The sequence below is a fragment of the Carboxylicivirga sp. genome, from assembly GCF_982718395.1.
This window is the reverse complement of the sequence record NZ_CEXQWX010000006.1, coordinates 1-57,671: the sequence shown is the minus strand read 5'-3', so window position 1 is coordinate 57,671 and position 57,671 is coordinate 1. Positions and strand designations below refer to the sequence as shown.

Genomic DNA, 57,671 nt, shown 5'->3' with positions numbered 1-57,671 from the left:
ACCATTTTTGTATTAAGTAATGAACCGGGATTGACTGCAATCACAGAAACCTTGTTGGATTGATTTGCTAAATAAAAGCTCCACATGGTTAAGGCCAGTTTACTCTGAGCATAAGCAGAATTGACAGTAACTGCTTTTTTACCCAGCATTGCCTCATATGATATTTCAGACTGAGCAGCCGAGCTCAGATTAATAAGTCGGGCATCGGCACCTTTCTTAAGTAAAGGAAGAAATTCTTTGGTTAACAGGTATGGAGCCAGGTAATTAACTGCAAACCTCAAGTCGTAACCTTCTTTGCTGGAAGCTACCGAACTCTTAAAAATACCAGCATTATTGATTACTACATCCAGCTGTGAAACTTGTTCACTAATCTGCTTCGCCATTTGCTTTACGGCGGTTAGATCTGAGAAATCAGCAATAAAACCTTCAATCATATCATTGTGTGATAGTGATTTGATTTCCTTGATGGTCGCGCTTACTTTTTGGCTGTTACGGCCATGAACATACACCGCGTGACCATCTTTAGCAAACTTTATAGCAGCCAGTTTGCCTATGCCATCAGTGCTGCCTGTGATTAAAATATGTTTCTTCATACTACTCAATCTATAATGGTGAAAATCTCTTCTTCAGGCAAGCGTGATTTTGGCGTTCTTTCAGGTGAGTTAAAGTCACTTTCTGTGCGATAACCCAATGAAATAACAGCAACAGCAGTATAGCCTTTATCACGCAAACCAAACTCTTCATCAATTTGTTTCATGTCAACTCCTTCCATTGGCAAAGCATCAATACCTAATGCAGCAACCCCCAACAACAGATTACCCATATTCATGTACACTTGTTTCTCCATCCAGTGTTGCAGGTCTTTCATATCGTAGTGGTGCATGTTGGCGAATATATTGCGGGCTCCAAACACCATTTCTTTAATTTCATTATTAGGGAAACGGCCGTCATCTTCTTCTTGTTTAAGTAAGCGTAACATATAGTCATTGTCAACATCTGTTTTAGCGCAGAAAATGATAACATGTGAGGCATCTTTTACTTTTGATTCATTAAATTGATAGAATCCTTGTGTTCCTTTGGCAATACGTGTTTTGCCATCTTCACTGCCAGTAATAATAAAATGCCAGGGTTGAATATTGGTGCTGGATGGGCTCATGCGTAATAGTGCCTTAATTTGTTTCATATCCTCATCAGATATATTTTTATTGGGATCGAACTCTTTGGTTGAATAGCGTTTGTATAATACCTCCGATATATTCATGACGATTCTTTTTTGAGTGGTCTAATTAAGTTTATTTGAAATCTATTAGTATATAGTATACCTCTTTATTCAAGTTCATCTTTGGCTTCAATTAGGTAGTGGTGACTAACAGAACCATCTGTGCGTGCTTTTAAATGTGGTACATATTCAGGATCACTCATAAAATCCATTACTGCTTGCTTTGATGGCCATTCAATTACAATTCTTAAGGCAGCGTTCTTTTAATCACCTTCAATTTGTTCATGACTGCTGGTACGAGCAAGGTATTTACCGCCGTATTTGGCAACCAGTTTATTGGTTGGTCCAATATAAGCAGGTATCCATTCATCGCTTGTTGGGGTAACATCTAATACAGAAAAATACTTCATAACTCTATGGTTTAATTATTAATAGTTTTGTCCTAATTCGATTGGAAATATTGATGTTACAAAAATAACCTACGGATATTGTAAGTTTATTGTATTAAAACTGGATTAAATTGTATTTGAATTGGTTTTATGATAGTTATTAGTATGTTATTGTTGTTTTAATAAAGGATTATCTATTTTTATGCGGTAAAAAGTACATTAATAACTTATATAGATACAATGCGAACGGAGGCGATTGAAAAAATGTTTGAGATTCATATTGAAGATCTGGTCGAGTGGACGAAGCGTCCTTATAAGAATAATTTCTTTGAGATTGTGTTTATTGAAAAGGGGAGGGGTAGCCAATGTATTAACCAGCATGAGTTTGAATATATGGAAGGCAATATCTTTTTTTTGCCACCATTGGATTGTCATTCGTTCAAAATATCCGAACCATCACGTTTTTACTTTATACGGTTTACCGACCATTATTTTCAGAAGAATACGAATCTGACCGATTATAATGCTTGGTTTGACAAAATTGCCTATGTGATTGCAAATTATAATAAAGTACCTGGCGATATTATTGCTTCAGAGCACGACAGGCAATTCATCATCAATAATATCAAGTCCATTTACCAGGAGTATCTGGCTGCTGATGCTTATTCAGAATCAATTATTGCAGGAACCGTGGCCTCTATATTGAATATTCTTGCGCGAAGTATTGAAAAGAAGTATGTTGATCAGGCTAATGAAATAGATAACCGGTTTGGTGAGATACTGCGTTATATCAATACGCATATATTGGATAGCGATAAACTTCGCTTAAATAACCTGGCTGATAAATTTGGTATCTCCAAAAGCTATTTTTCAGAGTATTTCAAAAAACAAGCAGGCTTGAGTCTGGTGGATTATATATTAAAATCAAAACTTAAAATTGTTGAAACAAAAGTGTTGCACACCGACCTGAGCCTGAAAGAAATTGCCTGGCAAATGAATTTTACAGATAGCAGTCATTTGTCGCGCTCATTTAAGAAAGAGTATGGCATGACAGTCAAGCAATTTAAGAATAGTGGATCTGTGTGTGCATAATTGCAGTGTCATTCAATGACAATCTGATAACTATAGTTTAAAACAAAAAATGGGTATTCGTTATGAAATACCCACTTCTACCATTGCCTCAATCGTTATATTTGATTGATGTAAATTTGATATGATATAGTAGTTAAAATGAAATATATGTGATGAAAAATTTTTGGGACGAACGATATAGCCAGAATGAATTTGCATACGGGGAAGCACCAAATAGCTATTTAGAAGCGAAATTACCATTACTAAAAGCAGGAAAGATTCTTTTCCCTGCGGAAGGAGAGGGACGTAATTCTGTTTATGCCGCCCAGTTGGGGTGGGAGGTGTCTGCTTTTGATTTTAGTGTAAAAGGTAAAGAACGTGCTGACCAGCTGGCAGCTTCTAAAAGCGTGTCGATAGATTATAGACTGAGCAGCTTTTTGGAAGAATATTATAATGTTGGAGAATTCGACGCAATTGGGATGTTTTTTGTCCATTTTCCACAAGAGATAAAAACGGAGATGCACAAGCGACTTGATAGCTATCTTAAAGTTGGTGGACATATTATTATGGAGGCTTTTAGCAAAGAGCACCGTGAACTTAATAGGGTTAATCCCTCGGTTGGTGGGCCTCCGGATGCTAATATGATGTACTCAATAGACGAAATCAAGCGAGATTTTAGTAATTACGAATTCATCGAATTATCAAAGGAAATGACTACTCTTAATGAAGGTTTCGGGCATGTTGGTAAAAGCTCTGTGATACGATTTATTGGGCGGAAAATCGGTTAGTTTTTATTGTATACAAAATAGATGAACCCCGGGTGCCATATGCACCCGGGGTTCATTGTTTTTCACATCTCTCACCCCAAATTTACCATTCGTTACCGTCTTTTATTTTTGTCCGATGTACAATCAAATGAATAAAATTAAATAAGAGTTTAAATAAATTAAAAATTAAATTGTGAAAATTAAAATATTGGTTACATTTGTGTAAAATAATTTACATGAAAAAGAAGTTACCCATCCAATGTCCGAGCTGCAGTAATAGTTTAAAAGTTCAAAGTTTACATTGTGAAAGCTGTGATACTACCATTAGCGGTTTATTTGAGTTACCTGTTTTGCTTCAACTCGAACCTAATGAGCAAAGCTTTATCCTTGATTTTGTAAAGAGTAGCGGTAGCTTAAAAGTAATGGCAGGAAAATTAAAACTCAGTTATCCAACAGTGAGAAACATGTTGGACGATCTAATACATAAACTAAACCAGTTACAAAATGAAGATTGATTTTTATTATAATCTCTTTAAAAGGATTGCGGGTGAAAAGTCTTTACTGATAGGCCTTACCGTAATCATTTTAACTTCTCTGACAGGTTATTATAGTGGTACCCATTTCCCCGGTGTTTTGTCTGTTAAAACCTGTCCTGAAATATCCATTTGGTATTTTCTTATTCAGGGCTTGCTCAATTGGATGGTTGTATCAATTGTTTTTTTCCTGGCTGCTATTTTATTTTCTTCGTCAAAGGTTCGCCTGATTGATATTATTGGCACACAAGCTTTGGCCCGCAGTCCATACTTGCTGGCTGCTTTTACCGGATTTCCCGATTCTTTAGATCAATTGGGAAAATACTTACAGTGGACCTATATGAAAATAGGTGATCCAATTACCTTGAGTACATACGATTTAATAATGGCTGTTATTTTAATCATTCTGACGCTATTACTAACAGTATGGTTAGTAGCTCTCATGTTTAACGCTTTAAAAGTTTCGGCCAATTTAAAAGGTGGAAGATTAACCGGTGTATTCATTGTGAGTTTAGTGATATCAATCATTTTAGGCTTAGTACTTAATTATTTACTAATCAAAAACTATTTACCATGAAATCCCTAGTGTTATTAACTGTTGTTGCAATGGCAATGAGCCTGTCGGCTCAAACATCTGACACTTTATCTATAAAAAGTGGAGAGGTAAACTTGCATGCTGTATTGTCGCAACCAACGATAAATGAAGACAAATGTATGGCACTTATTATTGCCGGTTCAGGGCCAACTGATTTGAATGGAAATCAACCGGGATTACAAAATAACAGCTTACTGTATTTGTCGCAGGCACTGGTGGAGAATAATGTGGCCACTTTACGCTTTGATAAAAGAGGAATAGCCCAAAGTGCTTATACAGGATTTGATGAGTCAGAATTACGAATAGAAGATTTTGCGGATGATGTGAATACTCTATTGAGTTATTGCAAGGATAATGGTTACAAGAAAATATATGTCATTGGCCACAGTGAAGGATCACTAATTGGCTTATTAGCAGTTCAAAAAACAAATGTTTCGGGGTTTGTTTCTTTATGTGGAGCTGGAAATCCTGCTGATGTTGTAATTAAAAACCAGCTACACCCAAAGTTACCACCAGCAATGTATGAGCAAACCGAGAGTATTATTGATAGTCTGAAACAAGGCGATCGTGTAAATAATGTTCCGCCCCAGTTTTTTGCACTTTTTCGTCCTTCGGTTCAAAACTATTTGATATCATGGTTTAAGTATTCACCTGCTGAGTTAATGACTAAATTATCTTGTCCGGCGCTGGTAGTTCAGGGCGAAAAAGATCTGCAGGTTGGCGAGTCTGAAGCATTACGACTTGCTAAAGCAACATCTCAAGGTCAGGTTGAGTTAATTGAAAATATGAACCATGTACTGAAAACAATTAGTGGTGATATTCAAGAGAATATGGCATCATACCGGAATCCTGAACTTCCTGTCAATAAGGAACTGATTGCAAAAGTTGTTGAATTTATCAATGAGAGACGATGAAAAAGACACAAATGGGATGGGTGTTTATCATTTTAATACCACTTGTAGCAGCATTTAATCTTATTTACTTTCCTGAATTACTTATAGCAATAAGCATAGTCACTACATTGTTTATTGTACTTCTGTTGTTTTATAAACTAAGTGTTGAGGTAGACAATAGCCATGTACGTTTCTCTTTTGGTATTGGATTGATTAAAGGAAAGTATCTCTTAAAAGATATTAATTATTGTAAAGCTATCAAGTATATGCCTTTAGGATGGGGCATACGTTTTCGACCAGGAGCGATACTCTACAATGTTTCTGGCAATAAAGCCATTGAGCTTTCTGTAAAGAATAAAAAGTTGAAGGTGTGGATTGGCACCAATGCCCCTGATGAACTGGCGGCATATATTAGTTCGAAATTACCTAAAGGTAGAGCAGAGAATTAGTGTTAATCGCAATTACACGAATTACTTTCCCAAAAAGTCAATCACTTGTTGCCTACTTGGTTTGTCATGACATTACTCATCGCCCGGCTAGTTTATTTGATATCTATTAGTCAGATGGCGAGTAATGTATTAATTCAAGATTTCTCTCCGGATGTTGAGAGGAGTCTTAACAAAGCTGGACCTCAGAGCTTATGTCAGCAAGTAATGAGTCTTAGCAATAATTGTCAGATATTACAAAGATCGAAACCTATTTTTGCTTAATCACTAACAGTTTTAGTAATGCATCAGATGTATTGTGCCAACCGCGTTGCAGATTTTTATCCACATGCACCATATCGCCTTGTTGAGCTTGAATACTTTTGTCTTCAATACTGATCTCGCCACTTCCTTCCACTATATAAAAACACACATCGATAGGAAGAGCATGGGGCGGTACAAAGCCATTTTTTTGAATTTGTAATTCGACAAAATCATTATGTTGGGTCGAAGCCAGCAAATAACCGAGGGCTTCGTTGTTGTTTAAAACTTCTGTTTTATCAGAATAAGGATAATGCATAGGAAGTAGTCATTTTGTTGAGTGGCAATTTATGGATTTTTATTAGAAGTGACGAATTGCAAAATCCATATGAATTTACTTTTGACAAAAAACAGATGTCATTAAGCTTATTCTGGAATCTTAACGTTATCATTCTGAAAATTTAGAGTACCCACTCTAACTTTTCAGAGTGTCCACTCTGAATTTTAATAGTTACAATTCTGAAATTTCAGAGAGAGGCTTCTAAATTTTCAGAATAAATGTTGTTAGTTACGATAATCGTTATAATATGCATGGTAATAAGAAATGAATTTCCTTAAGTGTTTATTATCAGTTGTTTAATGTCAAATAGCCATTTTGTTTCAAAATAAATGGTAGGGTAAATATCTGTGCATGCGGTAATGAAGTAAACAACACAATTAATCACATCATTAAAAATAAGGATCATGAAAAATTATTTTAAAGTATTTGTTACCGCGTTAGTATTTATGTCCTATGGATTTATAGTGAATGCACAAGATGGAGCCAGCGGTCCCATTCTAAGCGAAGAACAAAAGGTAATGGTTGCAGAACACAAAGCAGAGAAGCAAGCCAATCATGAAGCTTTTAAAGCAACACTAACTGAGGAACAACAGGCTATTTTGGATAATAAAGAGATGAGCCGACAAGAAAAACATAAGGCTTTTATGGAATCCTTAACTGAAGAGCAGGTAGCCATGCGACAAGCCAATAAAGAAAGTGCTGCAGCTAACCGAGAAGCATTACGAGCCACACTTAGTGATGAGCAAATAGAAGCAATTAAGGCCCACAAGGAAGAGCAACGTAAAGAGTTTAGAGAATCGTTAAGTGAAGAGCAAAAGGAATTGGTTGCGGCAGCTAAGTCAGAAAAAGAAGCTAACCGTGATGCTTTTGAAGCAACCTTAACGGATGAGCAGTTAGCTATCTTGGAAAACAATGACTTAAGCAGAAAAGAAAAGCAGGAAGCTTTAAAAGCAACTTTAACTGAGGAGCAGCGTGAGTTAAGAAAAGCCAATATGGAATCAATGAAAGAGAACCGTAAGGCAATACAGGAGACTTTAACAGAGGAGCAAAAGCAGGCAATGAAAAAGCGGGCCAAGGAGCGCAATCGCAAGCAAAGAAACCGCAATAACGGATAATTAATAATGTTTCTATTAGAAAGTACAGGTTTGCACCTGTACTTTTTTACGCATCAATCAATGTTGAGATAAGTCCTTGAAATTGAATCTGCAGGATTGCTGTTTGAACAAGTTAAGTAAGATATTTAATTTTTATTGTACTCCAATATATGAGAAGTCTCTTATTAATCAGCCTTTGTATGTGGCCATTAATTTTTACCACCTCACAAGTTAGCTACATCGATTCGGTATTAAATGAAGTAATGTACTACGATGACGAATTTCTTTATACGGAGCTTGAAGCAGCAAATACTTTTCATTTTATGTATGTTAATAGCACATACAACAATAAAACATACTATGCAGGACGAGAGGTAGCTAACCCGATGTATTATTTATCTGGTCAGGTTTCATATTTTAATTCCAAAGGATTTTTTGTTGGATTTGGCACCAGCTCGGGTACTTGGTTCAGTACCAATGATGATGCTCACTATAACAATGCATTGGTTGTAGGATATGGTAAAAGTTTGAAGAAAGTCAAATGGTTAAGGTACAATATCTCTTACAGTCGTTTTTTTGGAATTAACCAAGGGCTGAACTTCTCCTCTACATATAGCAATAATGCTCACTTTGGATTTGGAACTAAATTCAAATGGATCGGCAGCAGGGCAGGGGTCAATATTTTATTTGGTAAAGCAACAAAAGCTACTTTTAGTTGGGATTTATATACCAACATTACAATTGCAAAAATGAGTGCATTTAAATCTATTAAACTTGAGCCTGAATTATCTTTTTTTTATGACTCAGAAGAAGTTGAGCAGGTTTCGGATATTAACCAACAAACCAGCTATGCCAATAAATTTGGATGGATGAATACCGAGTTAAATTTACCAATAACATTCAACCTAAATGATTTTGATGTTGAATTAGCTTACACAATCAATTTGCCTCGATCTCTTGATCTAAATTATTCATATGATACAACTAATCTCTTTACTATTTCAGTTGGTTATATTATAAGCTTATAATATAACCAACTTTAAATTCTAAGTATTTCTTAATTGAGCAATAGTATCAGCAACTGCTAAAATGATGGCTCCAAGTACAATGGTCACTACGGCGAATAAAAAAATCTTAACTACTATCATGGTCATGAGATTTAAAGATTACTAATATTTTGATAACTTTTGCAATCTATGTACCAAAAGAACGGCTGCTCTTATTCCTTTAACTTACTTTAGTTTTTATCTGCAATTGTTAAGATTTTTGTTAAAGCATAAAAACCTCTTCCTTGTAAGAGATTGATATAAGTTGGAGAATTAACGTATATCTAGTATTTTCGGGTAAGGCATGTAGTATGTTATACATTTTACCCTATGAAAATTAAGACTGCACAATTCAGTTTCTCCATTATATTCTTATTTTTTGTTTCGTTAGCAACTGCTCAAAAGCTTGGTATACCCGAGTTAGAATTTTTTAATAGAAGGCAGTACAAAGCTGCAACACAGAATTGGAAAATCAGTCAGAGTAATAGCGACCTGCTGTATTTTGGCAACAATGACGGGTTGTTGGAATATGACGGTGTTAGTTGGCGTTTGCATCGTGAGATGGGGGATTTTATTGCACGAAGTGTTAGCTGCATTGGAGATAAAATCTACACAGGCGGTTATAATGAATTCGGTTACTTTCAGTACGACTCGTTGCATCACTTACATTATAAATCATTGACAACCCGGCCTGAATTAAACGCAGTTGGTAATATTTGGAATATCTATCACTTTCGCGGTCGAGTCATTTTCCAATCGGAGATTGCCTTATATATTTTTAAAGGAGATCAGCTTGAGACAATAGTTAAATCAAAATCCAGGTTCTCTTCTTCTTTTATCGTTAATGATATGTTCCTGGTTCACGATGAACAGCAAGGACTGTTAGAACTAAGAGGCAATAATGCCTATCCGGTTGTTGGTGGAGTTCGGTTTGCAGGTAAAGATATTACTTCAATTATGGCAATTGATACTGATAAGATTGTTATCTGCACAATGAAAGAGGGTATGTTCCTTTGGAATATGCAAAGCATTGAACCTTGGTTAGTACCGGCCAATGACAAGCTTAAGGAAGCCAATATTTTTTGTGGAATCTCTTACGAAGATAAGTACTTGGTATTTGGAACTATCCAAAATGGCTTGTTGATTACTGATTTAGATGGAGATTTGGTGATGGAGGTTGATAAGGACAAGGGACTGGTTAATAATACCGTACTTAGTTTGTTTGTGGATAAAGAGGGAAATATCTGGTGTGGATTGGATAATGGAATTTGCAGAGTGAACCTGAAATCAGGTATCTCATATATAAGCGGGTATTATGATTTAGGAACAGGTTATGTAATGGATCGCTATGAGGATAATTACTATTTTGGAACCAACCAGGGATTATTTCGGATTAGTGAAGAACATTTTAATAATCCGGTTAAGGATCGATCGCACTTTGAAAAAGTTGATGGGTCTGATGGGCAAGTCTGGTCCATATATAAAGATAAAACAGGTGTATTGTGCGGACATAATATTGGCGTATTAGAGCTCAATAAAGGCAAAGCAAACCTTATTACACCTTCATCTGTCAATGGAGTTTGGAATTTTATCAATATAGAAAACCAACCTGATTTAATGTTGGCGGGAACTTACAATGGTTTTATTCTTCTGAAAAAAAATAGAAGTAAATGGACATTTGTGTGCCATGTAGAAGGATTTATTGAATCATCTAGATTTGCAGTGTGGGATGAGGATGGGAAACTTTGGGTTTCTCATGGCGACCTGGGTATTTATCAGCTAACTTTTAGTGAAGATTATAAGAAGGTAGAAAAAGTTAAGGAATTTGAATTTTCAAGTTTTCCCGGAAATAAAACCGGCATTGTATCAAAAGTAAATGGACGATTGATTTTTACTGGTGCCGGAGGATTTTATAGGATAAATACAGAAGGAGTTGCAGGAAGAGAAACTCGTTTTGATACATTTTTTGAAGAAGGGAATTATCCTTACAAACTAATTGAGGATCGATTAGGAAATATTTGGTTCTTTATTGATGACAATACCGGGGTATTGAGGTTATTGGAGGATGGAACTTATAAAAAGATTGTATTTCCATTCCTACCACTTGAGCAGAAACTGGTTTCTGCATTTGAATCAATATATGTAGCTGATGACAATAATGTGTTTTTTGGTGTAGAAGATGGTTTTGCTCATTACAAGGCTTTGGATAACAGTAATTTTAGATTGCCTTTCAAGGTGCATTTGCGCTCCTTTAAAGGAATAACAGATAGTATTGGATTTATTATTCATCAAACAGATAAAGCGGATAAGGAGCAGTTAATAACACCTGAATACGAGTTTAGAAAGAATGCATTCGAAATTAGTTATGCAGCTACATTTTATCAGGGTAAGGATATTCAATATTCTACAGAGTTAACTGGAGCAGATTATCAGGTGTCAACGTGGAGTACACGAACAAATGTCCGGTATATTAAATTAAAAGAGGGCGAATATAAGTTTACGGTTAGAGCAAAGAACAGATATGGAATAGAAGCGCTTCCTTTAAGCTTTTATTTTAAAATCCATCCTCCCTGGCATCGCCATTTGTATGCTAAGATAGGGTATATGATTTTGGTATTGCTTATTGCCGTTGTTGTAATATATATTTTTAATCGTCGAATTGAGGCGAGCCGTCAAAGAGAAAAACTTAAGCAAAGGCAGCGCTATAAAGCGAGAGAAGAACATCTAACTAATGAAGCTTTACGAGCAGAAAAAGAGATGATTAGATTACGCAATGAAAAGTTGCGAAATGAGATGCTTTTTAAAGAAAAGGAGTTGGCTAATTCTACAATGAACATCATCCAGAAGAATGAGTTTTTAGCTACCGTTAAAGAACGATTAATGAGAATTAAATCCTTGAAAGATACTTCAGAAATAGCTCATAAACTGGAGTTGCTGATAAAAAAAATAAACAAGGATTTGGACAGTGAAAGCCATTGGGAAGTTTTTGAGCTGCACCTTGAGCAAGTGCATGAAGATTTTCTGAAGCGTTTGAAGATGAAACATCCCAACCTAAACCCGCGTGAACAGAAACTTTGTGCATATATTCGAATGGGTATGTCCTCCAAAGAAATTGCGGTTATTATGAATATCTCCTATCGGGCGGTTGAAAATAATCGCTATCGATTACGACAAAATCTGGATTTAGAATCCGGCGATAATTTGTCAAAGTATATCAATAGTATTTAAACAAGAGATGCTGATTTATGTTTTTGCCAATATTGAAAAGTTAATAAATGTGTATTGTGGTTTGTTGTTTTAAAGTATATGAATGAGTAGGAGAATGGAGTTTTTATTTTGTTGCAATTCTTCTTAAATATGTTGATTACTAGTAATTAATGATTTTCATTGTGAGTTATTTGTGAGTTTTTATGAGTTGGTTTGAGAGTTTTAAGTGTGTCATAATATTAGGAAAAATTAACAGTTGGGCCGTAAGTTTGATCCATCGAATATTTAAATCCATTTATTATGAAACACGTATTAGGGATTTTTCTCTTTTTACTGACGCTAACAAGTCAGGCACAAGAATTAACCGTTGCAGGTAAAGTGACGGGGACTGACGGAGCTCCTGTTCCTGGGGTTAGTGTCATTATAAAAGGCACTACCATTGGAACGATTACTACCATTGATGGTGACTTCTCATTACAAGCCAATATGGGCGATGTGATCGTTTTTTCATTTATTGGAATGAGTTCACAGGAAATCACTGTTACATCATCAATAATTAATGTCGTTTTAGAAGAAGAGCTAACCGATCTGGATGAAGTAGTAGTTGTTGGTTATGGTGTTCAAAAGAAAAGTGTAGTAACTGCAGCAATAAGCAGTGTGTCTGCCGAAGCACTTGAAGCAGCAACACCTTCAAGAATTGAAGATGTATTAAAAGGACGCGTTTCTGGTGTTCAGATTACTCAAAGCTCTGGACAACCAGGATCTGACTCAAAAGTCCGTATCCGCGGTATTGGTACTATTAACAACAGTGAGCCATTATACATCGTTGATGGTATGGCTGTAGATGGCGGTATCAACTATTTAAATCCATCGGATATAGAATCTGTAGAAGTATTAAAAGATGCAGCATCAGCGGCCATTTATGGTGCACGTGCTGCTAACGGAGTTATTTTGGTAACCACCAAAACAGGGAAGTCAGGAAAAATGAACATTTCTTACGATTTCTCTTACGGTTGGCAAAATCCATGGACCAAAAAGGCAGTGCTGGATGCAACAGAATACATGGTGTTAATGAATGAAACTAACCTAAACGATGGTTTGTTACCTATTTATTCACCTGAAGAGATTGCGGCAGCAGGAAAAGGTACTGATTGGCAGGATGAAACTTTTAATTATAATGCTCCAATCCAGAATCACCAGGTGAGTTTAAGTGGTGGAAGCGACAATGCCAGTTACTTTGTGTCATTTGGTTACTTTGATCAGGATGGAATTGTCGGAGGTAACTATGGACGTTCAAATTATGAGCGTTATAGTATACGTTCGAATACAACTTATAATGTATTTGAAAAAGAGCGCGCCCTATTAAGTAAATTCAGGGTTGGGGTTAATGCCGGATACTCGCGGATTAAAAGTTCAGGTATTGATACTAATTCGGAGTTTGGTTCAGTATTAGGTAGTGCTTTAGCAATGAGTCCATTGGTGCCTGTTTATGCCGAAGATCCGGATGCTGTATTGGCAGAATATCCAACAGCGGTAACTGATAGAAATGGTCGTGTATTTTCACTTCCTCCATCTGGATTTCAGGAAATCGCAAATCCGGTTGCAATGCTACATGCCCCAACAATCAGTGAGGGTAACTCAGATAAATTTGTATCCACTTTCTGGGGCGAGATAGACCTATATAAAGGTATTAAGTTTAAAACCAGTTATGGAGCTGACCTTGCTTTTTGGGGCGACGATGGTTACACTTACCCATATTATTTAACTTCTCAAGGTAAAAATACAGAACAAAGTAGTGTGTCATCGAGCATGAACCGTGGCTTTACATGGCAGATAGAAAATACTTTATCGTATGCAAAGTCAATTAACGAGAAGCATAACTTCGCCGTGTTACTGGGGCAATCAGCACGTGAATATACCTATAAGAATGTGGGTGGTATTGATTATGATCTGCTAGAATACGTACCATACAAATCAATTATAGATTATGCCATTGGTGATCCGGATGATGAGCGTGTATATGGCGGTACTGGTGGAACAACTGCAACTACACTGGCATCTTATTTCGGTCGTCTTGATTATAACTTCGATGAGCGATATATGTTCCAGGCGAGTGTTCGTCGTGATGGATCTTCACGCTTTGGAGCCAATAACAAGTGGGCTACTTTCCCGTCAGCTTCGATTGGTTGGAATGTGACGAATGAAGGATTTATGGAAGACAGACCTGAGTGGTTTGATTACTTAAAAATCAGAGCAAGCTGGGGACAGAATGGTAATGAGCAGATAGGTAACTTTGCTTACACAAGTCTGATGGATGGTAACCAAAATTACTATTTCGGAACAGGCGATAATGAAAAACTTCAATATGGAAGTAGTCCATCACGTATTGCCAACCCTGATATTATCTGGGAGGAATCAGAGCAAATTGATATAGGTTTTGATTTGCGTTTATTCAAAAGCAGGTTGGCTGTTGGTTTCGACTATTTTAGAAAAGACACGGAAGGAATGTTAATGGAACAACCAATTCCAAATTATGTTGGAAAAGGTAAACCTATTGCCAATGTTGGCGATATGCGTAACTCAGGTGTTGAAATTGAGTTGTCGTGGAAAGATAATATTGGAAGCTTCAAATATGGAGTCTCTGCCAATGCATCTTATCTGAAAAACGAACTGATTAACTTAGGTAATGAGTCAGGTGAGATTTGGTTAGAAAATGCATTTGGTATCGGAGATTTTGTTCATGGGCAGAACGGCGAAGCATTTCCACATTTCTATGGTTACGAGACAGCTGGAATTATCCAAAACCAGAGCGAACTAGATGCTTATCTTCCTACTTATGCGATTTCTGGTGACAAAGATAAGATTGGTATTGGAGATGTTCGATTTGCTGATACCAATGGAGATGGTGTTGTTGATGAGGATGATCGTACCATTATAGGTAAAGGTACACCAGACTGGACCTTTGGTATTAATATTGATGCTGAATACAAAAACTTTGATTTGACCATGTTCTTCCAGGGAGCGCTTGGTGGTGATATTTTCGATTATTCAACAAGGAGCGATATTCCAAGAATGAACCTACCTGCTTTCATGTTAGATCGTTGGACAGGAGAAGGAACTTCGACCAATCTGCCAAAGTTATCTACTAAATCATATGGTTATAACTGGAAAGCTTCTGATCTCTATGTTAAAAGTGGAAACTACATTCGTCTTAAAACCATTCAGTTAGGATATACAATTCCACAATCTATTTTAAGCGCTAACTACATTCAGCGATTCAGAGTATTTGTGTCTGCAGAAAACTTATTGACTTTTGCGAGTTACGAAGGATTTGACCCTGAGATTGCTTCAGGCGGATATAACACCATTGGTGTTGACCGGGGAATCTACCCTCAATCAAGAACCATTTCAGTAGGAGCTAACATTACTTTCTAATTTGTAAGAACTGATATCATGAAAAATTATATAAAAGGAATACTCTTAGCATTGTTAGTAGTCTTGTCCGCTTGTGGGGATGATTTTCTAACGGTGCAGCCAACTGCTTCTCAAGAAGCCGGAGGTCCGGCAACCGAAGGGGCGATATTATCTAACCTTGGTGCCTGTTATCAAATTCTGTTGTTCGACAGTTATGCTGACTTTAACTACAATAGTATTGTCCTGATGTCCGACTTAATGTCTGACGATATATACAAGGGTGGAGGTAATGCCGGTGATCAGGCTATGTTATATAGTTTGTCGCAATATAGTGCATCAGCCGAAGAGACTCCAGCCGGACTCTGGAATATCTATTACAGTGGATTGAGCCGTTGTAATAATGCTATTATTGCTTGCGAAAATGCTGTTGATGTTGATGAAGAAACATTGGCTCAGCTTAAAGCAGAAGCTCATTTTCTGAGAGCATACTTTGTACATTGGTTATGGAAGTTCTGGGGTAATATCCCTTACTTTGAAACCGAGCTGGAGCCACCTTATATGGCACCTCAATATACGGCTGATCAGATTTATGCTGAGATTATAGAAGATCTGGATTTTGCGATTGCCGATGATAAGTTACCAATGCGAACCAATGAAACGAATCATGGACGGGCAACTTTGGCTGCTGCTATGATGTTAAAAGCTCGTGTGGTATTGTATCAGGAAGATGCATCCAAATATGGAGAAGTAATGACTGATATGCAGCGTATTTATGCTGAGGGTGGATTTACTTTACCAGCTTATGCTTCTATCTGGGATCGTGAAGGTGAGTTTGGAAATGGTTCTATCTTTGAAGCAAACCATCTGCCGGAAGGTAAAGACTGGGGAGAAGCCTGGACAGGTTTTGGAACCAACTTACCGGAATTTATTTCAGCAAACGAGTTAAAGGGCGAAGACCTGTTATCCGGCAATGACTTTTATAAAGGTGGTTGGGGATTTGGCCCTGTGCGTTCAGAAACGGTAACCATCTTTGAAGAAGGAGATGTTCGATTGGCTGCTTCAATTAATCAATATGCGGCAGGTTCATATGTTGAGCGTTTCCAGAATACAGGTTACTTTATGGCCAAATATGCTGCTCGTGAGGACTATAATGATGCACCTTATGGAGAGCCATTAAACTACGAAAACAACGTTCGTATTTTCCGTTATGCCGAAGCTCTTCTTAATACAGCTGAATTAATGGTTATGCATGGTGTTACCAGTTCAGGTTCACTGACTGCGCAAGATGCTTTGGATATGATTAGAACGCGTGCCGGTTTAGTATCAATCCCTGCCACAGAAGAGAACATCAAGTTGGAACGCCGGCGTGAATTTGTAGGTGAAGGTATTCGTTACTGGGATTTGGTTCGTTGGGGCGATACTGACCTGCTGACCGATGATAATCCTGATTTCTCATCAACCAGAAGCTGGACAGAGAATAAAAAGTACCTGCCAATTCCACAGACGGAAATTGACAGAACTGAAGGCGACTTTAAACTTGTTCAAAATCCGTATTAACCAGGTTTGTGTTTAATCCAATTAAAAAGAATACCATGAAAAATATGATAAAATCAGGATTAAGCTTTCTTATGGCAATCGTGCTTTTAGTCAGTTGTGATCCAAATGAATTTGATAAATCAGGCTTAGGATTAAATGGCTCTCCTGCCGAAGGAGACATGAGTTTTACCATAACTCCTAAAACAGATGACCCATTTAGATTTACCTTAACTAATAATACGCCTACCGAGGGAATGGTGTCCATCGTTTGGGCTTTGGGAAATGGTACCGTTCTGCAGGGAAGCCAGGTAGAAGCCTATTATCCGCTTCCGGGAACTTACGATCTTACATTAACAATCACTGCCAATAATGGTCAGTCAACATCAAAAGTTGAACAGGTTATTCAAACCGAAACAGATTATAGTTTCCTGGATAGTCCTGTAATTAACTTCCTTTCAGGCGGATCGTCAGCTGTTGATGGAAAAACCTGGGTAGTTGATAGTTTATATAGAGGTCACTTTGGTATTGGTCCGGCAGATGGTACAACTCCGGATTGGTGGGCAGCTAATCCGTTACAGAAGTCGAATGGGGGTACATATGATGATAAATTTACCATCAAATTAGTTGAGTTTGTATTTGATTTTCAAAATAATGGGGATTCCTATGTAAAGGATTACCAGATTGATAATCCGAACTATTCTAATGGTTATACAGGTCCTGATGAAGGCGATGCAGATTATATTGTGCAGTTTACACCTGCTGCAGCAACCTGGTCTTTGACAGAGCGCGACGGTGTTAATTACATCACATTGTCTTCGAGCAAACCATCTTTCTTTGGTTTCGATTATGGTGGAAATTACGAATATCGTATTGATTTAATCAACGAAGATGAATTACACTTAAGTACTATTGGAGGCGATGGTAATCGTTGGTTTAATATTCTTGTTCGCGATGGTTACGAGCGTCCGGTCATTGAAAAACCATTGGAAGCTAAAGATGTGATGGATGACTTTGAAGGCAATGGAAATATTGATTGGTTGCAGGGTGAGCTGATTAAATTTGAAACCATTAACAATTTTGCACCAGTACCAATTAACGAATCAGCAAACATTGCACTCTATCAAAAAGGAGAAGGTCCGTTTGAAGCATTGACCAGCGTCTTTGAACATCGATTTGATTTATCGGAGCGCAACGTGTTTAGTATGAAGGTGTTTATGCCTCAGTTTAATGATTATGAAACAGAGTGTCAACCGGATTGGATCACCTGGATACCAAATAAAAAACTACTGCCACAAGTTGATCTGAAGCTACAGGATTCTAAACTGGGTGGTGATGCATGGACAACGCAACAGGTGAGAACCGTTGTACTAACTGACGATCAGCTTGGCAAATGGGTTGAAATAACATTTGACTTTAGCGATGTCTCTGATCGTACAGATTTTGATCAAGTGGTTGTTCAGTTTGGTATGGAAGGACACTGTAATGGTGGAATATTCTATATGGACGACTTTATGCTGAATCAATAGTATTCTGAATGATTTTTCAGATTAGTGCATCGAAAGATGCACTAATCTTTTCTAACTCAACCATCAATTATTGATCGAGATGAATAACTTCTATATCATCACCAAATTATTTGTTTTGTCTTTGATTCTGCCGGCCTGCTTATCATGTAGCAAGGATGATTCGGACAAACCAACTTATGAAGCTGATTTCACATTTGAAATTGATCCGGCTACCAATGAGGTAACTTTTCAAAACCAATCGAGCGGTGATTACCTTTATGTGGAATGGGATTTTGGTAATGAACAAACCACCGGAAAGAGTACTGAAAAAAACAAAGTTCACACGATCTATTATCCAAAGAAAGGAGAATATGAAGTAACGCTTAAAGTTTGGGGAAATCTAAATACATCTGCTGACACTAAAGTAGTGACCAAAACAATTAGTATAGAGGCTGATGATCCTGATTATGTTGATCCGGAAGGTTTAATATGGTCAGATGAGTTTAATAACGCAACCATTAATGCAGCTAACTGGACCTTTGAAGTGGGGCATGGCGATTGGGGTTGGGGTAATAATGAGTTACAATATTATACCAATGGCGATAATGCTGAGATTGTCGATGGTAAGTTGGTGTTGACAGCCAAAAAGATTAATGATGATAAGGCTCAAGGCTCATACACTTCAACACGTATGATTTCGTGGGGCAAGCAGGAGTTTACCTACGGACGAATTGAGGCAAGAGCCAAGCTGCCTTCAGGAACCGGGATTTGGCCGGCGATCTGGATGTTGGGAGCTAATCTTGATCAGGTAGGATGGCCGGCATGTGGTGAAATTGATATTATGGAATATGTTGGTTTCGAACCTGATGTTGTTCATTCGACGGTGCATTGTACAGCTGGTTCAGGAGCCAATGGCAATGGTAGTTCAAAAGCATTGGAAACAGCCGAAGAAGCATTTCATATTTATGGTTTGTTGTGGACCGAATCTGCCTTAACATTCTATGTTGATTCACCTGATAACGTAGTACATGTTTACTCACCAGCGAATAAAGATGAAACGAATTGGCCTTTTAATAAACCTCATTTTTTCATTTTAAATGTTGCAGTTGGAGGTACATGGGGCGGTGCTCAGGGAATTGATAACACCATATTTCCTCAATCCATGGAAATCGATTATGTCCGTGTTTATGAACTGGACGAATAGAATCAGCCATTGCACATAGTCATGAAGTTATTCATCAATGTCATATTACTTATAATGCTGTTATCCTGTCAAACGGATGGCTATGAATTGGTATGGTATGATGAATTTGATTACGATGGATTGCCAGATACTACTATGTGGAGTTATGACACTCAGGGCAATAACAAGCAATGGGGAAATAACGAGTTACAATTTTATACGCATGGTCAACCAGAAAATGTATGGGTTCAAAATGGTAAACTATTTATTAGTGCATTGCAAACAAATGATCAGGACAAGCCATATACTTCCACCCGGCTTATAACCAAAGGCAAAGGTGAATGGACATATGGAAAGATTGAAGTATGCGCCAAATTAGCTGGAGGTAAAGGAGCCTGGCCTGCCATATGGATGTTGCCATCAGATGATACTTATGGACAATGGCCGGCAAGTGGTGAAATTGATATAATGGAGTATGTTGGTTATGAAAGTGATTCAGTATACTCAACAATTCACAGTGGTGCATATAATCACATTGAAGGGACACAGAAAACTTCAGCAACATTTGTGTCCGATGCCGAATCAGCTTTCCATGTTTATTCGCTGGAATGGTCAGAAAAAAGTTGTCAGTTTTTTATAGACGGACGCAAGCACTTTGAGTACAACAAAGGAGCAAAAGCTACAAGTCATGAATGGCCTTTTGATCAGTCTTTTTATCTGATATTAAACATTGCAGTTGGTGGTGATTGGGGCGGTAAGTATGGGGTTGACGAGTCTATATTCCCTTGCACTATGGAAGTAGACTATGTTAGAGTCTATCAAAGAAACTAAGCCTTACAATAAGGCAGTCAGAAACAAATAATGTAGATACAAAATGAAACTATCGAGATATTTAACTGGCATAATCATAATAGCACTTTCCGCTTGGGCATGCCAGGTGCCAGATAATCAGGAAGTAAATTCAGAGTTGGAAAGCAAGATAGAGAATCTATTGAAACAAATGACTCTGGAAGAAAAGGTTGGTCAGATGAATCAATATAATGGATTCTACGATGTAACTGGACCTGCTCCATCAGCAGGTGATGCTAAAAATAAATACGACCATATTAAGAGAGGTTGGGTTGGTTCCATGCTAAATGTCAGAGGGGCCGGTGAAGTGAGAAAAATGCAGTCGCTGGCAGTCGATAGTTCGCGCCTTGGTATTCCCATGATCTTTGGTTTTGATGTGATTCATGGGCATAAAACACTATCGCCCATTCCTTTGGCTGAGGCAGCAAGTTGGGATTTGAAAGCAATAGAAAAATCGGCTCGTATTGCAGCCATTGAAGCATCTGCCGAAGGACTTAACTGGACATTTGCCCCGATGGTTGACATTTCACGTGATGCACGCTGGGGTCGTGTTATGGAAGGAGCGGGTGAAGATACATACCTGGGTTCCAAAATTGCGGTTGCTCGTGTAAAAGGTTTTCAAGGTGATGACCTAAGTGCTAATAATACTCTTGCAGCCTGTGCCAAACATTTTGCAGGTTATGGTTTTGCCGAGGCAGGAATGGACTATAATACGGTTGATGTGGGTTCTGTAACTTATTACAATGTGATCTTTCCTCCTTTTAAGGCGGCTATAGAAGAAGCAGATGTGAAGACATTTATGAATTCATTTAATATTGTAAATGGTGTTCCGGCAACAGCCAATAAATATCTGCAACGCGACATCCTAAAGGGCGAATGGGGTTTTAAAGGTTTTGTAATATCGGACTGGAGCAGTGGCCTTGAAATGATTGACCATGGATATGCCAGGGACCTGGAACATGTAGCAGAGTTATCAGCTAACGCAGGGTCTGATATGGATATGGAATCGTATGCCTATGTCAAGCATCTGGCAGCACTAGTTAAGGCAGGAAAGGTTGATGTGAATGTTGTAGATGATGCGGTTCGTCGTATCTTGCGTGTTAAATTCGAATTAGGCTTGTTTGATGATCCATATAAATACTGTGACGAAGCACGCGAAAAAGAATTGATTTATCATCCTGATCACATGGCGGCAGCTCTGGATATGGCAAAGAAATCAATCGTTTTACTTAAGAATGAAAATGATATTCTTCCTTTAGAAAAAGGCAAACAAAAAATTGCTGTTATCGGTACTTTGGCCAATGATAAAGACAGTCCGTTAGGCAACTGGCGAATGGCAGGAGAAGATAATACGGCTGTATCTGTATTAGAAGGCTTGGATGCTTATGGCGTTAACTATAAATATGCTGAAGGAGCTAAGTTAATTACAGGCCCAACAAGTTTCCCGGTTGAATTAGAGGTTAATACAACAGATAAGTCAGGGTTTAAAGAAGCTGTCAATTTGGCCAAAAAATCCGATATCGTTGTGATGGTATTGGGCGAGCACGGATTACAAAGTGGAGAAGCACGTTCAAGAGCTCATCTGGGATTACCAGGTGTTCAGCAGGAACTTTTAGAAGCAGTTTATAAAGTCAATAAAAACATTGTCTTAGTGCTAATGAATGGACGTCCTTTAGCTATTACATGGGCTGATGAACATGTTCCTGCTATAGTTGAAGCTTGGCAATTGGGGACGCAAACAGGTCATGCTGTAACGCAGGTATTATTTGGGGAATACAATCCATCAGGGAAATTACCAATGACATTCCCGCGTCATGTTGGACAAGTGCCTATTTATTACAACCAATTTAGAACCGGAAGGCCTGGTCCAAAATCGGAAGTATTCTGGCCACATTATATGGATGATAGCGAGAAGCCATTGTATCCTTTTGGTTATGGTTTGAGTTATACCCAGTTTGACTATTCTGACTTAAAAGTTGAAGTAGTGGGCCAAAATAAAGTTGAGGTTTCAGTCAATATTAGAAATACAGGCAATGTAACAGGTGAAGAGGTTGTACAGCTTTACATTAACGACAAAGTGGCAAGTGTTGTTCGCCCTGTAAAAGAGCTCAAAGGATTTGAAAAAATTAGTTTGGAACCAAAAGATTCTAAGCAAACTAGCTTTACACTAGGCGATAAAGAACTTGGGTTTTATGATGCCGAAGGAATGTTTGTTGTGGAGCCGGGTGAGTTTAAGGTGTTTGTTGGTACCAGCTCTGCAGAAGGTTTAGAGGCAGAGTTTGTTTTAAAATAATTGAGCATGGATTGGCTGGGTTTTACATCGGTAAGCGCCAGCCCTTAACCCTATAAAGTGTAAGGCTTAACCTTAGAGGGCATAGGGTTTAAGCTTAGAAGATGTAAACTTTAACCTTACGATTTTCATAATTTGTAGAATAAAAAAAAGCGGACTGGCCGGAGAGGCACTGGTCCGCTTTCTTTCAATTTCCCGATTAGCAATATCTTAATAAAAGACTGAGTATTTTTTATTTAACAGCTTCTACTTTATAGCCTTTGGCTTTGAGTAAGTTGATAACGCCATTATCACCCCCTAAATGCCCTGCACCAACAGCAAAAAAACAGGTTTTTTCTTTCATTGATTCAGCCATTACCGGTATCCAGTTTTTGTTACGACCATCCAGTAAAAATTCACCAAAATCTGCCATTTCTTCCTGCTCAAGCATCAGCTTGTATAAACCAAATACGTCTTGTGCTTTATAATGATCTACTATTTTGACGAACAGCTCTTTATCTTCTTCAATGTTCTTAATTCCATCCGTTAACAACTCTAATTGTCGCTCGTAAGGAATGTTGTCAAAAATGGCGAATTGCTCTTCAACTGTTTCAAGTCCCATTATCGGAAGCTCCTTTTCCTTAGCCATCTTCAATAGCTCCATCTCATATTGTGCGGGCTGCTTACATTCAAGTCCCATAGTAACGGCAATCATTGTTGATAAAGCCCAAGGTTTCATAATGCCCATTTGATCGATACCCACGCCCATAGCTTGCACCAGTGCATCGTTTACCAGTTTAATATCTTCTTCGCTCAAATCACCTTTGATATTCTTCATTTGAGGATTCACCATTCCCGTTTGCATTTTTTGCATCAGCGTAGGGTCGGACATATCCACTTCCAACACCAGTTTCTCGCATTGTTCCATTGAAGCTGGCAGATTTTCAGGTATAAAAAAGTCATCAGGACAGATCAGGTGAATGGTTCCAAAAAGGTAAGAGGGTTTCTCAAGGTCGTTACCCGATATTTTCCACAGCAGAGAGTTTTGACCAAAGGTTAAGACTACAAGAAGTAGTAAAGTAGTCGTCGTAAAAAGCTTCTTCATTAGTTTAGTTTTAAATGATGTGTTTGATTAATAAAAAAAGACTTGAATATAATGAATGTTTTGAAGAGAAGAAGCGAAAGTGTTAAAAAATAAAATTCCACACTAATACTGTTAAGAATTTAATTCACCTTGATTATGATGACAAAGAGATTTTATTGCAATCTGAATCTCAAAAATTATATCGAACTCAGTATCCCATGCTCAATAGCGCAACATTCAATAAACTAATGGATTTCCCCCTTGGCGAAGGGGGACGGTTTGTAGTTTTTTATAACTATTTAAGAATTAGGGGGATTGCTTTTTAGTTAGATAGAAGGTTAATAGGAATGGTAAAAAAAATATGCCCCGTTACAGAAATTAATCCGTAACGGGGCATTATTGTTTGTCAGTAGGTATAAAGTATAATTTATTCTCCCAGCATCATGCGGATAATTTCTTTATCGGTTTCGCGCATACCAACGCTACCCAGGCGTCCAATATTTTTAATAGTGTTTTCAACACCTTTTACCACAATGCCATCGCCACCATAAAACTGCTGGCCGTTTTTATACATGTGATATCCGAGTATACCGGCTTCAACAGCCGATGCAATTTTACCAGCGCATGAAGGTTTGGCACCGTCGCACACAATACCCGATACAATAGCCAATGCGTTAACAATTGTATGAGCAATCTCTTTGTAGCGACCACCATGTAAATAAGTGATACCTGCTCCTGCACCTACACCTGCCGATACAGCTCCACAAAAGGCGGATAGACGTCCGATACCTGTCTTCTGGTGGATGGTTACAAGGTTAGAAACCAACAAAGCACGATACATTGTTTCTTCGTCCACTTTAAGCTCTTTGGCATATTCAATAACCGGAACAGAAGTAGCCAATCCCTGGTTGCCACTGCCTGAAACGATCATCACAGGCAGTTCGCACCCACTCATACGGGCATCGGAACCTGCTGCAGCAAAGGCTTTGGCACGAACTTTAATGTCATTCTCACCCCAGGTTTTAAGTAAGACCGAGCCTACATTGGCACCCCAATTTCCTTTAATACCTTCATTGGCAATAGCAGTGTTGTATTCAATCTGCTTTTGCAGAGCCGTTTTAACGGTATCAATATCTACTGAATCGGCAAATTCCACAATATCTTCAACGGTCATTATTGTGCGGTCGGTCTTATGCTTGGTATTCAGATCGTCACAATGGTGATTGTATAAAGTCGTTTCGCCATCTTTAATAATACGAACAATATTTGTGTGGTAATGTGATATCTGCACTGAAGCGTGCGAATCACCGGCATAGACATTTACAACCATATCGAATATGATACCGCTGGACGACGCCACTACTTTTACCTCATTGTTCTGAAGAAAATCAGCCATTTGCTTTCGCTCGTCATCATTGACCTCGGAAATAACCTGTAGCACTTTATCGGCATCACCGGCAATAATACCAGCAATGGCTGCCGCTTCAATGCCCTTGAGGTTACCTGTGTTAGGAACTACTACACTTTTAACATTTTTGATAATGTTATCACTGGCTTCCACCAGTACACGATCGGGTAGTTGTCCCAGTATTTTGCGTGCCATGGCTCCTGCATAAGCAATTGCAATAGGTTCGGTACAACCCATGGCGGGCATTAACTCTTCGTGTAATATATCGATATACGCTTTGTATCGTGTATCAGATTTAGTCATATTAATTCTACAATTAGTTCAGATATACCAATATTGATGGGGCGAAATTAAATGCTTAATGATGCACAGAACATGATTATTGGCACGCCAGCTTATTTGTTGAGGTTTTTTAACATTAGAGTCATCGTATTTCTACAAATGGAAACACTTACCTTATTGAGATCAAAACTTGCTTAGCATCTTTGAGATGCTTAGCAAGTAAGTTTCCGAGCATTAAAACTTACATGATTTAGGGAAGCACCAACAGCAATGAAAAATCCGCTTAGCGCTTTGGATGCGCTTAGCGGGTTTGAGACTTTCAGAAAAAAAGCCGCTCGATAATGGAGCGGCTTTCAATATAATTGCATTTAGTCTATTTCTTTACCGCCGGAGTCGAAAAGGGAGGAGGCGTTATCGGCTTCTTATCCTTTAGCAGTGATAAGGCTTCTTTAACAGCTCGTTCCAGTTGAGGGTCAATCCCTTTTTCCATTGAGGCTGCATCCATCCTTACATCAATGGTTGGGGCTATTCCCGTATTTTCGCCCACCCATTCGTTGTTGATCGGATCGAATACAGCATTATCGGGAGCAGTAAGTGCACCACCATCAACCAATCGATAGTGAACGGACGACTTAACCAAACCACCCCAGGTGCGTGCACCAACAACAGGACCAATCTTTTGCTGCTTAAAGGCCCAAGGGAAGAAGTCGCCACCCGATCCGGCCATTTCGTTAATCATCAATACTTTTGGTCCTTTGATTCCGGCTGGTAACAGAATTGGCGATCCATTGGGTACCTCATTGGTAATAGCTGCACGAAGATCACGCTTCATCAGGTCAACCATATAATCATCGAGCAGACCACCGCCATTGAATCGTTCATCAATTACAGCACCTTGCTTATCCTGCTGAGCAAAGTAGTAGCGGTTAAAGGATATAAATCCGGCACTTGAAGTATTAGGAACCCAAACATAGGCCAGTTTGCCACCAGACAATTTATCCACTAGACGGCGATTATCTTCTACCCAGGCACGCTGGCGAAGAGCTCTCTCGCTCGAAATTGGTTTTACTGTAATTTTCCAGCTTCCTTCAAACGATGGTTTGCTGTTGATGTGCAACACAGTCTGAACACCACGTGTACCATCCAGATATTTGAAAGGATCATGTTTAGAACTAAGTTCTTTGCCATTGACACCTACCAGGTAATTTCCTTCACTAACTTTTAATCCGGGACGTTCGAGTGGACTTGATAATTCAGGATTCCACACTTCCGTGGTGTAAATTCGTTTAATCTGCCAGCGTGAATCATTGACCGCTAAATCAGCTCCCAGCAATCCTACTGATGCGCTTTCAACTTTAGGCATATCACCGCCAAATACGAAGCTGTGACCAACCGATAACTCACCATTCATCATGTCCAATACGTAATTGAGATCGCTGCGATGCTGAATATAAGGCACCAGTGGTTCGTAACGCCTGTAAACCTCGTTCCAGTCGCGACCGTGCATATTAGGATCGTAAAAGAAGTCACGCTGATATCGCCAGGCCTCTTCAAACATCTGTTTCCACTCCGCATGACGATCCAGTTTTGTTTTCAGATCAACTTTCAGAGTTTTCCCATCTTTGCCATTAGGCTTGCTGGTGGCCATTACTTTCCACGATGAACCCATTTTGGCCAGCATTTGTTTGCCATCGGCTGAGATCGAAACAGAACGGGCTCCTGACACAAACTCTTTTGCCTTACGGTCTTTCAGGGTGAATTTCTTAATTATATTACCTTTTGGCGCAGATTCGCTGATAAACACGGTTCCTTCCGGTCCAGCTAACATATATTGGTACGATTTCTTAGGCATTGGCATGGCGATAATTCGGCTCTCAATACCGTTAAAGTCAATCTTTATACCCTCATCTTCTTTAGCCTCCTCGTCTTTATCTGACTTTTTCTTTTTATCCTTTTTGTCCTTCTTTTCTTTGTCGTCCTCCTTGTCTTTCTTATCCTCATCCTTCTTCGCTTCTTCTTCATCACTACGTGGCTCAAAAGGCGACTTGTCTTCTTTAAGAAGGTTAATCACATAAGCGCTGTATTTGGCATTATCGGGCGACATCACACTGGTGTTCACATAGCTCGATTTCAGTCCTAAATCGGTACTGGCTAAGAAATACAATTGCTTACCATTTCGATCCCATGCAGGAGAGAAGGCATCTGCCATAGCATTGGTAACAGGTCTGGCACTATTATCTTTTAAGGACCAGATATGGATACGACGGAAGTTATTGGCGCCTGCTTTAGCATAGGCAAGGAACTTAGAATCTTTTGACCAGGTGATTCCCATGCTGCCACGTTCAAAGTTATTGCCGGCTACATCAGCAGTTTTAATGGTTTTAGCTGCAATGTCCAACACGCGGATGCGTACATCATCATCCACAAAGGCAATGTACTTTCCATCGGGCGACCAGCATGGTTCCCAAATCATTTTGGATTCGCCAATACTGATGCTCTCCACTTCACCAAGCCCATCCTGGTTGGTAATCATTACTTCATAACGGCCATTCTTATCAGAGAACCAGGCGATTTTATCTCCTTTGGGCGACCACATAGGTTTGCGCTCGGCAACCATTGAATTACTGGTGATATTACGCACATTTCCATGTTCGAGAGGTACGGTGAATACTTCACCACGGGCTCCCATAATGGCGCGTTTTCCACTTGGCGACAAGCTGGCAAAATCTACTTTCTTGCTCAGATCTTCCCATTTGGTTTCTGCCCATGGAAAATCACCCACTACCTTGATGTCTAATTGGGTTGTGGATTGTGTATTGATGTCATATAGATGAATGTAGCCATCCTGTTCAAATACCAATTCGTTGTCACGACCCGTCACGTATTTGATGTCTGTTTTGTCAAAGCTGGTTATTTGCTTTAACTCTTTTGTTATCGTAGAATATGACCATATATTACTGACCCAGTCCCTATCTGAAAGGAAGTAAATATTGTCGCCCATCCAGACTGGCTGAATATCAGTGGTGCGTTCATTGGGTATCAGTTCTTCTTCCCAGGTATCCATGTTGAGGATGGTTAATGGAGTGTTCTGACCGCCTCTGTAGGCTCGCCATTCCACATCCCAACGTCGGATTTTATCAATAGCCATCCGTTTACCATCAGCAGAGTAAGAGGCTTTGGTTCCCCATTGCTTTGTCAGCATTGTTGAAGGGCCACCATCTTTACTCACTGTCCAAAGTCGGTCGTAGATCGATGGGGCTGTTTCGCGGGTTGAAGCATAAAGAATGTGCTGTCCGTCAGGAGTCCATCCTCGCACTTGCGAAGTTGCCGGATACCACGTAAGGCGTTGCGCACTGCCACCGCTGGCTGGCATAGTATAAACGGCATCAATACCATCGCGGTTGGAGGTAAAAGCAATGGTTTCACCATCAGGTGAAAAGAAAGGATCTTTTTCAACTGCAGGTGTGCTGGTTAAGCGGGTTGCTGTACCTCCTTTTTTAGCACATATCCATAAATCACCGCCATAAGCAAAAACAATTTGTGTTTCGCTGATATTTGGTTGTCGAAGTAAACGTGTGCCTTCGGCTTTCAGTAAAGATGGGAATAGAAAAAGGGCTGTAAAAAGTCCCAGAATCATCTGGTAAGATGACGTAAAGCGTTTTTGTGTCATGTTTTAGATTTAAGGTTTTCGACAAATTATAAGGTTTAACTATAAATGGAAACAAATGTTGTTTAAGCAAAAGAAGTTCTAAAGTAGGTATTTTAAAATTGTGTAACAAGGAGATTAATATCAGCTAATTATTATTTTTGTTTGATTTTATAATGGCATTTGAATAATCAATAACTGATCTTACAACCCCTGCTATATGACACAAACAAGTATTCGAATTAGCGGATTGCGAAAATCCTTTGGTAAAGGCAATAACCAAAAAGAAGTTCTTAAAGGAATCGATCTGGAGATAGAAAGTGGAAAGATAATTGGCTACATCGGACCAAATGGAGCAGGGAAAAGCACAACTGTAAAGATTCTTTGTGGCATCCTCACGTCGTTTACAGGAGATATAGAAGTGATGGGAATTCCTTTAAGGGGGAACGATTTGAGTGTTAAAAGCAAGATTGGTTATGTACCGGAAAACGGTGCCCTTTATGAAGCGCTAACACCTAATGAATATCTCAACCTTGTTGGTACTTTATTTAATATGTCTCAGGATTTGATTACTGAGCGAAGCACCTCTTTACTGAAATACTTCGAGATGGATAAGCATGCTGATCAGCGCATGGATACATTTTCGAAAGGAATGAAGCAAAAGATACTGATCATCGCAGGCTTGATTAATAATCCTGATATCCTGTTTCTGGATGAGCCTTTATCCGGTTTGGATGCTAATTCGGTGATTCTTGTAAAAGACATGTTAACGCGCCTGGCTCAACAAGGCAAAACGATTTTCTATAGCTCACACCTGATGGATGTTGTAGAGAAGATATCCGATCGTATTATCCTGATTGATGATGGTAAAGTGATTGCTGATGGCACTTTTGAAGAGCTTCAGAAGGATAGCAAGGTATCGCTGGAGCAATTATTTGCACGCCTTACCAATGGCGATAACAAGGTGAGTGAAACCAGTGTATTGGATGATGTTTTTAAAAATTAAGAGATGACCGCAGTAAAACAACTATTAGTGTCGCCTCTTAATATTCTTTTAAGAGCTTTAGGGGTAGACATCTCGCATTTCTGGACTTTGCTAGGTGCTAAGTTAAAGATGGATTTCAGAAGACCGCCCAATAGTTTTCAGTCGGCCGGTAAGAAGCAAACCATGCTAAAACAATTGTTTATATATGGCTTTTTAGGAGCCATGATTGTTATTGGTTTGTATCGTGTCAATGACTTGATGCTGCAACTATCTGTCTTTTTTGCATTTCTGATTGTTTTTGAAGGTACCATTTTATTAACCGAATTTACAGCGGTGCTCTTCGATGAGAAAGAGAATCAGATTCTGCTGCCACGACCTGTTTCTGCACGTACACTATTATTGGTTCGTCTGGCACATATTCTCGTTTATATGAGTAATATTGCCTTTGCCTTAAGCTTAGCTTTTACCATTTACCTTGCCTTTACATACGGTTGGTTAGCTTTGGTATTTGTGATAGCTGTGCTTTTGTGCGCCTGGTTTACTTTAATACTGGCTGTTGGCTTTTACATGGGTTTATCCCGTTTTGTGAGTGCCGAACGCTTTAAAGACGTCTTGAATTATTTCCAGATAGGATTGGCAGTTATCATCATGGCAAGTTATCAGTTGGTGCCTCACTTTATGGAAGATGCCAATGTGGAGTCGCTGATGTTTAAGGAAGTATGGTGGGGATATTTATTACCTACCGTATGGTTTGCCGGTTTTGTCAAGTTATTTGGTGGAATGGGATCAGGTATGGAAGTGATCTTAGCAATAATAGCGATTGCGGCCATTGTTTTGGGAACCTTCCTTTTAATACGTGCCTTGTCATCGGGTTATACGGCCATACTTTCCGAAGCCGGAACCGGATCATCGAAGAAGTCTAAAGTTGTGACGGCAAAAGCACAAAAAGGATGGAAAAATAAACTGATTGCTCTGTTTTGCGTGTCGGAGGTGGAGAGAACAGGCTGGCGTTTAACCATGAGTCATGTTCGAAGTGACCGGAAACTCAAACAACAGGTATACCCGATGTTCGCCTATAGTTTAATTATGGCCCTGGTATTTTTAAAGCCGGACATTAAGGATTTCTCAGGTTATTTGGCGGAGTTATCAGATTCTTCAAAATACCTGTTTTTTGTTCTGACTGGTTTCTTTGGCACAGTTGGTATCTCCGTTATTCCATTTACTGACACGCCCAATGCGGCATGGGTATATGAAATGGCAGCCACCAATAAGAAATACCATATTCAATCAGGAGCCATTAAAGCAATGTTATTTACCTTTTACCTGCCTTTGCAGATCTTGTTTTTAATACCCATAATATGGATTTGGGGAGTGCATGTTTTACCTTATGTATTTCTGGGAAGTGCTTTAACAGCTATACTTAGTATTCTGCTTGTGCGTATCCAGGGTAATCCGTTGCCATTTTCACAGGCTCGGGAAATGGTTAATAAAGGCGAATACACTTTACGAATGTTCCTTGGAATGTTCCTTATCGGATTGATCATCGGATTGGTTTACCTTATTTCACTGGTTCATATAGGAGTTGGTATTGCTTTGTGTGCTTTGATGCCGGTGTTGATATCTTTAAGTTATCGCGCTATTCGCAGGCGAAATGTTTAGAAACTTATTTCTAATTGTTATTGTAATAAAGGTGCTTTTTCACAGAGAGGCTTTTGTTATATGAATAATGCACCTTTTCACTGGACAGGCTTTTGTTATATGAATAAATCTTCCTTTTTACTTGGGCGAGCTTTTGTTATATGTATAATGCTTCCCTTTTTACTTGGACGGCCTTTTGTTATATAAATAATGCTTCCCTTTTTGCTTGGACGAGCTTTTGTTATATGAATAATGCTTCCTTTTTTACTTGGACGGCCTTTTGTTATATGTATAATGCTTCCCTTTTTGCTTGGGCGAGCTTTTGTTATATGTATAATGCTTCCCCTTTTACTTGGACAGTCTATTGTTATATGAATAAAGCTTCCTTTTCTCAGGGTGAGCTATTGTTATTTGTATAAAGCACCTTCTCCATGAATGGGCTTTTGTCATATGTATAAAATTTCAAGTTTTTTCCTTGAAGTGCAGTAATGCTAATTAAAGTCCGCATGACATTATTTGGTATAAATGCCAACATATAGGGATTGTGCAAAAGCACTGTTTTAGGCACCTTGTTAATAAAAACAATATGGATAAAATCATCAGTCAGACACCTCACGGACGCGTATTTATTTGTCCTTCGTGCGATAAAATACATGTTGAGTTTCACAACTTCTTATTCTCATTTAACAAGGAAGAATACAATCATTTTAAGCGATGCTTTAAACGCATGGATGGCCAGTATTACGAGGCTGTTAATGCCGATATCGTTTATCAGCGAAAAATAATTGTTCCCATTGGTCATAAGCATGCATCAATGATGTTAAATCGTCAGGAATTAAAAGAATTACAAAAACTATTGTGTGTTGATAAGGTGCAGAAAGATCCTTCCATTTTTTTATCTGTACGAGAAATTGGTGTTCGTTTGGGTGCCAATTAAACTTTGTTCACCAAAAGTTAGTAGCTATAAATAGGGATTTGATTTTTGTAAGTAATACATTATCAGCTTTAAGAGGAAGAAATGCCAGACACAAGTTTATTAAAAGAGTATTTCAAAAGCCCAAATATTAGCGATTGATGACAAAAGCAGGCAGTCATAACTTTGTATCACACAAAAAAGGTTAACGATATGAAGAAAACAGCAATATTTTATGGGAGTAGTACTGGCAATACACAAAGTGTAGCAGAAAGTATAAATACCCATTTAAACAATCAGGCCGAATTGATCAATGTGGAAAACTCATCCTCTTCAGAGATTGAACAATACGATTTCCTGTTTTTAGGAACCAGTACCTGGGGCCTGGGTGATTTACAGGATGATTGGGAAGGGTTTATTTCGGAGCTGGAGGCAGCTAAACTTGAAGGGAAGAAGGTAGCATTGTTTGGTTTAGGAGATGCCGATGCTTATCCCGATACTTTTGTAGATGGCATGGGAACCATTTACAAGGCTATCGCGAACAAAGGTTGTGAAGTTGTCGGCATGGTTTCCCTCGATGAGTATAGTTATGATGCATCAACAGCAGAAGTAGATAATCAGTTTGTAGGCCTGCCCATTGACGAAGATAATGAGAGCGATAAAACAGAAGCGAGGGTAGATGCCTGGGTGACGAACCTGAAGCATCATTTAGAATAAAAAATTGAGTTTTTATAGATCTTTACCTTTGATTAACCCAAAGCAAGCCAGCTGTACGATTCCAATGTTCATTTGTTTGTTCCTGTGAAACGTTAACGGGGTACTTTATAAATTAACAGCTTGGCTTGCTTTGTATTTTTTAGATTATGAAAGTATTCTGTCATCATATATATGAATATAAGAAAGGCTTGCGCAACCTGATACTGCATACAATGGCCTCTAAGGATATAAAAGCTGCTGTCAGGAAGTTGGAAGCCAATAATATCAGTTACTTAATTCAGCCTGTAACCAGTACTAAAGTCAATGTATTTTTTGGTGCTGAAGAATGTGTTGAAGTGATCAGGTGTTTCTGTCATAAGCGGCTGAACGAGTTAAGTCCTGAGGAAGATTTTATACTGGGCTCATTACTCGGCTATAACCAGGTGGTGCAATGCTCACGTTACCTGAAAAAGAAAAAAGAAGCCCCTTCGTTAAAAGAGGCTTCGTAGAAGTTTTAATGGTTTGTTAGCGTTTTGCGGCGATTTTAAGTGCCTTGCAAATCGTCTAATGTCAATATATCTAAAATCTAACCATCTATTTATAATTGTATTTCATTGAGATGCAAACCATCTGATTGGATGGAGCGGGCAAACTTAACAGCGGGCATTCCATATACCATGATATAACCAATGCGGTGATCAGCAGGAATACCAAATGCTTCTTTCAGTTCAGGTGCAATTTCTTCCATCACCGATTTTAAAAAGCCGTTCCACAAGGTACCAATGCCCATAGTGTTAGCTAATAATTCGAAATAACTCAATGAGATAACACAGTCAGCCACACCATTATTGTTTTTTTCAGGAGCAGAGGCAATTATTAAGTGCGGTGCATCCCTGAAGATGACATCAATACCTTTAGTTTCCCATACGTTCTGAAAAGCTCCATACATGGCTAAAGATCCTTGCAAAGCATCTTCTTCCTTGGCTTTTTTCAGAGTATTGTAAACCAGTTCACGTAACTTACCCATTTCCTCCTTCGTTTTTGTAACAGATAAGAGCACTTGGTTTTTATTATGACCGGTTGGTGCATGAGAAGCCGTTTTAATCAGCTTTTGTATGGTCTCTTGGTTGACTTCACTTTTTGTGAATTTACGAACAGAGCGGCGTGTTAATATCAATCGCTCCATTTCTTCAGTATCAGGTATTTCACTATTCACAGAAACACTGTCATCCGGATTTTTACCAAATATTGATAGGGCTGCCGTTGGACAAATGGCCAAACAGTGCTGGCATTTTATACAATTCTTTTCTTTCCCTTCTTTAATACATGGAATGCCATTTTTACCATCAATAATTAAAGTAGGACATTCCTTCGAACACAAGCCACATTGTGTACATCTGCTTTCGTTAATTTTAAAATCTAGCATTTTGTCTTGCAATTTTTTGGGACGACAAATGTAAGCAATACATCAATACGGAAGACTATTTTTGAAAAACTTCCTGAGCATCCCACGGATGTTTACGAATAATAGTACAAATACCAGTATTTGTCGATAGATATGAACGATATAATATGAATTAAGAGTTATAAGAAGGTGCTAATGAGCCGCACTTTCAGTGCTTTATCTTCTGTGTATCATACACCGCAGGGTTTCACCCTGCGCTATCATGTTCAGGCCTTACAGGCCAGATTGAGAGCGACACTTAATAGTTCTGAAAGAACGGTACATAATAGCATAGTCCGTCAGGGCTATGGCGAACAGACAATTCAATTGAGGACTGAAAGTCCGGCACATCTGTTTATTTCATGTACCTTTTCAACAATTGACGGACATTATATGCAAATACCCATCGGACAAGTTAACGGTTGACGTTTTAGGAACAAAAGTTGACGTTTTTAGGATAAAACTTTAGCACACGATCGGCCATCTTTACACTCGTAAAAACAAGGTTATTAACATTAAAAATATAGAGATATGAAGACGGTTAGGTTAACATTTCTGGTGGCTTTACTAAGCTCGGTTTTAATGGTGGCTGCTCAATCGCCACTTATCCAAAATAACCAGGAAGTCACTGAGGAAATTAAAAAGGAACAAGCCGAAAAAGCGGCACAGGAGCAAGCAACAGATATTAAAGTTGGTAAATTATACTTGTCTCCAATACCGGCTCTGGCATCAAATCCGGCTTTTGGATTTGTTTATGGGGTGGCTGCTTCGGGAAGTATCTTTCTTGGTGATCCGTCCACAACCAAAATGTCAAATGCATTGGCATCAGCAACATATACTACTAAAAATCAGTTGATGCTCGTTATGCGTGGTAATATATATACTAACGAGAACAAGTGGATGCTGCAGAGTGATTATCGTTTTTTTAATTCTTCACAACCAACTTTTGGTTTAGGTACGGGCTCTGGCGGCAATTCTCTTGTGCCTGGTGTTCCACCGGCGGGTGATTTATATGACGGTGAAGCAATGGATTTTGATTTTTATCGTATGCATCAGACAGCCCTTAAGCAAGTAAAGCCCTCGTTTTATATTGGTGGTGGTATTCATTTTGATCGTTTTAACAATATTGATGATAACCTCTTGGATATTGAAAACGGGGTTTATACCAACCATTATATTTATAGTATGAAGCATGGGTTTGATCCTACCGGATATAGTCTTGTTGGAGTTTCTGCCAGTGCACTTTACGATACTCGTGATAATATGGCTAATCCTTATAGTGGTCGATTTGCCAATATTTCTTACAAATATAATGCTGACTTTCTGGGAAGCGACCAGAGTTCATCAACACTCTGGATGGAATACCGTGATTATTTTAGCGTGAATAAAGATGTACCACGTAATGTGATTGCATTCTGGACTTATGCTAATGTAACCACACATGGTAAACTTCCATACATGACATTACCTGCTACAGCATGGGATCAGATGGGGCGCTCAGGACGGGGTTATGCTCAGGGACGTTGGAGAGGTGACGATATGTTCTACGCTGAAGTAGAATACCGTTACAGATTACCTTTATTGGCTAAGAATCCTGATTTTCTGGGTGGTGTTGTATTCGCCAACGCAACTTCTGCTTCGGCACGTGATGCCAATGTGAAGTTATTTGACAACTGGGCTTATGCTTTTGGTGTAGGTTTGCGCTTTCAGATTCAGAAAGCTACACGAACTAATCTGGGGATTGATTATGCTTGGGATCATAATGGAAATGGTGCTTTGTATATCAACCTGACTGAGTATTTTTAAAATGAATAATTATCAACCAGCTTATATAGCTTCCTTAAATCCCCTGAATGTTCATTAATCCTGCATTCAGGGGATTTTTTCTGAAAAGTATTCTTCTTATTTCTCAGATGGTATATGATTTATACCGGTATCACTTCCTTTGGGCTTATACCTTTTACCTTTTTAAACATTTCAGAAAATTTAGAAATACTGCTGTAACCTAAATCATATCCAACCTCTGTAACTGAATAATTACCGGATTTTAATCTGCGATAAGCTTCATCCATTTTGGCATGGGCAAAAAATTGATACACGGTACAGTTGAAAAGAGTTTTAAAATCGCGCTGAAGTTTTGATACACTTATAGCAAATTGTTCTGCCAGGGTTTCAATGTTAATCATTGATGTAACGTTAGAAACTATTTCATCTTTAATTTTTAGCAGGCGATAATAGTCATCTTTGTGCAAACCATGCAGTTCATCTTTATCTGCAAGCTTTTTTATAGATGACATTAGCACTGTAAAAAGTGCCAGGCCTTTTGATGTCACCATAGGCACCCTTCCAAAATCAGCCGTTTCATAATGGTAAAGATCATCGGTCATTCTGTCCATTTCAGCAGATAAATGTGTATGATAGCCTTTGGGTTCATCATTTTCAAACAACTTGTCAACAATATCAACGGCTTCAGGCATAAACTGACTTAAAGTTTTTTTCGAAAGTTTAAAAGCTATCGACCGTAAGGTAACTTTGGCAGGAAAATTCGATTTTAGTGGAAATAGCCCATTATAAATAAATATTCCTTTAGGTGTTCCGGCCTGTAAGAATTGTTGTTCACTGTTAAAATCCTGAATAACCTGTCCTTCTTTTATAATATTGATATGGTAATAATTTGGTCTATCATCCGGAATTCGATCAAATATTAAATCTTTAGGTGGGGTGGATTCTGACACAATCAATTCAAAATCATTAATAAATGAGTAGATAGACACCTTCATGTCAAAACCAGACTTTTTATTAATATAGCCGTTATTAATTATTTCACCTCCCAGTTTAAACTCAAGTTCCTGAAGATAATTTTTGATGCCTCCTTCCTGAAACGAAAGAATTATTTGATCTTTGGTTTTGTTCATGTAGTTCATTTTGTATCTAAAATAGAGCAATGTTTTAAGCATGACAAACATGACTTGCCTTTTTTGGAGATGCGGTTGAATGTATTGGAATAAATAGACATAGACTTTTCAACTAATTTTGCTCATGTACTGGTTCTAATGAGTAATTTAAACGGAGCGTGATGAAAAAGACAGTTTTAATAGGGTTAATGATACTTGTAGGTTTTGACTCATTATACGTTAAAGCTCAAGATAATGATTACGACGAAGAGCATATTGCATCTTCTTTAACCAATTTTTCAAGGTTTCAATCAAGCATTGAGTTTTATGATATGAACGCCAATGAGAACGCACTTTATTGGGTAAATAATGCTAAAATAGAATTTGGGGACAGAGATTATTTAAATATTGAGTTAATAGGAGCTTATTATCAGAAGGATGATGCCTACCTGTGGACTCCCGGAGATTTTAATGTAGCATATTCAAGAAACTATTATTCAAAAAACTTTAGCAATTCCGGGTGGCAAGGTGCATCAACCAGTTTAAAACTAACCATACCAACAGGTAATGCTGAGTTAGCTGGTTTATTTGGACATTGGATTCTCGAACCATCAGTTCAGTATGGTTGGCTGTTGAGCGATGAACGCTTTTTTATCAAAAACAGATGGAGAGTTGTTGTTCCCATTGCCAATGCAGGAAACTATAATGAACCGCCTGGTTTTGTAAGATTCGAACCACAATTTGGGTACGAGGATAAGAACATGTGGATTTCAGCTACCTTTGATAACAGGTTGGTTTATAATATGGATGCCTTTGTCATGTTTGTTCGTGTGGATACAGGGTTTAAAATAAATGACAGAATGGGAATCAATGCTTTTTATACCAAACGAATTAAAAGTGATGTACTTTTTAATACCTACACCGGAGTGGGATTATATTACAATTTTTAAGCAAAAAAGAACCAAATAATAATATTAAAATATACAGCTATGAGAAGGTTAAATAAAACAAATAGACTTTTTACAAGATTTAATTGGGTATTAGTCGCTATTCTAATATTATCTTCGTGCAATTCTGTAGTAGAGAAAAAGAGCGACAATAAAACTCCTGTAAGAGAAATTCAAAAAGTAGAAACAGTCAAATCAGACTATACCATTCCCGGTTTTCTAAAACCTGTTAGTACTTATAAGAACGGATATACACCTGAAGAAATCAAAGAGTTCAGAAGCAATCTTACCGCCAACTCAGGAACAACCGCTGATGATGTAGGTAGTTATATGGCATCAAGTTTTAGTGCACATATGCCTTCAGCGATAGTACATAGAAACGGAGATGTGTCAAAGCTGGATTATGAACCAATAAGAGAGGTTAGCCAGGTTTCAGCAACTACTATATTAGGTACAATGACATTGGAAGAGATGATAAACGATCCTCGATCACGTATGAAAGCTATTGCGATTATTCACGATGGTAAAATAGTTTTTGAGGAATATATGGGTATTCGCGAATGGGATAATCACCTTTGGGCTTCTGCCACCAAAATATTTATTGGAATATTAATGCATAAAGCCGAAGAAGATGGTTTGGTGAACTTATCGGATCCGATCACTCAATATATACCAGAGTTAATAGGTACAGAATGGGAAGGTGTTAAGGTTGAAGATGTATTACACCAGCGATCAGGCTTGGATGTTTCAGAAGGTCGTTTAGGAAGCTCTCCAACTCATCCGGTTACCATGCTATATCGTATTGCACAAGGAGATAAGAGTTTGCCAAAGGGTTCTACATTAATAGATGCAATAAAAACAGCAGAAAAGATTTACGAACCGGGAACACGATTTGAATATGCTTCAATTAACACGCACTTGGGGACTTTAATATTAGAAGAGGTGCATAATAAACCTATGGAAGATATTATTACCACTGAGGTTTGGAGTAAGGCTGGTATGGAAGGTGATGGTACATTAGCTATCTCAGCAAGCGGTGAGCCTATGGCTTTTGGAGCATATGCCGCCCGATTAAGAGATTTAGCCCGATTTGGGATGTTATTTACTCCAAGCTGGGAAACTATAAGCCACGAAAAAATTGTTTCAGATGACTATTTTGAAAAAGCAATGAATGCAGCTAAATCAGAAATATATGGTGAGGATTACATGAGCAAGCGTTTGGTTAAAGATTTTGGTGAGGATGGTTTTGGTGCTTCTTATCAGTGGGATGCTGTTTTTGAAGATGGTGATATGTATAAATCTGGTCGAACTGGTCAATGCCTTTATGTTTCTCCTGAAACCAATACTGTTGTTGTCTATTATTCATCAGCATATCAGGCAGAAGTATGGGTGCATGCTTATGCACGAGAAATAGTAAAACAGTTGTTTAGATAAGCTAAGTGGCTTCCGGTTTGGGAGCCACTTTTTAATTATAGAATGAGATAAAGCTGGGTTCTACCCATAATTTTGTTATAAAGTTGCAACTTGCATAATAAAGATATAAGGGTAATTTTCACACGACATAATAAAACAATGACTCGAATTTCAATAATTATACTGCTGGTATTATCATCAGTTAAGCAAAATAGTTCTGCTCAAGAAAAAGCAACTTTTTTTCAGCAGGACAAGCTTACGGGTAATTGGAACGGGAAACGTGATACAATTGCTAGTAAAGGTATAACTGCAGAGGTTGATTTTACTACTTATTATCAAGGTGCTTTCTCTGGGACCGGATACAACGATTTTGATTTGGGAGGACGTGCAGATGCATTAATTAATTTTGATACAGAAAAACTCAAGCTTTGGAGAGGTGGTGGAATTCACACTCATCTGACTTACCGATTTGGTAATGCACCGGCATTTAGAGGTGGTGCGCTTTGGCCTGTAAATACAGGAGGGATACTGCCTCTTGGAGCAAAAGATAAATTGGTGGCAACTTCAATATATATGAGTCAGCGTTGGAACACTTCGATGCTAATGATAGGAAAAATTAATGCAGTAGACCTGATGGCAAATGATCCGTTCTTTGGAGGGTGGGGGAATCAGCGATTTATGAATTTAGCCTTCGTTGCACCACCTTCAGGTGTTGTCCCTCCGGTTATAATAGGTGCCATTTATAGCTATCGCATCAAGCAATACATATTAACCGCTATGGTTTTTGATCCAAATGACCGAACAAAGGACTATTGGCCTTCGGATATTTTTGCCAATGGTGTTAATCTTTCGTTGAACGGACAATGGGATGGCGATATGTTCGACCGAAAAACAAGTTTTAGCTTAGGAGCAACATATAGCACACAAAATCAAATTGATTTGGAGGAAATTCTGCTTCCGCCGGGACTTCAGGCAGGAACCAAATCAGGTGCCTATAATATTTCTGCTAAATTCAGTCACCTATTATTAGAAAGTAACATGCATCAAGGGCAAGGTCTTGGCATATATGGTCGTGGTGCTATTGCCGATGGAAATCCAAATCCAATCAAGTCATCGTTTAGTGGTGGATTGGCTGGTCATAAAATTATTTCCCGACGCCCCAACGATTCATTTGGGATTGGTTATTTCTACTATGATTTTAGTGATCAGTTAAGAAATGCAGTAGATCAAATTCTAGAGGTGGGTAGTGAGCAGGGAGTTGAAGTATTTTACAATATGGCACTCACTCCATGGTTTCGCATTAGTGCAAATATGGCTTGGGGACGACCTGCAGACCGAAGTAAAGACGATTTGTTCATTGGAAGTTTGCGTGTGAATATTAGATTCTAGATTATAAAAACTGTGGTATACATAACTGATTTATTGAATCTTTAATGGAAAATCGTTAATAAAATATGCCTCACAGTTGGTAATTAAATCACAAATTTCAAGTGTATAATAAAGAGACTGTACTAATGTGACAGTCTCTCAAGATTGAATAGATAATCTGTATTTTATAGACTAATTTATTGTATAATCATCAATACCTCATATTTTCCCCTTTCTTTCTCAGGTAAATGAATCTGTGAAGTGGTAAAATACAAGTTACCTTCCTGATCCATTGTAAAAGAATCGGCCCAGCGAATTTGCGGTGATTGCATAACTGATTCAACATCTCCATTAGGGAGAAGTCGATTAACCGAGTTATTCTCCAAGCCACCTAAATACAGGATACCCTCTTTGTCGAACAACATGCCGTCAGTCGCCGGAATCTTCTTAACTTTCTCGACCTGTTGTGCTAATTCCTCAGGGCTTAAGTCTTCATTCAGCAATGCAGATGTAGAAATCCGATACAGAGTATGACTAGTAAGAGCTATATAATATAGATATTGCCTATCGGGCGATAAAGCGATGCCATCTGCATCTACACTGTTTTCCCAGCGTTGGCCATTACACATCAGATGATCACTTTCACTTTTGGTTGAAGGATGATCATCTAATAAACGTTGCGATTGACCGGTTGAAAGATCCAGAACAATTAAAGCACCATCACCCGAATCAGTTATATATGCTACATCTTTATCAGTGTCAATTCGCACATCATTAAAGTAAGATGATGTTTTATAAACGCCTTTTGGGAAATTGTATATCTTAATAATTTCATCGTTTTCCAGGTTAAAGACATACAATTGAGGACCAATTTCACTTACTCCTTTAAACATTGGATTGTTTGTATCCAATACCCACAAGCGATCTTTGTTATCTACAAATACCGATTGCACTGCATTGAATGAATGAGAACCAGTACGTTGATTCCACTCCATATTCGGATAGGCGCGTGCCACACCGTTCGCCACTTCGGCCACACTTACCGGTACATGGCTCGACCAATAAGGGTAATTCACAAATAAACGCCCATCTTTACTGATGGCGACACCAGTCCACTGTTTATCTGATTGTGCTACCAGATTGAGAGATAATTCAGTCTCTGTTTCAGATTTTTTTCTTGATTGGCAGGAAGTCAAAACAATTCCGCCAATGATTAATATAAAGAGGTATTTCATCTGTTAAATTTATTTTCTTTTGTCAGATGGAACTCCCAATTAATTCAATCATTCGTCTGTGGTTAAATAGAATAATTGAATTTACATGGTCGTTTCATTATAAATAGTTTACTCATCCCAAAGGTTTTCTAAAGTATAAGGTCCATCGGGAACCACCCAAAAACTTCCGTCAACATAGCGGCGATTTTTATTAAGGCCTTTTATAGTGGTCATTTGATCATCGGTTAGTGTTATATCGACAGCATCCAGATTTTGCTTAAGACGTTTTGGATTAACCGATTTAGGTATAACAGATATGCCGCGATGAATGTCCCATGCCAATATGGTTTGTGCAACTGATGCTCCTGTCTGATCAGCTAGTTTGGCAATTGTTTGATCTTCTAATAAAACAGGTTCGTCATCCGCTTTCAGACCAGCCGGGCGATCCGAAGAACCAAGAGGCGAGTATGCCATAACATGAATATTATTGGCATGGCAATAATCAACCATAGCATCCTGCTGGAAATAAGGATGAAGTTCAATCTGGTTAATGGCAGGTTTTATCTTGGAGTTGGCAACTAAACCCTTTAGCTTTTTAATACTGAAATTACTGACACCAATGGTTTTTGCTAAGCCCATTTCAACAGCTTGCTCCATGCCTTTCCAGGTGCCGGCAATAGGTTGTTCTTCCAGGGATAGGAATTGCTGGGCTTTATTGGCTCCGACAAATAGCTTTTTATGAGCAACCGGCCAGTGAATAAGGTACAGATCGAGGTATTCCAATTGTAAGTCAGCAAGTGTTTTTTGTAATGCCGGAACCACATTTTCTTCGCCATGCATGTTATTCCAGAGCTTAGATGTTATCCATAACTCATCGCGGTTAACAATACCTTCGCTGATCACCTCTTTCAATGCTTTACCAACTTCCTTTTCATTAGCGTAGATAGCCGCACAATCAATGTGGCGATAGCCCATCTTTATGGCTTCTTTAACAGCAGTATAAACTTCTCCGGCAGCTGATTTCCAAGTGCCAAGACCAAGAATGGGTAAATGGTATCCGTTAAGATTAAGTGTTTGCATAGTATAATGATTATCTTTTTTTATTAGACAAAGTACGAATTTAAAACAGAAAAAGCATGCGATTTGTTAACGAGCCGTTAATCATGGTCGTTTTTGTGGAATAGATAAATACAGACTGGCAAATTGTTTCGCAGCTTCTTCCAGGCATAACCTGGCATTCTTAATTGAATCCTCAAGGCTTTGGGCTTTATCCATCATAACCGAAAGATGATGAATAGGCATTTTATTAAGCACTTGTTTATTTAGATTATTTTGTCCGCAAAAAACAGCAACTTTTTGATTTGTTACTTCCTTTAGAATACCACTGATCACTTTACCATGAAGAGTTTGCTCATCGAGAAGACCTTCACCGGTAATAACCCAATCAACATCCCGAATTTTCTCATTAAGCTGGACAATTTCCTTTATTGATTCAATCCCTGAATTTAAGCTGGCATTTAAGAAGAAAATACATCCTCCACCCATTCCTCCAGCGGCTCCGCTGCCAGAAATTTCTTGGAGGTCGATGTGTTGATATTCCCTAATCAGTTTGTTGAAATGAATAAGACCATCATTCAGTCTTTCAATATCAGATGGTGTTGCGCCTTTTTGCCTGGCATAAACATATGCTGCACCTCGGGGGCCGTAAAAAGGATTATCAACATCACAGAGCACTTCAAATTTTATTTTTGAGATACTGGAGAGTACGTTGGACTGATCAATGTGATGAACCTTATTAAGATCTTCGCCACAACCTGGCAATTCATTGTTATGACAGTCATAAAATCGATAACCTAGGGCGCGGGCCATTCCCAGACCCGCATCATTAGTTGCACTCCCACCAATACCGATAATTATATGTTGAGCACCTTGTTTTATGGCATCCATAATTAGTTGACCTGTACCAAATGTACTTGCTTTCATAGGATTTAGCTCATTTGGTTTTAATAAGCTAATACCCGATGCGGCAGCCATCTCTATATAGGCTATTCGTCTCTTTTTAGAAAGCAGATAACAAGCATTAATAGGCCTGCCTAAAGGGTCATTAACCTGTGTTGTAGTCAGATTACCTCCCAAATGAAATTTCAGAACTTCAATGGTGCCATCACCTCCATCTGACAATGGACAATAATCTATATGAGTTTCCGGACTAATGCTTTTAATCCCTTTGTTTATGGCGTGGCAAAACTCAAGACTAGTTAATGATCCTTTAAATTTATCAGGGGCGATTATTATCTTTTTCATTAAACATCAAGAGTTTTGTCAGTATTTGGATAGTCGAATTTAAATAAGATTGTGTTTTAAAGCAAGGAAACAAATCTCAGTCATTTACAAAAATAATTTAGCTGTTTAAAATTGCTATAGTCTTTACTATATAAGGCTTGCTGGGTATGCATGTTAAGAAATTACCATCGAAATTGAAAAAAATACAAACGATTGCGCATGACTTTGTGCAATCGTTTGTATATTTGTCCAAAATTATGCCTCGAAATGAAAAAAGTTACCATCAATGATATAGCCCGAGAGTTAGGTGTTACGCCATCAACCATTTCGCGTGCATTGGCAGATAATAAACGAGTAAGCCAAAAAACCAGGGAGATGGTTAAGAAGGTAGCCAAAGAAATGGGATATCAACCTAACCTTATGGCCTCATCATTACGGCGGGGAAAATCTGATTTAGTGGGAATGATAGTCCCCCGAATTAATCGGCATTTTTTTAGTAATGTAATCAGTGGAGTAGAGGAGGTGCTTAATCCTGAAGGCTATCACTTGCTTATCATGCAAAGCAATGAAAGCATCCAATCAGAGATTAAGGCTGTTCACTCGTTAATGCAGAACAGGGCAGCAGGTATCATTACCTCATTGTCGTCACAAACAGATGATGTGGGACATTTTCACACAGTGACAGCTGCAAATGTCCCTTTAATTCAATTTGATCGGGTCAGTAAAGAACTTGGAGGTGCCAAAATTATTAATGATAATTATTCAGGAGCCTATCAGGCCACTAAAAGCTTATTGGATGCAGGTTATAAAAAAGTAGCTCATTTTGCTGGCAGTGATATACTAAAAGCTTATTGCGAACGACGTAAGGGTTATGAAGATGCTGTGCGTGAGGCACTGGGAGAGATTGATGAACAATTGATTATAAAAGATGCCATCACTCGCGAAGCTGGCTATGAGGCTGTAAAAGAAGTATTCAGACAAGGAGCTGATGCGGTTTTTTGTGCCGGAGATTATTCAGCTTTTGGAGCATATGAAGGTCTAAAGGAACTAGGTGTACTCACATCAATTGATTTTGGTGTAGCAGGATTTGGAAACGAACCTTTTGCCGAAATGGTGTATCCTACATTGTCGAGCGTTGAACAGGAAGGTAGAGAAATGGGACGAATAGCTGCTCGTCAGATGATAAATGCCATTAATGGAGAAGTTTATAATGTTGAAATAGTGGTGCCTGTAAAATATATTAAACGTGATTCATCTGAAAAGTGTTGAGGCACCCGTTTTAGTTCGATGAATTGGGTCATATCAGGAGTCGAATTATTTTTTGCAGTACTGCGCAAACGATTGTATTTTAAAATTGAGTGTAACAAATATAACTGAGTAGATATGGTTAACGAATTATTTGATTTATCTGGAAAAATAGCCTTGGTAACAGGCGGAACACATGGAATTGGAATGGCCTGTGGTAAGGTTTTGGCTAAAGCGGGTGCCAGGTTATGTGTTAATGACATAAATGATGAGAAACTGGAGGAATGTAAAGCGGAATATGCCAAAGAGGGTATTGATGTTTTCACGGTAAACTTCAATGTTACATCTGAAGAGGATGTCGACAAAGGCGTAAGCATTATCGAAAAGGAAGTAGGACCGATCGATATTTTGGTTAATAATGCCGGTATCATCAAGCGAGTTCCAATATTGGATATGCCAATCAAAGATTTTGAAATGGTGATTGACGTGGATTTGGTGGCACCACTCATTGTAGCTAAACGTATTGCGCCAGGTATGATTGAGCGTCGTCAGGGTAAAATCATCAATATGTGTTCGATGATGAGTGTTTATGGTCGTCAGAATGTATCGGCCTATGCTGCTGCTAAAGGAGGCTTAAAGCTATTAACTGAAAATATGACTTGCGAGTGGGCGAAGTATAACTTGCAGATTAACGGAATTGGTCCTGGATACATTGCAACCTCACAAACTGCTCCTATTCGCGAAGATGGTCATCCGTTTAATGATTTAGTGATGACACGTACACCAGCTGCCCGTTGGGGTGAACCCGAAGATGTTGGTAATGCTGCTTTGTTCCTGGCTTCTAAAGCCGCTGATTTTGTTAATGGTCACATCCTATATGTTGATGGTGGTATCCTGGCCAACTTCGGATATGTTAAAGGTGAAAACGAAATTTAATATGCGAATTAAACTTCAACTTGCAACAATGACAATGCTTCTGCTCCTTGTGAGTAGTTGCATTGATCGTACCAGTGAATTAACAATTACAGTTTCAAATCCTACAGGTGTTGATCGCCTGATTGAGACGGTAAGAGTGAAAATACCTGATCATCTCTTTGCTGCAGCTTCTTTAATTGTAAAGGATTCGCAGAGTGAGAAAGAACTTCAAATACAAATGGTTGATGAGAACCAGGATGATACACCTGATCACATTTTGTTTCAGGTAGCATTGAAGGCAAAAGAAACGCGGCAATATTCTTTAAAAGAAGACAAATCAACCATTGCACCAAATGAGGTGAAAACATTTGGTCGTTTTGTACCAGAACGAACAGACGACTTTACCTGGGAGAATGATAAGGTAGCTTTTCGGGTATATGGACCAACTGCTCAGCAATTGGTTGAAGAAGGTAAAAAAGGCGGAACCTTATCGGGTGGTGTTGATTGCTGGCTGAAAAAAGTGGACTATTCAATCATTGACAAATGGTACAAGGGCAACACTGATGAGCCGGGTTATTATCACATCGATCATGGCGAAGGGTTGGATAATTACCATGTTGGCCCAAGCTTAGGTTGTGGCGGAACAGGTGTCATGGTCAACGATGAGCTGATCACTTCGCTTAATTATACGGCTTACAAAGTTTTGAGCAATGGACCCATTGAAACAAGTTTCAGATTGGATTACGATTCCTTCGGAACTAATGATAAACAGGTAAAACAAGTTAAGACAGCTTCCATTAATCTTGGATCTAACTTCACAAAGTTTGTAATTGATGTTGAAGGAACTGAGTCTCTGACAACCGGAATCACTCTTCATGATAAAATTGGTGAAATAAAGGTTGATGAAAAAGCTTGCTGGGGTAATTATTGGACTCCGCATGCAGGCGAGGAACTGAGCACATCAATTGTAGTCGATCCTAAATATTATGCCGGATATTCTGAGGTTTTGTCGGAAGAAAAAGATAAGAGCCATTTGTTGATTCATTTAAAAGCCATTGATGGTAAAATTGAATACTATGCCGGATTTGCTTGGAGTGCAAGCAAGCAATTTGCAGGTAAAAAAGAGTGGCATCAGTATCTAGGGCAGTTTGCGCAACAAATTCAAACTCCTTTGACTGTGAGTGTTCAATAAAATTGATTGGAAACTGTTAGTGTTTTATCAAGTAAATTAGAACAAATGAGAAAGTTACACCTGTTATATTTCTTACTCCCAATTTTATTTTCCTGCGGTCAGACGCGTGAAAATAAAGTGCTTAAACTGGCGCATGGGCTTGATCCGACACACCCGGTTCATAAGGGAATGATGGTCTTGGCCGAAAAGGTTAAAGAAAAGTCTGATGGAAAATTACAAATCGATATTTACCCAAGCGGGCAGCTCGGTTCAGAACAGCAGTGTGTTGAGCTGTTGCAAATTGGTAGCCTGGCATTGACAAAGGTGTCCACTGCGGTTCTTGAAAGTTTTACTGATAATTTCCAGGTACTTGGGTTGCCATATATTTTTCGTTCAAAAGAGCATAGTTTTAATGTATTGGATGGCGAGGTAGGTAAAGGATTATTGCTCTCAACCGAGCGTTATAAGATTCGTGGATTGTGCTATTATGATGCCGGTGCACGCAGCTATTATGCGATTAATAAGGCTATTGAATCGCCAGCTGATTTGAAGGGGATGAAAATACGTGTTATGAAAAGCCAGACAGCCATGGATATGGTAAAGCATATGAATGGATCACCAACACCTATTTCCTGGGGTGAACTCTATACAGCATTACAAAGTGGAGTGGTTGATGGGGCAGAAAATAATCCGCCGAGTTTTTATACTTCCCGTCATTACGAAGTGTGTAAGCATTATAGCTTAAACGAGCATACTCGCGTACCCGATGTAATAATTATCAGTTCAGTTGTTTGGAATAAGCTAACAGACCAAGAAAAGCTATGGTTGCAAGAGGCGGCTGATGAATCAGTAGATGCGCAACGTCAATTCTGGGCTCAATCAGAAGAAGAATCATTGAGGATTGTTAAAGAGGCAGGTGTTAATGTGATCTATCCGGAAAAAGAACCGTTCGCCAAAACTGTGAAAGCGATGTTGGATGCTTATAAAGATAAGCCAGAGTTATACGAGTTAATTAAAAAGATCCAGTCAATAGAGTAATTGCAGTCTGACTTTTGAATAATGATTCTAATCTTATGAAGAGAAAAATAGACAATATATTAGAACTAACTCTTGTTACCTTAATGGCCGTTCTGGTGATTGATGTGCTTTGGCAAGTGTTATCGCGTTATGTTTTAGCATCGCCTAGTTCGTTTACCGATGAGTTGGCAGGCTTTCTGCTAATTTGGGTTGGAGTTTTAGGGGCGGCTTATGTAACTGGACAAAAGCAACATCTGGCCATTGATCTGTTATTACAAAAATCAAAACCAGCCGCGCAAAAAAGATTGCAACTTGTAATTGATAGCTGTGTGGCCTTGTTTGCAGTATTGGTATTGGTAATCGGCGGATCGTGGTTAGTAATCACACGTTTTCAGTTAAACGTTAGTTCAGCGGCTCTCCATTTACCACTTGGATATTTATATAGTGTGTTACCTATAAGCGGATTGCTTATGGTTTATTACTCAATCTCATCCATGTTAAACGTTAATAAAGAGGAAGCATAATGGATTATACTGGAGTATTAGTATTGATTTTTAGTTTTATTGCATTACTGGTGATTGGTGTACCAATTGCATACAGCATCGGAATATCAGGTGTTTTAACAATGCTTGTAAGTATTGATTCGCTTCCTGCTTTTACCACTTTTGCACAACGAATGGCTACTGGATTAGATAGCTTTGCCCTATTGGCGATTCCATTTTTTATACTCGCCGGTAATATCATGAACAGCGGAGGAATAGCTATAAGGCTCATTAATCTGGCTCGTGTTTTAGTAGGCCGCTGGCCGGCCGGTTTAGCTTTTGTCAATGTCTTTGCCAATATGCTATTTGGTGCCATCTCAGGTTCAGCTGCAGCAGCAGCATCAGCTATTGGCTCAATAATGGAACCTGAAATGAAAAAAGAGGGGTATGACAATAATTTTAGTGCGGCCGTTAATATATCATCGGCTACTACCGGTTTATCCATTCCACCAAGTAATACCTTAATTGTTTACTCATTAGCTAGTGGCGGTGTGTCAATTACAGCTTTGTTTCTTGCAGGGTATTTACCAGGTATCTTAACAGGTGTTTCCATTATGCTTACAGCCATGTGTTTATTAGTATACCAAAACAAAGGTGTTGGAGGCATGGTAAAGGCCTTGTTAAAGTTTGTAATTGGAACCAGTCTATTAATTGGCCTGGGAATTGGGCTTAAGGCTGCAGGTGATTACTCACCGGTCTTATCTTATCTTACAAAAGCCTTGTTGGCAGGTGCGATAGTTGCTTACATTGTTTACCGGGCACTTAAAAGTCCTAAAGGAGCCATGAAGGCACTTAAGATTCTGTGGGACGCTGTACCTAGTTTGTTTCTGCTCATTATTGTTATAGGTGGAATTGTAGCAGGAATTTTTACTGCTACCGAAGCTTCTGCAGTTGCCGTGCTTTATGCGTTTATTTTATCCCTAATCTATAAGGAGATTACGCTGAAAGACATGCCTGCTATTTTACTTCAGTCGGTAAAAACCACTTCCATTGTTTTATTACTGGTTGCTACTTGTATGGGACTTAGCTGGATAATGGCTTATGAAAATATTCCTCAAACTGTTAGTAGTGGATTACTGGGAATTAGCGATAACCCAATTATCATCCTTCTACTGATTAACCTTATTTTATTGATCGTTGGGGTGTTTATGGACATGACTCCGGCAGTATTAATTTTCACACCAATCTTTTTACCAATTGTTACAGGTATGGGTGTCGACCCGGTGCATTTTGGTATTATAATGGTTATGAATCTAAGTGTAGGTTTGTGTACACCACCAGTAGGTTCGGTATTATTTATTGGTTGTAGTGTGGCGAATGTTAAAATTGAAAAAGTTATTAAACCTTTATTACCAATGTTTTTTGCAATGATTATTTGCTTGTTATTGGTAACTTATCTACCACAAATAAGTTTGTGGTTACCAAAAGCTTTTGGGTTTTAAATAAAATATTAAAAATATAAATAAACGATTATGACAACAATAAACTACGATCGCCGAAGAGCGTGTCATCCAGAAGATGTAAAGAACTACGATACGGATAAATTACGTAAAGAGTTTTTGGTAGAAAACTTATTCGTTAAAGATGAAATTAACCTGAGTTATTCACAATATGAGCGATATATTTTAGGAGGTGCCTTTCCAGTTGATCAAGAGTTAAGTCTGGAAGCTATTGATGCCATCAAGTCAGAATATTTCTGTGAACGTCGTGAACTGGGTATTATCAGTATTGCCGGTGATGGTGTGGTAACCGTTGACGGAACAGCTTATACCTTAAAAGCAAAAGAAGCACTGTATGTGGGGCGTGGAAGTAAAGATGTGAAATTTGCCAGTGTTGATAAAGAAGTGCCGGCTAAGTTTTACCTGAGTTCAACACCTGCGCATACCGAGCATCCAACTACTGTGGTAACCAAAGAAAAGGCAAATATCTTGAACTTGGGTGCCAAAGAAACGTGTAACGAGCGTACCATATATCAGTTAATAGTGCCGGGTATCGTAGACAGTTGTCAGTTGGTAATGGGCTTAACCGAGCTGCATGAGGGTAGTGTGTGGAACACCATGCCAAGTCATACACATGATCGTCGCATGGAGGCTTATTTCTATTTTGATTTACCTAAAGGACAGTCAATCTGCCATTTAATGGGCGAACCACAAGAAACACGTCATTTATTTATGCATAACGAACAAGCTGTTTTCTCACCCGAATGGGGTATACACTCCGGTGTAGGTACGGCCAACTATTCTTTTATCTGGGGTATGGGAGGCGAAAACCTGGATTACACAGATATGGATCATGTTCAGGCAGATGAATTAAGATAAGGAAGTTTTAGATTTAAATATTGCAGTTAGTTACAATCTTGAAGGAGAGGTAGGTGGCGATCCGTGTTAAGCTAAGGTATAACTGCTTAATACAAGGTTGCTGCCTGTTGACTAGCTGGAACTAATTGAATTAAAATGACAAAACTAAATATTAAATCAGCATCGGAATGCGCCTATGATTGCATCTCATTGGGTGAAGTAATGTTGCGCTTAGATCCGGGCGAAGGACGTATCCGAACAACACGTCAATTCCGTGCCTGGGAAGGTGGAGGTGAATACAATGTATCACGTGGATTACGTCGGTGTTTTGGTAAAAGAACGGCTATTGTTACAGCCTTGGCCGATAATGAAGTGGGTGCCTTAATCGAGGACTTCATGTTGCAAGGCGGCCTGGATACGCAATTTGTTAAGTGGGTGGATTACGACGGTTGCGGGCGCACAGTTCGTAATGGTTTGAATTTCACCGAACGTGGATTCGGTATTCGTGGTGCCAAAGGCGTGTCAGACCGTGGCAATACGGCTGCATCGCAACTAAAGCCCGGTGATATTGACTGGGAGTATTTGTTCGGAACATTAGGTGTGCGTTGGATGCATACAGGCGGAATTTTTGCGGCACTTTCTGAATCAGCTGCAGAAACAGTTATTGAAGCTGTTAAGGTGGCCAAGAAATATGGTACCATTGTTTCTTACGATTTAAACTACCGTCCTTCTTTATGGAAAGCCATTGGCGGAGAAGCTAGAGCACAGGAAGTCAATCGTGAAATAGCTCAGTATGTGGATGTCATGATTGGTAATGAGGAAGATTTTACAGCCTGCCTCGGACTTGAGGTTAAAGGAAATGACGAAAATCTGAAGGAGTTAGACCTGGAAGGTTATAAAGGCATGATCCAATCAGCCGTTGAAGCCTTCCCAAATTTTAAAGCTATTGCTACTACGTTGCGAACTGTAAAAACGGCAACCATTAATTCCTGGGGTGCAATCTGTTATTACGAAGGAAATATTTATGAAGCAATACATCGCGAAGATCTGGAGATCATGGATCGTGTTGGAGGAGGTGATAGCTTTGCATCTGGCCTGATTTATGGCTTAATGGAATTTAATGATGGTGCCAAAGCTGTTGAGTATGGTGCAGCACATGGAGCATTGGCTATGACTACACCTGGTGACACCACAATGGCAACATTGGCCGAGGTAGAAAAAATAATTGGCGGCGGAAGCGCCAGAGTAGACCGTTAGTTTGAAAGACGTGAATTGCGGGTAGGTTTTTTTGTATTGTACCTGCCCGCGTTCACAATTAGAATTCAATAATAAAAATATAAATGGCCAGATTTAAAAGATTACATGTACTAAATACAATGTCGGAAACAAAGCTAGTCCCTTTGTTTTACAATGCTGATGCCGAGCTGGTGAAGCAGGTGGTGAAGGCTTGTTATAAAGGAGGAGCGAGGGTGTTTGAGTTTACCAATCGGGGCGATTTCGCCCATGAGGTTTTTGCCGAGGTGAACAAATGGTGTGCAACGGAATGTTCTGAGATGATCATGGGAGTGGGCTCGGTTGTTGACTCGGCAACAGCAGCCTTGTATATTCAATTAGGTGCCAATTTTATAGTTTCACCAAGCTTAAATCCAGAAATGGCCAAAGTGTGCAATCGTCGTAAAATTGCATGGTTACCGGGTTGCGGCACCTTATCCGAAATCAATTCGGCTGAAGAGTTAGGTTGCGAAATTGTAAAGATATTTCCTGGTAAAGAAGTGGGTGGACCAGCATTTGTGAAGGCTATAACCGCTCCTTGTCCCTGGACGAGTATTATGCCTAGTGGTGGCGTAGCTCCAACGCAGGAAAGCCTTGAAAGCTGGTTTAATGCCGGAGTTACTTGTGTAGGTTTAGGATCACAGTTGACTCCCAAAGAAGTAATTGCCAACCGTGATTTTGATTTTATTGAAAATAAGATTAAAGAGGCACTAGCCATCATTGCAAAGCTTTAAACAGCTTATTACATAGCGAGACTCATATGAGTCAAATTACACATTTATAGTTGTTCCTTTGTAAGAAACAATTAATAGAATCCTATAAAGCCGGTAATATAATTATTCGATTTAGGTTTCAAATTTCTATAGATAAAGGCAACGCATAAAATAAAAGGTTACCTTTCATGTTAAGTTTTACCTTAATTGAGATCTTTACCCACAAGGGTTACTTTTTAAACATGCCTGCCAATCGCATTTCGATAAATACAAATATTGAAGAAATGATAAATTACTTCTCCCCAAGTATAAATGATATAGGCAAATGGTCACTGTAGCCTGATAAATTAGGATCTTTTTGCCCGAATCGTATCGGTAACTTATACCTGCCTTTTACCATACCATCATATACCTCAATTTTCACAGTATTTTCATCAATGTTGAATAGGCCGCTTTTTTTAACAATTCCTTTTGATACCATAAACTGATCAATCATTAGCGGGCGACTATTAAATACATAACTTGAGGTTCGTTCTCCCATCAATTGCCACATTAAATTAAATAAATAAGGATTCTGGCCATAAATTACTTTATTACGGTCGCGTACACTTAATGCATAATCAGTTACTGAACGATTAAATGGCTCATCGTTAAAATCACCCATTACAATTATAGCAGCATCGTCACCTTTTACTTCCTGAATTTGTTCTATGAAATAGCTTAATGTTTCACCCGCAATAATACGAAACGGTTCCGACTCATATTGTCCTGCAGATCGTGAAGGCCAGTGGTTCCCAATAAGTACCAATTCGTTTCCTTTCGAAGTTTTTAAAGTAGCCTGAATTATTTCGCGTGTTGCATACCTTTTTACAATGGCATGTTGAAAGAATTCGTCTTCATTGTATTCATACTTATTTTTGTCATAAACAAAGGCAACATCAATACCCCTGTTGTCCGGCGAGTCATCATGTATGATGTCATACTGACGCCCGGGTAAATTCAATTTCCCGATCAACAGTTTTAACACATGTTCATTCTCTATCTCACAAACACCCAAAATGTCAGGGCCTTGGTTATTGTTCATTTGATTAATTACCCAAGCCAGATTTTGCAGTTTTTTATCAAGTACACCGGCAGTCCAGTCCGAAAGATCTGCTTTAATTTTCTTTTTAATTTCTGGTGACCTTCGTTCAATAGGAGCGTTTTTTTCATCAAAAAGATTTTCAACATTCCACCATGCAATAAAATGCTTTTCCATAAATATTAATTTTTTAGGTTTGATGGTTCCTTACTTTATTTTTTCTCTAATTAAATCCACATATTTTTCCGCTACTTCTTCATATACATGACTTTTAAGATGTAATTCATCATACCATTCCTTTTTGTCTCTGCCAATGTCCCTATTATCAATATGGTATACATTGTCAAAGTCATTGACTACCTGTATCATTGCGTTATTAAAATCAAAAATAAGAGCAGTTAAAATAGCTTCTTGAAGTTTCTTGTCTAGAATTCCTTTTATCATTAGTGGTTGATACAACCATTTGCCTGTTCCTGCAAACCAATTAATCAAAGGCCTGAGTGGGTAACGAAGAGAAAATCTTATTCCCTTATGCGGAAATGGATAGGCATATCCTTGGGTTATAGTTATTAAGTCAGAAAATTTACTTTTGCCGGAATAGAGCTCGGTAAATAGTATGTAATACTGAATTTTAATGATCCACAAAAACGAATAAAATTCTTTGGTAATGTATTGTTGAGCAGATAAGATTTTATCCCGTATTTCATCTTCTAAATTAAATTCTTCCAGATCGGTTGCACTACTGTATTTTTTTGTTTGATTTCCTTTGCCATTAACCATTATAGCTAACCTGTGAGCACCAACCATATCGTTTCCTCCTCCGCTGATAAGAAAAACATCGGGGTCATATTTCGATAAACCTTCAACATACTGACCTTCATAAATAATATTTGTTATCCAATCGCCGGCATATGCATCTGAGTAAAGTAGAAAGTCCTTATTCTTTTTAATCAGCCAATCTGTAATATCGCGCACGCAAACAGGAAATTGAAACCAGGAATCACCTTCTGAATATATCTTAATGTACCTTTCACCTTTCTTTTGTCTCTGAACTCTTTTGATATATTTCTTCTTTCTCTTTTTTGTACTCTTTTTGTTAAATTTCCCCATAAGCCCCTCGTTGGCATTTGAGGTTTCTAATAATCTACTTTCATTTATATCATACACCTTTCTTATGCAGTACCTTAAATCTTTAAATGCTTTATCAACCTTTAGCTTGTCACCTTTCTTATAGAGATTAATAAACGCCTTAAAATCATTTTCGTTAAATTTCAGTGGAGCGTGTAAAAGCTTGTCGATGAGTTTATTTTTAGATGTCATATTCGATTTTCTTATTTATAGCAGGGTGTAATGTTTAATAGTGATGCAATTTCGCATTTGCTACACATAAAGTCAAGTATAGTTATCTATCAATATGCTATTTGTCGAAACTTATATGTTACACCAACTTTTTTCTAATCGGATGAAGAAAATGGAGTTCTTACTTAATCAATTAATATTAATGATTTTTTTGCGGAAGTGTCAGATTTACAATAATCTCAAGGAAATAAAAAACACTCCCGGTTGATTTTTATTCAACCAGGAGTGTTTTGTGCATGAATGTATATAAATTATGCTGAGTTTTCAATCTCTTGAATTTCCAAATTTAACTCTGCGATCAGTACAACATGATTCAAACCAGACTTAATTCTTAATTCGGTTCCACCTGAGTGTATTAATCATCCAATTGGGGAGTGATTTTTTAGGATCTCTGCCTTTCAGGTTCATATACCAACCAAGTTTTTCAATGATGGGTAGTTTATGGGTTTCAACAAATTCAATTGGTGTTCCATCCGGATCAGAGATATATGAGAAATGCCCGGCTGCCACACCCATATCAAAACTATTAGCACTGTTAACTGTAAATGGAAATCCTTTTTCCTGGCATTCCTTTTCCAGTAGATCCATTCCAATAATATCAAAACATAGGTGAATATAACCTAACTCGCCCCAAATCCGATCCTGATAAATCTTTTTAGGAGTGCGTTCCAAAGCCTGAATTAACTCAATTTGAGTTGGTCCATAAAGTTTACTGAAAGGACCCGTTCTTGGTTTGTGTTTCAATAAAACTCTTCTGTATTTCTGGTCACTACCAGGAAGGGAGGTCAAATCTTCAAAAACGCCGCTTTCATCATAAATAACTTCATCATATTGAAGAATGTCGGTATAAACCTTCAACGATTGTTCAATATCAGATACACCAATGACTGCACCAAACACACCCCCTGTCACTGATTTTTCCTTTTTATAATGTGAGGATTCTTCAACTATTTCAAAAATGTTATTATAAGGATCTTTTACAAAGTAATGCATGTTACCATGTGGGGTTTTGGTTATGGTTCCTAAGATATCCACCTCCATTTCTTTATGTGCATCGTATGCCTTTAATACATTCCTGCATTTCATTTTGCAGATGTAAATTCCCATATCACCCAGCTTAACTTCAAAGACCGGAGCTTTGGGTTCCATACTTGTATGTTGCCATATTTCATAACCACCACCACCTTCCATATTTACAGCCAATGCTGCGTACCTGGGGCATTCTTTGCCTTTGGTATAGGGTAGCAT

48 protein-coding genes and 1 pseudogene (1 of these 49 running past the window's edge) are annotated in these 57,671 nt (G+C 38.5%); 34 read left to right on the top strand and 15 right to left on the bottom strand.

Features of this window, described 5'->3' with window-relative positions:
* The 3 genes and pseudogenes from AC4MRQ_RS02660 to AC4MRQ_RS02650 all read right to left on the bottom strand — a co-directional run.
* Nucleotides 1-593, bottom strand: partial view of an SDR family NAD(P)-dependent oxidoreductase gene (locus AC4MRQ_RS02660; protein ID WP_491196089.1) — the 5' portion only. 205 nt of this gene lie to the left of the window's left edge; only the first 593 of its 798 coding nucleotides appear in the window; its start codon is at nt 591-593; the stop codon falls past the left edge of the window.
* Between the two features lie 5 nt (nt 594-598).
* On the bottom strand, nt 599-1,261 hold the full coding sequence (nfsB, locus tag AC4MRQ_RS02655) for an oxygen-insensitive NAD(P)H nitroreductase (RefSeq protein ID WP_491196088.1): 663 nt from the start codon (nt 1,259-1,261) through the stop codon (nt 599-601).
* A 65-nt stretch (nt 1,262-1,326) separates the two neighbouring features.
* Nucleotides 1,327-1,629: pseudogene (locus AC4MRQ_RS02650) on the bottom strand (DUF1330 domain-containing protein).
* Between the two features lie 219 nt (nt 1,630-1,848).
* Between AC4MRQ_RS02650 and AC4MRQ_RS02645 the strand changes: the two are divergent.
* The 6 genes from AC4MRQ_RS02645 (at nt 1,849) to AC4MRQ_RS02620 (ending at nt 5,916) form a co-directional block, all read left to right on the top strand.
* Nucleotides 1,849-2,700, top strand: coding sequence for an AraC family transcriptional regulator (locus AC4MRQ_RS02645; RefSeq protein ID WP_491196087.1), 852 nt, complete (start codon nt 1,849-1,851; stop codon nt 2,698-2,700).
* Nucleotides 2,701-2,852: 152 nt separating this feature from the next.
* Entirely contained in the window at nt 2,853-3,467 is a 615-nt protein-coding gene (locus AC4MRQ_RS02640) for a class I SAM-dependent methyltransferase (RefSeq protein WP_491196106.1), read from the top strand.
* A 215-nt stretch (nt 3,468-3,682) separates the two neighbouring features.
* Nucleotides 3,683-3,961 (top strand): DUF2089 family protein, encoded by a 279-nt coding sequence (locus tag AC4MRQ_RS02635; protein WP_491196086.1) that lies wholly within the window; start codon nt 3,683-3,685, stop codon nt 3,959-3,961.
* Nucleotides 3,951-4,556 carry a hypothetical protein gene (locus AC4MRQ_RS02630; RefSeq protein ID WP_491196085.1) on the top strand — a complete coding sequence of 202 codons (606 nt, stop codon included), beginning with the start codon at nt 3,951-3,953 and terminating at the stop codon, nt 4,554-4,556. Before AC4MRQ_RS02635 ends, AC4MRQ_RS02630 begins: the two co-directional genes overlap by 11 nt.
* Nucleotides 4,553-5,488, top strand: a complete 936-nt coding sequence (locus AC4MRQ_RS02625; protein ID WP_491196084.1) for an alpha/beta hydrolase — start codon at nt 4,553-4,555, stop codon at nt 5,486-5,488. The genes AC4MRQ_RS02630 and AC4MRQ_RS02625 overlap by 4 nt, the downstream gene beginning before the upstream one ends.
* A complete protein-coding gene (locus AC4MRQ_RS02620) occupies nt 5,485-5,916 on the top strand; it encodes a hypothetical protein (RefSeq protein ID WP_491196083.1) in 432 nt (143 codons plus the stop codon). Before AC4MRQ_RS02625 ends, AC4MRQ_RS02620 begins: the two co-directional genes overlap by 4 nt.
* 247 nt (nt 5,917-6,163) lie before the next feature.
* Here the strand turns inward: AC4MRQ_RS02620 and AC4MRQ_RS02615 are convergent, their stop codons facing one another.
* Nucleotides 6,164-6,472: a cupin domain-containing protein gene (locus AC4MRQ_RS02615; RefSeq protein WP_491196082.1), complete on the bottom strand. Its 309-nt coding sequence runs from the start codon at nt 6,470-6,472 to the stop codon at nt 6,164-6,166.
* A 425-nt stretch (nt 6,473-6,897) separates the two neighbouring features.
* On the opposite strand from AC4MRQ_RS02615, the gene AC4MRQ_RS02610 reads away from it, so the two are divergent.
* The 9 genes from AC4MRQ_RS02610 (at nt 6,898) to bglX (ending at nt 22,620) form a co-directional block, all read left to right on the top strand.
* Entirely contained in the window at nt 6,898-7,608 is a 711-nt protein-coding gene (locus AC4MRQ_RS02610) for a hypothetical protein (RefSeq protein ID WP_491196081.1), read from the top strand.
* A gap of 179 nt (nt 7,609-7,787) precedes the next feature.
* Nucleotides 7,788-8,615 carry a hypothetical protein gene (locus AC4MRQ_RS02605; RefSeq protein ID WP_491196080.1) on the top strand — a complete coding sequence of 276 codons (828 nt, stop codon included), beginning with the start codon at nt 7,788-7,790 and terminating at the stop codon, nt 8,613-8,615.
* A 348-nt stretch (nt 8,616-8,963) separates the two neighbouring features.
* The gene (locus tag AC4MRQ_RS02600) at nt 8,964-11,861 is read left to right on the top strand and encodes a two-component regulator propeller domain-containing protein (RefSeq protein ID WP_491196079.1); all 2,898 of its coding nucleotides are present in this window, start codon (nt 8,964-8,966) and stop codon (nt 11,859-11,861) included.
* 279 nt (nt 11,862-12,140) lie between these two features.
* Nucleotides 12,141-15,275 carry a SusC/RagA family TonB-linked outer membrane protein gene (locus tag AC4MRQ_RS02595; protein WP_491196078.1) on the top strand — a complete coding sequence of 1,045 codons (3,135 nt, stop codon included), beginning with the start codon at nt 12,141-12,143 and terminating at the stop codon, nt 15,273-15,275.
* 18 nt (nt 15,276-15,293) lie between these two features.
* Nucleotides 15,294-16,811, top strand: coding sequence for a RagB/SusD family nutrient uptake outer membrane protein (locus AC4MRQ_RS02590; RefSeq protein ID WP_491196077.1), 1,518 nt, complete (start codon nt 15,294-15,296; stop codon nt 16,809-16,811).
* 35 nt (nt 16,812-16,846) lie between these two features.
* Complete coding sequence (locus AC4MRQ_RS02585) at nt 16,847-18,316, top strand: PKD domain-containing protein (protein ID WP_491196076.1); 1,470 nt, start codon at nt 16,847-16,849, stop codon at nt 18,314-18,316.
* Between the two features lie 79 nt (nt 18,317-18,395).
* Nucleotides 18,396-19,499, top strand: coding sequence for a family 16 glycosylhydrolase (locus tag AC4MRQ_RS02580; protein WP_491196075.1), 1,104 nt, complete (start codon nt 18,396-18,398; stop codon nt 19,497-19,499).
* Between the two features lie 21 nt (nt 19,500-19,520).
* The gene (locus AC4MRQ_RS02575; protein ID WP_491196074.1) at nt 19,521-20,309 is read left to right on the top strand and encodes a glycoside hydrolase family 16 protein; all 789 of its coding nucleotides are present in this window, start codon (nt 19,521-19,523) and stop codon (nt 20,307-20,309) included.
* A 43-nt stretch (nt 20,310-20,352) separates the two neighbouring features.
* The gene (bglX, locus tag AC4MRQ_RS02570) at nt 20,353-22,620 is read left to right on the top strand and encodes a beta-glucosidase BglX (protein ID WP_491196073.1); all 2,268 of its coding nucleotides are present in this window, start codon (nt 20,353-20,355) and stop codon (nt 22,618-22,620) included.
* A gap of 229 nt (nt 22,621-22,849) precedes the next feature.
* Here the strand turns inward: bglX and AC4MRQ_RS02565 are convergent, their stop codons facing one another.
* From AC4MRQ_RS02565 to AC4MRQ_RS02555, 3 genes are all read right to left on the bottom strand, one after another.
* Entirely contained in the window at nt 22,850-23,701 is an 852-nt protein-coding gene (locus AC4MRQ_RS02565; protein WP_491196072.1) for a TraB/GumN family protein, read from the bottom strand.
* Between the two features lie 406 nt (nt 23,702-24,107).
* Nucleotides 24,108-25,391 (bottom strand): L-cysteine desulfidase family protein, encoded by a 1,284-nt coding sequence (locus AC4MRQ_RS02560; RefSeq protein WP_491196071.1) that lies wholly within the window; start codon nt 25,389-25,391, stop codon nt 24,108-24,110.
* A 352-nt stretch (nt 25,392-25,743) separates the two neighbouring features.
* A complete protein-coding gene (locus tag AC4MRQ_RS02555; protein ID WP_491196070.1) occupies nt 25,744-29,040 on the bottom strand; it encodes a S41 family peptidase in 3,297 nt (1,098 codons plus the stop codon).
* Between the two features lie 196 nt (nt 29,041-29,236).
* Between AC4MRQ_RS02555 and AC4MRQ_RS02550 the strand changes: the two genes are divergently transcribed.
* From AC4MRQ_RS02550 to AC4MRQ_RS02530, 5 genes are all read left to right on the top strand, one after another.
* A complete protein-coding gene (locus AC4MRQ_RS02550; RefSeq protein WP_491196069.1) occupies nt 29,237-30,022 on the top strand; it encodes an ABC transporter ATP-binding protein in 786 nt (261 codons plus the stop codon).
* 3 nt (nt 30,023-30,025) lie between these two features.
* On the top strand, nt 30,026-31,660 hold the full coding sequence (locus AC4MRQ_RS02545; protein ID WP_491196068.1) for a hypothetical protein: 1,635 nt from the start codon (nt 30,026-30,028) through the stop codon (nt 31,658-31,660).
* 565 nt (nt 31,661-32,225) lie between these two features.
* Nucleotides 32,226-32,576: a DUF6686 family protein gene (locus AC4MRQ_RS02540; protein ID WP_491196067.1), complete on the top strand. Its 351-nt coding sequence runs from the start codon at nt 32,226-32,228 to the stop codon at nt 32,574-32,576.
* A gap of 189 nt (nt 32,577-32,765) precedes the next feature.
* On the top strand, nt 32,766-33,269 hold the full coding sequence (locus AC4MRQ_RS02535; protein ID WP_491196066.1) for a flavodoxin: 504 nt from the start codon (nt 32,766-32,768) through the stop codon (nt 33,267-33,269).
* A 146-nt stretch (nt 33,270-33,415) separates the two neighbouring features.
* On the top strand, nt 33,416-33,757 hold the full coding sequence (locus AC4MRQ_RS02530; protein ID WP_491196065.1) for a DUF2023 family protein: 342 nt from the start codon (nt 33,416-33,418) through the stop codon (nt 33,755-33,757).
* 89 nt (nt 33,758-33,846) lie between these two features.
* On the opposite strand, the gene AC4MRQ_RS02525 is transcribed toward AC4MRQ_RS02530, so the two are convergent.
* Nucleotides 33,847-34,674 (bottom strand): nitroreductase family protein, encoded by an 828-nt coding sequence (locus tag AC4MRQ_RS02525; RefSeq protein ID WP_491196064.1) that lies wholly within the window; start codon nt 34,672-34,674, stop codon nt 33,847-33,849.
* Between the two features lie 174 nt (nt 34,675-34,848).
* On the opposite strand from AC4MRQ_RS02525, the gene AC4MRQ_RS02520 reads away from it, so the two are divergent.
* Complete coding sequence (locus AC4MRQ_RS02520; protein ID WP_491196063.1) at nt 34,849-35,118, top strand: hypothetical protein; 270 nt, start codon at nt 34,849-34,851, stop codon at nt 35,116-35,118.
* Nucleotides 35,119-35,223: 105 nt separating this feature from the next.
* Complete coding sequence (locus AC4MRQ_RS02515) at nt 35,224-36,498, top strand: BamA/TamA family outer membrane protein (RefSeq protein WP_491196062.1); 1,275 nt, start codon at nt 35,224-35,226, stop codon at nt 36,496-36,498.
* A gap of 119 nt (nt 36,499-36,617) precedes the next feature.
* Here AC4MRQ_RS02515 and AC4MRQ_RS02510 read toward each other — a convergent pair whose 3' ends face one another.
* Nucleotides 36,618-37,607, bottom strand: a complete 990-nt coding sequence (locus tag AC4MRQ_RS02510) for a helix-turn-helix domain-containing protein (RefSeq protein WP_491196061.1) — start codon at nt 37,605-37,607, stop codon at nt 36,618-36,620.
* Nucleotides 37,608-37,768: 161 nt separating this feature from the next.
* On the opposite strand from AC4MRQ_RS02510, the gene AC4MRQ_RS02505 reads away from it, so the two are divergent.
* The 3 genes from AC4MRQ_RS02505 (at nt 37,769) to AC4MRQ_RS02495 (ending at nt 41,335) form a co-directional block, all read left to right on the top strand.
* The gene (locus AC4MRQ_RS02505; RefSeq protein WP_491196060.1) at nt 37,769-38,536 is read left to right on the top strand and encodes a hypothetical protein; all 768 of its coding nucleotides are present in this window, start codon (nt 37,769-37,771) and stop codon (nt 38,534-38,536) included.
* Between the two features lie 39 nt (nt 38,537-38,575).
* Nucleotides 38,576-39,967, top strand: coding sequence for a serine hydrolase domain-containing protein (locus AC4MRQ_RS02500; RefSeq protein WP_491196059.1), 1,392 nt, complete (start codon nt 38,576-38,578; stop codon nt 39,965-39,967).
* Between the two features lie 138 nt (nt 39,968-40,105).
* Nucleotides 40,106-41,335, top strand: coding sequence for a carbohydrate porin (locus AC4MRQ_RS02495; RefSeq protein WP_491196058.1), 1,230 nt, complete (start codon nt 40,106-40,108; stop codon nt 41,333-41,335).
* A 176-nt stretch (nt 41,336-41,511) separates the two neighbouring features.
* On the opposite strand, the gene AC4MRQ_RS02490 is transcribed toward AC4MRQ_RS02495, so the two are convergent.
* The 3 genes from AC4MRQ_RS02490 to AC4MRQ_RS02480 all read right to left on the bottom strand — a co-directional run bounded on the left by AC4MRQ_RS02490 (nt 41,512) and on the right by AC4MRQ_RS02480 (nt 44,832).
* The gene (locus AC4MRQ_RS02490; protein ID WP_491196057.1) at nt 41,512-42,549 is read right to left on the bottom strand and encodes an L-dopachrome tautomerase-related protein; all 1,038 of its coding nucleotides are present in this window, start codon (nt 42,547-42,549) and stop codon (nt 41,512-41,514) included.
* Nucleotides 42,550-42,657: 108 nt separating this feature from the next.
* Nucleotides 42,658-43,608: an aldo/keto reductase gene (locus tag AC4MRQ_RS02485; protein ID WP_491196056.1), complete on the bottom strand. Its 951-nt coding sequence runs from the start codon at nt 43,606-43,608 to the stop codon at nt 42,658-42,660.
* Nucleotides 43,609-43,689: 81 nt separating this feature from the next.
* On the bottom strand, nt 43,690-44,832 hold the full coding sequence (locus AC4MRQ_RS02480; RefSeq protein ID WP_491196055.1) for a glycerate kinase: 1,143 nt from the start codon (nt 44,830-44,832) through the stop codon (nt 43,690-43,692).
* A gap of 246 nt (nt 44,833-45,078) precedes the next feature.
* Between AC4MRQ_RS02480 and AC4MRQ_RS02475 the strand changes: the two genes are divergently transcribed.
* The 9 genes from AC4MRQ_RS02475 to AC4MRQ_RS02435 all read left to right on the top strand — a co-directional run bounded on the left by AC4MRQ_RS02475 (nt 45,079) and on the right by AC4MRQ_RS02435 (nt 54,004).
* Nucleotides 45,079-46,080: a LacI family DNA-binding transcriptional regulator gene (locus tag AC4MRQ_RS02475; protein ID WP_491196054.1), complete on the top strand. Its 1,002-nt coding sequence runs from the start codon at nt 45,079-45,081 to the stop codon at nt 46,078-46,080.
* 114 nt (nt 46,081-46,194) lie between these two features.
* On the top strand, nt 46,195-46,992 hold the full coding sequence (locus tag AC4MRQ_RS02470) for a gluconate 5-dehydrogenase (RefSeq protein WP_491196053.1): 798 nt from the start codon (nt 46,195-46,197) through the stop codon (nt 46,990-46,992).
* Between the two features lies 1 nt (nt 46,993).
* Nucleotides 46,994-48,163, top strand: coding sequence for a BT3233 family polysaccharide utilization protein (locus AC4MRQ_RS02465; protein ID WP_491196052.1), 1,170 nt, complete (start codon nt 46,994-46,996; stop codon nt 48,161-48,163).
* Nucleotides 48,164-48,208: 45 nt separating this feature from the next.
* Nucleotides 48,209-49,180 carry a TRAP transporter substrate-binding protein gene (locus AC4MRQ_RS02460; protein WP_491196051.1) on the top strand — a complete coding sequence of 324 codons (972 nt, stop codon included), beginning with the start codon at nt 48,209-48,211 and terminating at the stop codon, nt 49,178-49,180.
* A gap of 35 nt (nt 49,181-49,215) precedes the next feature.
* Nucleotides 49,216-49,683, top strand: a complete 468-nt coding sequence (locus AC4MRQ_RS02455) for a TRAP transporter small permease (protein WP_491196050.1) — start codon at nt 49,216-49,218, stop codon at nt 49,681-49,683.
* Nucleotides 49,683-51,143 carry a TRAP transporter large permease gene (locus tag AC4MRQ_RS02450; RefSeq protein WP_491196049.1) on the top strand — a complete coding sequence of 487 codons (1,461 nt, stop codon included), beginning with the start codon at nt 49,683-49,685 and terminating at the stop codon, nt 51,141-51,143. The genes AC4MRQ_RS02455 and AC4MRQ_RS02450 overlap by 1 nt, the downstream gene beginning before the upstream one ends.
* Before the next feature lie 30 nt (nt 51,144-51,173).
* Nucleotides 51,174-52,019 carry a 5-dehydro-4-deoxy-D-glucuronate isomerase gene (kduI, locus tag AC4MRQ_RS02445; protein ID WP_491196048.1) on the top strand — a complete coding sequence of 282 codons (846 nt, stop codon included), beginning with the start codon at nt 51,174-51,176 and terminating at the stop codon, nt 52,017-52,019.
* A 135-nt stretch (nt 52,020-52,154) separates the two neighbouring features.
* Nucleotides 52,155-53,255 (top strand): sugar kinase, encoded by a 1,101-nt coding sequence (locus AC4MRQ_RS02440; protein ID WP_491196047.1) that lies wholly within the window; start codon nt 52,155-52,157, stop codon nt 53,253-53,255.
* Nucleotides 53,256-53,338: 83 nt separating this feature from the next.
* Complete coding sequence (locus AC4MRQ_RS02435) at nt 53,339-54,004, top strand: bifunctional 4-hydroxy-2-oxoglutarate aldolase/2-dehydro-3-deoxy-phosphogluconate aldolase (protein ID WP_491196046.1); 666 nt, start codon at nt 53,339-53,341, stop codon at nt 54,002-54,004.
* A gap of 271 nt (nt 54,005-54,275) precedes the next feature.
* On the opposite strand, the gene AC4MRQ_RS02430 is transcribed toward AC4MRQ_RS02435, so the two are convergent.
* The 3 genes from AC4MRQ_RS02430 to AC4MRQ_RS02420 all read right to left on the bottom strand — a co-directional run.
* On the bottom strand, nt 54,276-55,241 hold the full coding sequence (locus AC4MRQ_RS02430) for an endonuclease/exonuclease/phosphatase family protein (protein ID WP_491196045.1): 966 nt from the start codon (nt 55,239-55,241) through the stop codon (nt 54,276-54,278).
* A 30-nt stretch (nt 55,242-55,271) separates the two neighbouring features.
* Entirely contained in the window at nt 55,272-56,384 is a 1,113-nt protein-coding gene (locus AC4MRQ_RS02425; protein ID WP_491196044.1) for a hypothetical protein, read from the bottom strand.
* A 363-nt stretch (nt 56,385-56,747) separates the two neighbouring features.
* Nucleotides 56,748-57,671, bottom strand: a 924-nt coding sequence (locus AC4MRQ_RS02420; protein WP_491196043.1) for a VOC family protein, incomplete at its 5' end; no start/stop codon positions are given.

Excerpts from the sequence above, each read along its gene's own strand:
- AC4MRQ_RS02540 (WP_491196067.1), top strand. The coding sequence starts at position 32,226 with ATGGATAAAATCATCAGTCAGACACCTCACGGACGCGTATTTATTTGT.
- AC4MRQ_RS02605 (WP_491196080.1), top strand. The coding sequence starts at position 7,788 with ATGTGGCCATTAATTTTTACCACCTCACAAGTTAGCTACATCGATTCG.
- AC4MRQ_RS02475 (WP_491196054.1), top strand. The coding sequence starts at position 45,079 with ATGAAAAAAGTTACCATCAATGATATAGCCCGAGAGTTAGGTGTTACG.
- AC4MRQ_RS02490 (WP_491196057.1), bottom strand. The coding sequence starts at position 42,549 with ATGAAATACCTCTTTATATTAATCATTGGCGGAATTGTTTTGACTTCC.
- AC4MRQ_RS02480 (WP_491196055.1), bottom strand. The coding sequence starts at position 44,832 with ATGAAAAAGATAATAATCGCCCCTGATAAATTTAAAGGATCATTAACT.
- bglX (WP_491196073.1), top strand. The coding sequence starts at position 20,353 with ATGAAACTATCGAGATATTTAACTGGCATAATCATAATAGCACTTTCC.
- AC4MRQ_RS02620 (WP_491196083.1), top strand. The coding sequence starts at position 5,485 with ATGAAAAAGACACAAATGGGATGGGTGTTTATCATTTTAATACCACTT.
- AC4MRQ_RS02450 (WP_491196049.1), top strand. The coding sequence starts at position 49,683 with ATGGATTATACTGGAGTATTAGTATTGATTTTTAGTTTTATTGCATTA.
- AC4MRQ_RS02585 (WP_491196076.1), top strand. The coding sequence starts at position 16,847 with ATGAAAAATATGATAAAATCAGGATTAAGCTTTCTTATGGCAATCGTG.
- AC4MRQ_RS02425 (WP_491196044.1), bottom strand. The coding sequence starts at position 56,384 with ATGACATCTAAAAATAAACTCATCGACAAGCTTTTACACGCTCCACTG.
- AC4MRQ_RS02525 (WP_491196064.1), bottom strand. The coding sequence starts at position 34,674 with ATGCTAGATTTTAAAATTAACGAAAGCAGATGTACACAATGTGGCTTG.
- AC4MRQ_RS02520 (WP_491196063.1), top strand. The coding sequence starts at position 34,849 with ATGAGCCGCACTTTCAGTGCTTTATCTTCTGTGTATCATACACCGCAG.
- AC4MRQ_RS02600 (WP_491196079.1), top strand. The coding sequence starts at position 8,964 with ATGAAAATTAAGACTGCACAATTCAGTTTCTCCATTATATTCTTATTT.
- AC4MRQ_RS02595 (WP_491196078.1), top strand. The coding sequence starts at position 12,141 with ATGAAACACGTATTAGGGATTTTTCTCTTTTTACTGACGCTAACAAGT.
- AC4MRQ_RS02615 (WP_491196082.1), bottom strand. The coding sequence starts at position 6,472 with ATGCATTATCCTTATTCTGATAAAACAGAAGTTTTAAACAACAACGAA.
- AC4MRQ_RS02630 (WP_491196085.1), top strand. The coding sequence starts at position 3,951 with ATGAAGATTGATTTTTATTATAATCTCTTTAAAAGGATTGCGGGTGAA.
- AC4MRQ_RS02430 (WP_491196045.1), bottom strand. The coding sequence starts at position 55,241 with ATGGAAAAGCATTTTATTGCATGGTGGAATGTTGAAAATCTTTTTGAT.
- AC4MRQ_RS02530 (WP_491196065.1), top strand. The coding sequence starts at position 33,416 with ATGAAAGTATTCTGTCATCATATATATGAATATAAGAAAGGCTTGCGC.
- AC4MRQ_RS02470 (WP_491196053.1), top strand. The coding sequence starts at position 46,195 with ATGGTTAACGAATTATTTGATTTATCTGGAAAAATAGCCTTGGTAACA.
- AC4MRQ_RS02435 (WP_491196046.1), top strand. The coding sequence starts at position 53,339 with ATGGCCAGATTTAAAAGATTACATGTACTAAATACAATGTCGGAAACA.
- AC4MRQ_RS02510 (WP_491196061.1), bottom strand. The coding sequence starts at position 37,607 with ATGAACAAAACCAAAGATCAAATAATTCTTTCGTTTCAGGAAGGAGGC.
- AC4MRQ_RS02580 (WP_491196075.1), top strand. The coding sequence starts at position 18,396 with ATGAATAACTTCTATATCATCACCAAATTATTTGTTTTGTCTTTGATT.
- AC4MRQ_RS02575 (WP_491196074.1), top strand. The coding sequence starts at position 19,521 with ATGAAGTTATTCATCAATGTCATATTACTTATAATGCTGTTATCCTGT.
- AC4MRQ_RS02590 (WP_491196077.1), top strand. The coding sequence starts at position 15,294 with ATGAAAAATTATATAAAAGGAATACTCTTAGCATTGTTAGTAGTCTTG.
- AC4MRQ_RS02460 (WP_491196051.1), top strand. The coding sequence starts at position 48,209 with ATGAGAAAGTTACACCTGTTATATTTCTTACTCCCAATTTTATTTTCC.
- kduI (WP_491196048.1), top strand. The coding sequence starts at position 51,174 with ATGACAACAATAAACTACGATCGCCGAAGAGCGTGTCATCCAGAAGAT.
- AC4MRQ_RS02500 (WP_491196059.1), top strand. The coding sequence starts at position 38,576 with ATGAGAAGGTTAAATAAAACAAATAGACTTTTTACAAGATTTAATTGG.
- AC4MRQ_RS02645 (WP_491196087.1), top strand. The coding sequence starts at position 1,849 with ATGCGAACGGAGGCGATTGAAAAAATGTTTGAGATTCATATTGAAGAT.
- AC4MRQ_RS02565 (WP_491196072.1), bottom strand. The coding sequence starts at position 23,701 with ATGAAGAAGCTTTTTACGACGACTACTTTACTACTTCTTGTAGTCTTA.
- AC4MRQ_RS02440 (WP_491196047.1), top strand. The coding sequence starts at position 52,155 with ATGACAAAACTAAATATTAAATCAGCATCGGAATGCGCCTATGATTGC.
- AC4MRQ_RS02550 (WP_491196069.1), top strand. The coding sequence starts at position 29,237 with ATGACACAAACAAGTATTCGAATTAGCGGATTGCGAAAATCCTTTGGT.
- AC4MRQ_RS02640 (WP_491196106.1), top strand. The coding sequence starts at position 2,853 with ATGAAAAATTTTTGGGACGAACGATATAGCCAGAATGAATTTGCATAC.
- AC4MRQ_RS02545 (WP_491196068.1), top strand. The coding sequence starts at position 30,026 with ATGACCGCAGTAAAACAACTATTAGTGTCGCCTCTTAATATTCTTTTA.
- AC4MRQ_RS02505 (WP_491196060.1), top strand. The coding sequence starts at position 37,769 with ATGAAAAAGACAGTTTTAATAGGGTTAATGATACTTGTAGGTTTTGAC.
- AC4MRQ_RS02485 (WP_491196056.1), bottom strand. The coding sequence starts at position 43,608 with ATGCAAACACTTAATCTTAACGGATACCATTTACCCATTCTTGGTCTT.
- AC4MRQ_RS02610 (WP_491196081.1), top strand. The coding sequence starts at position 6,898 with ATGAAAAATTATTTTAAAGTATTTGTTACCGCGTTAGTATTTATGTCC.
- AC4MRQ_RS02555 (WP_491196070.1), bottom strand. The coding sequence starts at position 29,040 with ATGACACAAAAACGCTTTACGTCATCTTACCAGATGATTCTGGGACTT.
- AC4MRQ_RS02535 (WP_491196066.1), top strand. The coding sequence starts at position 32,766 with ATGAAGAAAACAGCAATATTTTATGGGAGTAGTACTGGCAATACACAA.
- nfsB (WP_491196088.1), bottom strand. The coding sequence starts at position 1,261 with ATGAATATATCGGAGGTATTATACAAACGCTATTCAACCAAAGAGTTC.
- AC4MRQ_RS02465 (WP_491196052.1), top strand. The coding sequence starts at position 46,994 with ATGCGAATTAAACTTCAACTTGCAACAATGACAATGCTTCTGCTCCTT.
- AC4MRQ_RS02495 (WP_491196058.1), top strand. The coding sequence starts at position 40,106 with ATGACTCGAATTTCAATAATTATACTGCTGGTATTATCATCAGTTAAG.
- AC4MRQ_RS02515 (WP_491196062.1), top strand. The coding sequence starts at position 35,224 with ATGAAGACGGTTAGGTTAACATTTCTGGTGGCTTTACTAAGCTCGGTT.
- AC4MRQ_RS02635 (WP_491196086.1), top strand. The coding sequence starts at position 3,683 with ATGAAAAAGAAGTTACCCATCCAATGTCCGAGCTGCAGTAATAGTTTA.
- AC4MRQ_RS02560 (WP_491196071.1), bottom strand. The coding sequence starts at position 25,391 with ATGACTAAATCTGATACACGATACAAAGCGTATATCGATATATTACAC.
- AC4MRQ_RS02455 (WP_491196050.1), top strand. The coding sequence starts at position 49,216 with ATGAAGAGAAAAATAGACAATATATTAGAACTAACTCTTGTTACCTTA.
- AC4MRQ_RS02625 (WP_491196084.1), top strand. The coding sequence starts at position 4,553 with ATGAAATCCCTAGTGTTATTAACTGTTGTTGCAATGGCAATGAGCCTG.